Source organism: Pseudomonas sp. zbq_18 (genome assembly GCF_043102245.1).
Taxonomy (GTDB): Bacteria; Pseudomonadota; Gammaproteobacteria; order Pseudomonadales; family Pseudomonadaceae; genus Aquipseudomonas.
The window spans coordinates 109,710-165,576 of the sequence record NZ_JBICIT010000006.1; the positions used below are offsets into that span (position 1 = coordinate 109,710).

Annotated in this window: 49 protein-coding genes (2 of these 49 only partly in view); 24 read left to right on the top strand and 25 right to left on the bottom strand. The window is 64.5% G+C overall.

Annotated features, from left to right (window positions below; all coding sequences use genetic code 11):
* From pepP to gcvP, 9 genes are all read left to right on the top strand, one after another.
* Positions 1-146, top strand: partial view of a Xaa-Pro aminopeptidase gene (gene pepP, locus ACF8C6_RS04995; protein WP_392498274.1) — the 3' portion only. The gene continues 1,189 nt to the left of window position 1, outside the view; 146 of the gene's 1,335 nt are visible here — the last part of the coding sequence; its start codon lies beyond the left edge, outside the window; the stop codon is at positions 144-146.
* Between the two features lie 4 nt (positions 147-150).
* Positions 151-1,335 (top strand): 2-octaprenyl-6-methoxyphenyl hydroxylase, encoded by a 1,185-nt coding sequence (ubiH, locus tag ACF8C6_RS05000; protein ID WP_392498275.1) that lies wholly within the window; start codon positions 151-153, stop codon positions 1,333-1,335.
* 9 nt (positions 1,336-1,344) lie between these two features.
* Entirely contained in the window at positions 1,345-1,827 is a 483-nt protein-coding gene (locus ACF8C6_RS05005) for a DUF4442 domain-containing protein (protein ID WP_392498277.1), read from the top strand.
* Positions 1,828-1,836: 9 nt separating this feature from the next.
* Positions 1,837-3,054: a 2-octaprenyl-3-methyl-6-methoxy-1,4-benzoquinol hydroxylase gene (locus ACF8C6_RS05010; protein WP_392498278.1), complete on the top strand. Its 1,218-nt coding sequence runs from the start codon at positions 1,837-1,839 to the stop codon at positions 3,052-3,054.
* Positions 3,055-3,154: 100 nt separating this feature from the next.
* Entirely contained in the window at positions 3,155-4,156 is a 1,002-nt protein-coding gene (locus tag ACF8C6_RS05015) for an extracellular solute-binding protein (RefSeq protein WP_392498280.1), read from the top strand.
* A gap of 100 nt (positions 4,157-4,256) precedes the next feature.
* Positions 4,257-5,876 (top strand): ABC transporter permease, encoded by a 1,620-nt coding sequence (locus ACF8C6_RS05020; RefSeq protein ID WP_392498281.1) that lies wholly within the window; start codon positions 4,257-4,259, stop codon positions 5,874-5,876.
* Between the two features lie 172 nt (positions 5,877-6,048).
* Positions 6,049-7,131: a glycine cleavage system aminomethyltransferase GcvT gene (gene gcvT / locus ACF8C6_RS05025; protein WP_392498282.1), complete on the top strand. Its 1,083-nt coding sequence runs from the start codon at positions 6,049-6,051 to the stop codon at positions 7,129-7,131.
* 86 nt (positions 7,132-7,217) lie between these two features.
* Complete coding sequence (gcvH, locus tag ACF8C6_RS05030; RefSeq protein WP_392498284.1) at positions 7,218-7,607, top strand: glycine cleavage system protein GcvH; 390 nt, start codon at positions 7,218-7,220, stop codon at positions 7,605-7,607.
* A gap of 102 nt (positions 7,608-7,709) precedes the next feature.
* A complete protein-coding gene (gcvP, locus tag ACF8C6_RS05035; RefSeq protein ID WP_392498285.1) occupies positions 7,710-10,586 on the top strand; it encodes an aminomethyl-transferring glycine dehydrogenase in 2,877 nt (958 codons plus the stop codon).
* A gap of 468 nt (positions 10,587-11,054) precedes the next feature.
* Here the strand turns inward: gcvP and ACF8C6_RS05040 are convergent, their stop codons facing one another.
* Entirely contained in the window at positions 11,055-11,363 is a 309-nt protein-coding gene (locus ACF8C6_RS05040) for a DUF2388 domain-containing protein (RefSeq protein WP_392498286.1), read from the bottom strand.
* A gap of 188 nt (positions 11,364-11,551) precedes the next feature.
* On the opposite strand from ACF8C6_RS05040, the gene potE reads away from it, so the two are divergent.
* Together potE and ACF8C6_RS05050 are read left to right on the top strand one after the other, a co-directional pair.
* The gene (gene potE / locus ACF8C6_RS05045) at positions 11,552-12,895 is read left to right on the top strand and encodes a putrescine-ornithine antiporter (protein WP_392498287.1); all 1,344 of its coding nucleotides are present in this window, start codon (positions 11,552-11,554) and stop codon (positions 12,893-12,895) included.
* Positions 12,892-13,806 carry a transporter substrate-binding domain-containing protein gene (locus ACF8C6_RS05050; protein WP_392498288.1) on the top strand — a complete coding sequence of 305 codons (915 nt, stop codon included), beginning with the start codon at positions 12,892-12,894 and terminating at the stop codon, positions 13,804-13,806. Before potE ends, ACF8C6_RS05050 begins: the two co-directional genes overlap by 4 nt.
* A gap of 636 nt (positions 13,807-14,442) precedes the next feature.
* On the opposite strand, the gene ACF8C6_RS05055 is transcribed toward ACF8C6_RS05050, so the two are convergent.
* Positions 14,443-15,423: an IS5-like element ISPa16 family transposase gene (locus tag ACF8C6_RS05055; protein ID WP_023445617.1), complete on the bottom strand. Its 981-nt coding sequence runs from the start codon at positions 15,421-15,423 to the stop codon at positions 14,443-14,445.
* 167 nt (positions 15,424-15,590) lie between these two features.
* Here ACF8C6_RS05055 and ACF8C6_RS05060 point away from each other — a divergent pair, with 167 nt between their 5' ends.
* A complete protein-coding gene (locus ACF8C6_RS05060) occupies positions 15,591-17,438 on the top strand; it encodes an alkyl/aryl-sulfatase (RefSeq protein WP_392498289.1) in 1,848 nt (615 codons plus the stop codon).
* A complete protein-coding gene (locus tag ACF8C6_RS05065) occupies positions 17,435-17,980 on the top strand; it encodes a hypothetical protein (protein WP_392498290.1) in 546 nt (181 codons plus the stop codon). The genes ACF8C6_RS05060 and ACF8C6_RS05065 overlap by 4 nt, the downstream gene beginning before the upstream one ends.
* 322 nt (positions 17,981-18,302) lie before the next feature.
* Here ACF8C6_RS05065 and ACF8C6_RS05070 read toward each other — a convergent pair whose 3' ends face one another.
* The 5 genes from ACF8C6_RS05070 to ACF8C6_RS05090 form a co-directional block, all read right to left on the bottom strand.
* A complete protein-coding gene (locus ACF8C6_RS05070) occupies positions 18,303-18,803 on the bottom strand; it encodes a ProQ/FinO family protein (protein ID WP_392498291.1) in 501 nt (166 codons plus the stop codon).
* 316 nt (positions 18,804-19,119) lie between these two features.
* Positions 19,120-20,199: a GGDEF domain-containing protein gene (locus ACF8C6_RS05075; RefSeq protein WP_392498292.1), complete on the bottom strand. Its 1,080-nt coding sequence runs from the start codon at positions 20,197-20,199 to the stop codon at positions 19,120-19,122.
* 149 nt (positions 20,200-20,348) lie between these two features.
* Entirely contained in the window at positions 20,349-20,795 is a 447-nt protein-coding gene (locus ACF8C6_RS05080; protein ID WP_392498293.1) for an NfeD family protein, read from the bottom strand.
* Complete coding sequence (locus ACF8C6_RS05085; RefSeq protein ID WP_277688157.1) at positions 20,792-21,718, bottom strand: SPFH domain-containing protein; 927 nt, start codon at positions 21,716-21,718, stop codon at positions 20,792-20,794. The genes ACF8C6_RS05080 and ACF8C6_RS05085 overlap by 4 nt, the downstream gene beginning before the upstream one ends.
* Positions 21,709-23,313 carry a murein L,D-transpeptidase gene (locus ACF8C6_RS05090; RefSeq protein ID WP_392498345.1) on the bottom strand — a complete coding sequence of 535 codons (1,605 nt, stop codon included), beginning with the start codon at positions 23,311-23,313 and terminating at the stop codon, positions 21,709-21,711. Before ACF8C6_RS05090 ends, ACF8C6_RS05085 begins: the two co-directional genes overlap by 10 nt.
* 171 nt (positions 23,314-23,484) lie before the next feature.
* Here ACF8C6_RS05090 and ACF8C6_RS05095 point away from each other — a divergent pair, with 171 nt between their 5' ends.
* Complete coding sequence (locus ACF8C6_RS05095; RefSeq protein ID WP_392498294.1) at positions 23,485-24,186, top strand: murein L,D-transpeptidase catalytic domain family protein; 702 nt, start codon at positions 23,485-23,487, stop codon at positions 24,184-24,186.
* Positions 24,187-24,189: 3 nt separating this feature from the next.
* Here the strand turns inward: ACF8C6_RS05095 and ACF8C6_RS05100 are convergent, their stop codons facing one another.
* Together ACF8C6_RS05100 and ACF8C6_RS05105 are read right to left on the bottom strand one after the other, a co-directional pair.
* A complete protein-coding gene (locus tag ACF8C6_RS05100) occupies positions 24,190-25,974 on the bottom strand; it encodes a GspE/PulE family protein (RefSeq protein WP_392498295.1) in 1,785 nt (594 codons plus the stop codon).
* A gap of 35 nt (positions 25,975-26,009) precedes the next feature.
* Complete coding sequence (locus ACF8C6_RS05105) at positions 26,010-27,374, bottom strand: inorganic triphosphatase (protein ID WP_392498296.1); 1,365 nt, start codon at positions 27,372-27,374, stop codon at positions 26,010-26,012.
* Between the two features lie 101 nt (positions 27,375-27,475).
* Here ACF8C6_RS05105 and ACF8C6_RS05110 point away from each other — a divergent pair, with 101 nt between their 5' ends.
* From ACF8C6_RS05110 to argA, 4 genes are all read left to right on the top strand, one after another.
* The gene (locus tag ACF8C6_RS05110) at positions 27,476-28,153 is read left to right on the top strand and encodes a TIGR00153 family protein (RefSeq protein WP_392498297.1); all 678 of its coding nucleotides are present in this window, start codon (positions 27,476-27,478) and stop codon (positions 28,151-28,153) included.
* 38 nt (positions 28,154-28,191) lie between these two features.
* Positions 28,192-29,457, top strand: coding sequence for an inorganic phosphate transporter (locus tag ACF8C6_RS05115; RefSeq protein ID WP_392498298.1), 1,266 nt, complete (start codon positions 28,192-28,194; stop codon positions 29,455-29,457).
* 62 nt (positions 29,458-29,519) lie between these two features.
* Positions 29,520-30,659 carry an acetylornithine deacetylase gene (gene argE / locus ACF8C6_RS05120; protein ID WP_392498299.1) on the top strand — a complete coding sequence of 380 codons (1,140 nt, stop codon included), beginning with the start codon at positions 29,520-29,522 and terminating at the stop codon, positions 30,657-30,659.
* Positions 30,660-30,765: 106 nt separating this feature from the next.
* Entirely contained in the window at positions 30,766-32,064 is a 1,299-nt protein-coding gene (argA, locus tag ACF8C6_RS05125; protein ID WP_392498300.1) for an amino-acid N-acetyltransferase, read from the top strand.
* A gap of 343 nt (positions 32,065-32,407) precedes the next feature.
* Here the strand turns inward: argA and rmf are convergent, their stop codons facing one another.
* From rmf to ACF8C6_RS05145, 4 genes are all read right to left on the bottom strand, one after another.
* The gene (gene rmf, locus ACF8C6_RS05130; protein WP_277688165.1) at positions 32,408-32,605 is read right to left on the bottom strand and encodes a ribosome modulation factor; all 198 of its coding nucleotides are present in this window, start codon (positions 32,603-32,605) and stop codon (positions 32,408-32,410) included.
* A gap of 145 nt (positions 32,606-32,750) precedes the next feature.
* The gene (gshA, locus tag ACF8C6_RS05135; protein ID WP_392498301.1) at positions 32,751-34,337 is read right to left on the bottom strand and encodes a glutamate--cysteine ligase; all 1,587 of its coding nucleotides are present in this window, start codon (positions 34,335-34,337) and stop codon (positions 32,751-32,753) included.
* Between the two features lie 125 nt (positions 34,338-34,462).
* On the bottom strand, positions 34,463-34,849 hold the full coding sequence (locus ACF8C6_RS05140) for a PaaI family thioesterase (protein ID WP_392498302.1): 387 nt from the start codon (positions 34,847-34,849) through the stop codon (positions 34,463-34,465).
* A gap of 3 nt (positions 34,850-34,852) precedes the next feature.
* A complete protein-coding gene (locus ACF8C6_RS05145) occupies positions 34,853-37,180 on the bottom strand; it encodes a Tex family protein (RefSeq protein WP_392498303.1) in 2,328 nt (775 codons plus the stop codon).
* Between the two features lie 175 nt (positions 37,181-37,355).
* Here ACF8C6_RS05145 and ompR point away from each other — a divergent pair, with 175 nt between their 5' ends.
* From ompR to ACF8C6_RS05160, 3 genes are all read left to right on the top strand, one after another.
* On the top strand, positions 37,356-38,087 hold the full coding sequence (ompR, locus tag ACF8C6_RS05150; protein WP_277688169.1) for a two-component system response regulator OmpR: 732 nt from the start codon (positions 37,356-37,358) through the stop codon (positions 38,085-38,087).
* 112 nt (positions 38,088-38,199) lie between these two features.
* Positions 38,200-39,513, top strand: a complete 1,314-nt coding sequence (locus ACF8C6_RS05155) for an ATP-binding protein (RefSeq protein WP_392498304.1) — start codon at positions 38,200-38,202, stop codon at positions 39,511-39,513.
* A 66-nt stretch (positions 39,514-39,579) separates the two neighbouring features.
* Entirely contained in the window at positions 39,580-43,326 is a 3,747-nt protein-coding gene (locus tag ACF8C6_RS05160; RefSeq protein WP_392498305.1) for an EAL domain-containing protein, read from the top strand.
* Positions 43,327-43,340: 14 nt separating this feature from the next.
* Here ACF8C6_RS05160 and rimK read toward each other — a convergent pair whose 3' ends face one another.
* Together rimK and ACF8C6_RS05170 are read right to left on the bottom strand one after the other, a co-directional pair.
* Entirely contained in the window at positions 43,341-44,246 is a 906-nt protein-coding gene (rimK, locus tag ACF8C6_RS05165; RefSeq protein WP_392498306.1) for a 30S ribosomal protein S6--L-glutamate ligase, read from the bottom strand.
* The gene (locus ACF8C6_RS05170; RefSeq protein WP_392498346.1) at positions 44,243-44,677 is read right to left on the bottom strand and encodes an ATP-dependent zinc protease; all 435 of its coding nucleotides are present in this window, start codon (positions 44,675-44,677) and stop codon (positions 44,243-44,245) included. The genes rimK and ACF8C6_RS05170 overlap by 4 nt, the downstream gene beginning before the upstream one ends.
* Positions 44,678-44,799: 122 nt before the next feature.
* Between ACF8C6_RS05170 and ACF8C6_RS05175 the strand changes: the two genes are divergently transcribed.
* Positions 44,800-45,186: an RNA-binding S4 domain-containing protein gene (locus ACF8C6_RS05175; protein WP_392498307.1), complete on the top strand. Its 387-nt coding sequence runs from the start codon at positions 44,800-44,802 to the stop codon at positions 45,184-45,186.
* Between the two features lies 1 nt (position 45,187).
* On the opposite strand, the gene ACF8C6_RS05180 is transcribed toward ACF8C6_RS05175, so the two are convergent.
* Positions 45,188-45,985 carry a phosphatase PAP2 family protein gene (locus ACF8C6_RS05180; protein WP_392498308.1) on the bottom strand — a complete coding sequence of 266 codons (798 nt, stop codon included), beginning with the start codon at positions 45,983-45,985 and terminating at the stop codon, positions 45,188-45,190.
* A gap of 93 nt (positions 45,986-46,078) precedes the next feature.
* Between ACF8C6_RS05180 and hslO the strand changes: the two genes are divergently transcribed.
* Positions 46,079-46,972: an Hsp33 family molecular chaperone HslO gene (hslO, locus tag ACF8C6_RS05185; RefSeq protein WP_392498309.1), complete on the top strand. Its 894-nt coding sequence runs from the start codon at positions 46,079-46,081 to the stop codon at positions 46,970-46,972.
* Between the two features lie 157 nt (positions 46,973-47,129).
* Complete coding sequence (locus tag ACF8C6_RS05190) at positions 47,130-48,671, top strand: phosphoenolpyruvate carboxykinase (protein ID WP_392498310.1); 1,542 nt, start codon at positions 47,130-47,132, stop codon at positions 48,669-48,671.
* Positions 48,672-48,731: 60 nt separating this feature from the next.
* On the opposite strand, the gene ACF8C6_RS05195 is transcribed toward ACF8C6_RS05190, so the two are convergent.
* From ACF8C6_RS05195 to ACF8C6_RS05235, 9 genes are all read right to left on the bottom strand, one after another.
* On the bottom strand, positions 48,732-49,133 hold the full coding sequence (locus tag ACF8C6_RS05195) for a hypothetical protein (RefSeq protein ID WP_277688178.1): 402 nt from the start codon (positions 49,131-49,133) through the stop codon (positions 48,732-48,734).
* Positions 49,134-49,370: 237 nt separating this feature from the next.
* On the bottom strand, positions 49,371-49,625 hold the full coding sequence (locus tag ACF8C6_RS05200) for a hypothetical protein (protein ID WP_068824938.1): 255 nt from the start codon (positions 49,623-49,625) through the stop codon (positions 49,371-49,373).
* Between the two features lie 33 nt (positions 49,626-49,658).
* Entirely contained in the window at positions 49,659-49,982 is a 324-nt protein-coding gene (locus tag ACF8C6_RS05205) for a DUF3392 domain-containing protein (protein ID WP_277688180.1), read from the bottom strand.
* Between the two features lie 211 nt (positions 49,983-50,193).
* Positions 50,194-51,354, bottom strand: a complete 1,161-nt coding sequence (gene hemW / locus ACF8C6_RS05210; RefSeq protein ID WP_392498311.1) for a radical SAM family heme chaperone HemW — start codon at positions 51,352-51,354, stop codon at positions 50,194-50,196.
* Positions 51,351-51,944 (bottom strand): RdgB/HAM1 family non-canonical purine NTP pyrophosphatase, encoded by a 594-nt coding sequence (gene rdgB, locus ACF8C6_RS05215; protein WP_277688182.1) that lies wholly within the window; start codon positions 51,942-51,944, stop codon positions 51,351-51,353. The genes hemW and rdgB overlap by 4 nt, the downstream gene beginning before the upstream one ends.
* A 2-nt stretch (positions 51,945-51,946) precedes the next feature.
* Entirely contained in the window at positions 51,947-52,366 is a 420-nt protein-coding gene (locus ACF8C6_RS05220) for a DUF4426 domain-containing protein (protein ID WP_392498312.1), read from the bottom strand.
* Positions 52,367-52,389: 23 nt separating this feature from the next.
* Positions 52,390-53,010 (bottom strand): methionine biosynthesis protein MetW, encoded by a 621-nt coding sequence (metW, locus tag ACF8C6_RS05225; RefSeq protein ID WP_392498313.1) that lies wholly within the window; start codon positions 53,008-53,010, stop codon positions 52,390-52,392.
* Between the two features lie 3 nt (positions 53,011-53,013).
* The gene (locus ACF8C6_RS05230; protein WP_392498314.1) at positions 53,014-54,153 is read right to left on the bottom strand and encodes a homoserine O-acetyltransferase; all 1,140 of its coding nucleotides are present in this window, start codon (positions 54,151-54,153) and stop codon (positions 53,014-53,016) included.
* A 99-nt stretch (positions 54,154-54,252) separates the two neighbouring features.
* On the bottom strand, positions 54,253-55,867 hold the 3' portion of the coding sequence (locus ACF8C6_RS05235) for a dynamin family protein (RefSeq protein WP_392498316.1). Its footprint extends 374 nt past the window's final position; only the last 1,615 of its 1,989 coding nucleotides appear in the window; its start codon lies beyond the right edge, outside the window; its stop codon occupies positions 54,253-54,255.

A 55,867-nucleotide genomic window follows, 5' to 3' on the forward strand; every position in this document is an offset into this window, starting at 1 on the left:
CCAAGAAGTGGCGCGGTATTGGCGTGCGCATCGAAGACGACGTGGTGGTAACCAAGAGCGGCTGCGAGGTCCTCACCACCGGCGTGCCGAAGAGCGTCGCCGAGATCGAGGCGCTGATGGCGGCCGCCCGCGAGCAGGCCGCCTGACGTCATGAGCCGAGTTCAGCTGGCCATTGTCGGAGGAGGGCTGGTCGGTGCCAGCCTGGCCCTGGCCCTGCAGGCCGGCGCCAGGACGCGTGGCTGGAAGATCGTGCTGGTCGAGCCCTTTGCCCCGGGTGATGCCTACCAGCCCAGTTACGACGCCCGTTCCAGCGCGTTGTCCTATGGCAGTCGGCAGATTTTTGAACGCCTTGGCCTGTGGCCGGCGCTGGCCGAACGGGCCGAGGCGATCAGCCAGATTCAGGTGTCCGATCAGGGCCGCTTCGGCGCGACCCGCCTGAGTGCCGAGGACGAAGGTGTGCCGGCGTTGGGCTATGTGCTGGAGAACGCCTGGATGGGCCATTGCCTGTGGCGTGCACTGGACCCCGCGGTGGTCGAGTGGCGTTGCCCGGCCGAGGTGGCGCGCATGACGGCGCTGGGCGATGGCTATCGCCTGCAGCTGAACGATGGCTCCAGTCTTGACTGTGACCTGGCCGTGCTGGCTGACGGTGGTCGCTCCGGCCTGCGTGAGCAACTGGGCATCGCCGTACGGCATACGCCTTACGAACAGTGCGCACTCATCGCCAATATCACCCCGGCCGAGGCCCATGGTGGCCAGGCCTTCGAGCGTTTCACCGCGCAGGGCCCGCTGGCGCTGTTGCCCCTGTCGGAGCAGCGTTGCGCGCTGGTCTGGACGCGTCCGCCGGTGGATGCCGAGCGCCTGCAGGCTCTGCCGGATGCCGAGTTTCTCGCTGAGCTGCAGCAGGCTTTTGGTTATCGCCTGGGCAGCCTGCGCCAGGTCGGCACCCGGCACGTCTACCCGCTGGCGCTGGTGGAGGCCGCCGAGCAGGTGCGCCCGAACCTGGTCATTCTCGGCAATGCCGCCCACAGCCTGCACCCGGTGGCGGGGCAGGGCTTCAACCTGTCGTTGCGCGATACCCAGGCCCTGGCCGAGACCCTGTTGGCCAGCGACCAGACGGTAGGCGACTTTGCCGTCCTGCAGCGTTACCTGCAGCGGCAGCAGCAGGACCAGGCGCTGACCGTCAGCTTTTCCGATCGCGTGACGCGCCTGTTTGGCCGTGACGAATCGCTGCTGGTCGCCGGTCGCACGCTCGGCCTGCTCGGCCTCGATCTGTTGCCGCCGGCCAAGCGCTGGTTTGCCCGCCAGGCCATGGGCCTGGGAACCCGTAGTCTGTGAGCCTGCTCGATGAGTGAGAAAAAACTGGCGCGCCGTGCCCGCCTGCTGCGCCTTGGTCTGAACTTCTATCCGCCGTACGTGGGCGCCGGGATTCGCGTGCGCGCAATCAGCTCGGACTTTCGTCATGTGCGAGTGCGCATGGGCCTCGGCTGGTACAACCGTAACTATGTACGCACCCAGTTTGGCGGCTCGCTGTATAGCATGACCGACCCGTTCTTCATGCTCATGCTGATGCAGCTGCTGGGGCGCGATTACATCGTCTGGGACAAGGCCGCCAGCATCGACTTCGTCAGCCCGGGCAAAGGTCCGGTGTATGCCGATTTTCATATCGACGATGCCTTGCTGACGGACATCCGCACTCATACCGCCGGTGGCGACAAGTACCTGCCCCAGCTGCACGTCGAGATTCGCGACGCTAGTGGCACCCTGGTCGCCACCGTGCACAAGACCCTCTATGTTCGCCTCAAGCCGCGCGCCCGCCAGGCCGCCTAAGGACAGCAGATGCAAGCGGACCTGATCATCGTGGGCGCCGGCATGGTCGGCAGTGCCCTGGCCCTGGCCCTGGAGCACAGCGGCCTGGAGATTCTCGTGGTTGACGGCAGCCCGCTCAGCGTCAAGCCGTTCGACGCGCAAGGCGCGTTCGAACCGCGGGTCAGCGCCTTGTCCGCCGCCAGCCAGCGCATCCTCGAGCGTCTCGGCGTGTGGGGCGGTGTTGCTGCGCGGCGTGCCACGCCCTACCGCGACATGCGTGTGTGGGACGGCTCTGGCACCGGCAGCGTGCATTTCTCCGCCGCCAGCGTGCATGCCGATACCCTCGGCCATATCGTCGAGAATCGCGTGGTCCAGGACGCCCTGCTGGAGCGTTTGCACGACAGCCAGATCGGTTTGCTCGGCAATGCCCGCCTGGAGCAGCTGCGCCGCTCCGGTGATGGTTGGCTGCTCAGCCTGGCCGACGGTCGCGAGCTGCGCGCGCCGCTGCTGGTCGCCGCCGATGGTGCCAATTCGGCGGTGCGCCGCCTGGCCGGGTGCGCGACGCGTGAGTGGGATTACCTGCACCACGCCATCGTTACCAGCGTGCGTTGCGCGCGCCCGCACCAGGCCACGGCCTGGCAGCGTTTCACCGATGATGGCCCGCTGGCCTTCCTGCCGCTGCAGCGCGGCGATGATTCGCACTGGTGCTCGATCGTCTGGTCCACCGTGCCGGCCGAGGCCGAGCGGCTGATGGCGCTGGATGACGAGGCGTTTCGCCATGAACTGGGCAAGGCGTTCGAGTGGCGCCTGGGCGAGGTCGGCCAGGTCGACCCGCGCGTTTGCATCCCGTTGCGTCAGCGCCATGCCAAGCGCTATGTCGAGAGCGGTCTGGCGCTGATCGGCGATGCCGCGCACAGCATTCATCCGTTGGCCGGGCAGGGCGTCAATCTCGGCTTTCTCGATGCAGCGGTGCTGGCCGAGGTGCTGCTGCACGCCCTCTCACGAGGCGAGCAGCCGAATGATGTGCGTGTGCTCAGCCGTTACGAGCGCCGGCGCATGCCGCACAACCTGGCGATGATGGCTGCCATGGAGGGGTTCGAGCGCCTGTTCCAGGCCGATCCGCTGCCGATCCGCCTGCTGCGCAACAGCGGCCTCAACTGGGTCGACGAGTTGCCGGATGCCAAGGCTCTGTTTGTGCGCCGCGCCCTCGGTCTGGCCGGGGATCTGCCGGCGTTGGCGCAGGCTTGAGGGGCTGCAACATTCAGTTACGGAGCGGCCAAGTGCCACATTGAGAAGCTAAATAGCATTCACTACTATTCGCTCTCTCGACAAATAAGAGGCAGCACCCATGCAGCTCCGCTCCGGTTTCCTGGCCACACTGGCCCTTTCCGCCCTGGCCGGCACCGCCCAGGCCGCCGATGAAATCGTGGTTTATTCCGCGCGCATCGACGAACTGATCAAGCCCGTGTTCGATGCCTATACCGCCAAGACCGGCACGCAGATCAAGTTCATTACCGACAAGGAAGCCCCGCTGCTGGCGCGCCTCAAGGCCGAAGGTGAAAACACCCCGGCGGATCTGCTGATCACCGTCGATGCCGGCAACCTCTGGCAGGCCGAGCAGGAAGGCGTGCTCAAGCCGCTCAAGTCCTCCGTGATCGAAGCCAACATCCCAGCCCAGTACCGCGCCAGCAATGGTGCCTGGACCGGCCTGTCGCTGCGTGCGCGGACCATCTTCTACTCCACCGAGCGGGTCAAGCCGGAAGAGCTGAGCACCTACGAGGCGCTGGCCGACAAGAACTGGGAAGGCCGCCTGTGCCTACGTACCAGCAAGAAGGTCTACAACCAGTCGCTGACCGCCACCCTGATCGAGGCCCATGGCGCGGCCAAGACCGAGGAGATCATCAAGGGCTGGGTGGGCAACCTGGCCACCGACGTGTTTGCCGATGACACCGCGCTGCTGCAGGCCATCGATGCCGGCCAGTGCGACGTGGGCATCACCAACACCTACTACTACGGCCGCCTGCACAAGCAGAACCCGGCGCTCAAGGTGAAGCCGTTCTGGCCGAACCAGGCTGACCGCGGTGTGCACGTCAACCTCTCTGGTGCCGGTGTGACCCAGCATGCCCCGCATGCCGAGGCCGCCCAGCAGCTGCTGGAGTGGATGACCGGCCCGGAGGCGCAGAACCTGTTCGCCGACATCAACCAGGAATACCCGGCCAACCCGGCGGTCAAGCCGTCCGCGGAAGTGGCGGCCTGGGGTGCGTTCAAGGCTGACAGCGTGCCGGTGGAAGTGGCCGGCAAGCGTCAGGCCGAGGCCACCATGCTGATGGACCGCGCCGGCTGGAACTAAGCCGCGACTGGCCGCGCGTCGCTCAACCGCGACGCGACACCGTTATACTCGACGCCCCGGCCAGTCCGGGGCGTTTCGTTTCCGCCTGTCAGGAGTCCGTGTGAGCCATCCCGTCCAGCGTCGTTGGTACCCCATTGCTTTTGCCATCGCCGCGCTGGTGCTACTGCCGCTGTCGGTGTTGCTGCTGTCCTGGCATGAGGTGGATGGGCAGATCTGGGCGCACTTGTGGGACACCCAGATGCCGCGCCTGATCGGCAATACTCTGGTTCTGGTCAGTGGTGTTGGCGCCGGCGTGCTGCTGTTGGGTATCAGCCTGGCCTGGCTCACCAGCCTCTGCGAGTTTCCCGGCCGGCGCTGGCTGGACTGGGCTCTGATGCTGCCGTTCGCCATCCCCGCCTACGTGCTGGCCTTCGTTTTTGTCGGTTTGCTGGATTTCGCCGGGCCGCTGCAAAGCCTGGCCCGCGACTGGTTCGGTACAAGTATCCGCTTCCCTCGGGTACGCTCTACCGGCGGGGTGATCATCGTGCTGGTGCTGGTGTTCTACCCCTATGTTTATCTGCTCGCCCGCGGCGCCTTTCTGGCTCAGGGCAAGGGGTTGATGGAGGCCGCGCGGGTGCTCGGGTTGTCGCCCTGGCAGGCCTTCTGGCGCGTGGCTCTGCCAATGGCATGGCCGGCGATTGGTGCCGGCCTGGCGCTGGCCATCATGGAAACCCTGGCCGACTTCGGCGCCGTCTCGGTGTTCAACTTCGACACTTTCACCACCGCCATCTACAAGACCTGGTACAGCTTCTACAGCCTGTCCAGCGCTACCCAGCTGGCCAGTCTGCTGCTGCTCGCCGTGCTGCTGGTGCTGTACGGCGAACGCCGCGCTCGCGGCGCCGCCCGCCCGGCCAATGAGCGGCCGCGGGGTAAACCCCTCTACCACCTGCAGGGCTGGAAGGCCGTGGCGGCCTCGGGCTGGTGCGGCCTGGTGTTCGCCTGTGCCTTCGTCGTGCCCATGCTGCAGCTGCTCGTGTGGTTCTGGCAGCGCGGCCGCTTCGACCTGGACGAGCGCTACGTCGGCCTGATCCTGCATACCCTCTACCTGGGTGGTCTGGCGGCGCTGATCACCGTGGCGGTGGCCCTGCTGTTGGCCTTCGCCCGCCGCCAGGCGCCGACCCGCCCGATGCGCACCCTGGTCAGCACCGCCAACCTGGGCTACGCCTTGCCCGGCTCGGTGCTGGCGGTGGCCATCATGCTGGCTTTCAGTTACCTCGACCGGCAGCTGGTGATCCCGCTGTCGAGCTGGCTCGGCGGCGCCGGCAAGCCGCTGCTGCTGGGCAGCCTGTTCGCCCTGTTGCTGGCCTATCTGGTGCGTTTCATGGCGGTGGCCTATGGGCCGCTGGAGAGCAGCCTGGCGCGCATCCGCCCGTCACTGCCGCAGGCCGCGCGCAGCCTCGGGGTCGGAGGCCCGGCGCTGTTCCTGCGGGTCTACCTGCCGCTGCTGGTGCCGGGGGCGCTGTCCGCCGCGCTGTTGGTGTTCGTCGATGTGCTTAAGGAAATGCCGGCCACCCTGCTGATGCGCCCCTTTGGCTGGGACACCCTGTCGGTGCGCATCTTCGAGATGACCAGCGAGGGCGAATGGGCGCGTGCCGCCCTGCCGGCGCTGACCCTGGTGCTGGTCGGCCTGTTGCCGGTGATCGGCCTGATCCGGCGTTCCGCCCACCAGCCCGGCCATTGAGCTGGCTTGTCCCGAAAGTCAGGAAATTCGGGCATGACCAATTGGTCTGAGTGTGGCGTGACCAGTCACATTAGCGGGGCTACAATGCGCGCCTGCTTACGCAGCCGTCCATGATTCCCGGGCCCTTTTTGCCAATGTCTGGCTGGGGCCGGGCCCGCACAAGGAGCTCTCCATGGGACAGCGTACACCCCTGTATGAACAGCATCTGGCGCTGGGCGCCAAGATGGTCGATTTCGGCGGCTGGGACATGCCGCTGCACTACGGCTCCCAGGTCGAGGAGCACCATCAGGTACGTCGCGATTGCGGCGTGTTCGATGTGTCCCACATGACCGTGGTCGACATCACCGGCGCCCAGGCCAAGGCCTGGCTGCAGCACCTGCTGGCCAACGATGTCGATCGTCTGAAAACGCCGGGCAAGGCCCTCTACAGCGGCATGCTCAACGAGCGCGGCGGCGTGGTTGACGACCTCATCGTCTACCTCACCGACTGGGGCTACCGCATGGTGGTCAACGCCGCCACCCGCGACAAGGACCTGGCCTGGATGCAGGCGCACACCGCCGGCTTCGACGTCACCCTGAGCGAGCGCCCCGAGCTGGCCATGCTGGCCATCCAGGGCCCGCATGCCCGCGCCAAGACCGCCGAGCTGGTGACCCCGGCACGCGCTGCGCTGATCAACGAACTCAAGGTGTTCCAGGGCCTGCCGGACGGCGACTGGTTCATCGCCCGTACCGGTTACACCGGCGAGGACGGTCTGGAAATCATGCTGCCGGCCGCCGAAGCACCCACCTTCCTCAGTGAACTGGTTGGCGCCGGCATTGCCCCGATCGGCCTGGGCGCGCGCGACACCCTGCGCCTGGAAGCCGGCATGAACCTGTATGGCCAGGACATGACCGACGACGTATCCCCGCTGGCCGCCAACATGGGCTGGACCATCGCCTGGGAGCCGGCCGAGCGCGACTTCATCGGCCGCAGCGCCCTGGAAAGCCAGCGTGCCGCCGGCGACCAGCCCAAGTTGGTTGGCCTGGTGTTGGAAGAGCGCGGCGTGCTGCGTGCCCACCAGGTGGTGCGCGTGGAAGGTGCGGGCGAAGGTGAAATCACCAGCGGCAGCTTCTCGCCGACGCTGAACAAGTCCATCGCCCTGGCCCGCGTGCCGGCCGCCACCGGCGACCGCGCCGAGGTGGAGATCCGCGGCAAGTGGTACCCGGTACGCGTCGTGCAGGCGAACTTCGTCCGCAACGGCAAGGCCGTTATCTGATTTGTCGGGGCGAGGCGCCAGCGCCTGCCCCACCTGCTAAATTTTCCGGGCGGCCGATTCGCCCCATCGATTCCGAGGAAGACACCATGAGCAATATCCCCGCCGATCTGCGTTACGTCGACAGCCACGAGTGGATCCGCCTGGAGGCCGACGGTTCGGTCACCATCGGCATTACCGACCATGCTCAGGAAGCCCTGGGTGACGTGGTTTACGTCGAGCTGCCGGAAGTCGGCAAGCAGTTGGCCACCGGCCAGGAAGCCGGTGTGGTGGAGTCGGTGAAAGCCGCTTCCGACATCTACGCCCCGATCGCCGGTGAAGTGCTGGCCGTCAACGAAGCCCTGGCCGATGCGCCGGAGCAGGTCAATGGCGAGCCTTACGAAGCCTGGTTCTTCAAGCTGCAGCCGAGCAACCCGGCCGAGCTGGAAGGCCTGCTCGATGCCGCCGGCTACCAGGCCGTCTGCTCCGCCGATGCCTAAGGTGCAGGGCCGCCTCTAGCACGCGGCCTGTCGCCCGCAATCACGAATTTCGCTTGCGAGCCTCGATCCGTCGAGGCTCTGTCATTTTTCGAGAGCCCCACCATGTCCCAGACGCCCCGTCTCGACCAACTGCAACAGCCCGATGCCTTCCTCCGCCGTCACCTCGGCCCCGATGCCCGTGAAGAGCAGGCCATGCTCGACACCCTGGGCCTGAGCAGCCGCGCCGAGCTGATCGAGCAGACCGTGCCGCCCGCCATCCGCCTGGGCCGCGAGCTGGACCTGCCGGCCGCACTGGACGAGCAGGGTGCCCTGGCCAAGCTCAAGGGCTATGCCGAACAGAACCAGCTGTGGACCAACCTGATCGGCATGGGCTACCACGGCACCATCACCCCGACCGTGATCCTGCGCAACCTGCTGGAAAACCCGGGCTGGTACACCGCCTACACCCCCTACCAGCCGGAGATCGCCCAGGGTCGCCTGGAATCGCTGCTGAACTTCCAGCAGCTGACCATCGACCTCACCGGCCTCGACCTGGCCAGCGCATCCCTGCTCGACGAAGCCACCGCTGCTGGCGAGGCCATGGGCCTGGCCAAGCGCGTCGCCAAGAGCAAGAGCAACCTGTTCTTCGTCGACGAGAACTGCCACCCGCAGACCATCTCCGTGGTGCAGACCCGTGCCGAAGGCTTCGGCTTCGAGGTCAAGGTCGGCGCGCTGGACGAACTGGCCGGCCTGGAAGTGTTCGGCGCGCTGCTGCAGTACCCGGACACCCACGGCGAAATCCGCGACATCAAGCCGCTGATCGAACAGCTGCACGCGCAGAACGCCCTGGCCTGTGTCGCCGCCGACCTGCTCAGCCTGCTGCTGCTGACCCCGCCGGGCGAACTGGGCGCCGACGTGGTGCTCGGTTCTGCTCAGCGCTTCGGCGTGCCGATGGGCTACGGCGGCCCGCACGCGGCCTTCTTCGCCACCCGTGACGCCTTCAAGCGCGCCATGCCGGGGCGCATCATCGGTGTGTCCAAGGACGCCCGCGGCAACACCGCGCTGCGCATGGCCCTGCAGACCCGCGAGCAGCACATCCGCCGCGAGAAGGCCAACTCCAACATCTGCACCTCGCAGGTGCTGCTGGCCAACATGGCCAGCTGCTACGCCGTGTACCACGGCCCGCAAGGCCTCAAGCGCATCGCCCAGCGCGTGCATCGCCTGACCTGCGTACTGGCCGCCGGCCTGGAGCTGAAGGGCGTCAAACGCGACAACCAGCACTTCTTCGACACCCTGACCCTGGATGTCGGCGGCATGCAGACCGCCATCCTCGAGTCGGCCAAGGCCGCGCGCATCAACCTGCGCATCCTCGGTCGCGGCAAGCTGGGCGTGAGCCTGGACGAAACCTGCTCGGAGCAGACTGTCGAGCAGCTGTTCGCCATCTTCCTCGGCGCCGACCACGGCCTGAGCGTGGCCGAGCTGGATGCCGGCGAAGTGCCGCAGGGCATCCCGGCCGCGCTGCAGCGCACCAGTGGCTACCTGAGCCACCCGGTGTTCAATAGCCACCACAGTGAAACCGACATGCTGCGCTACCTCAAGCGCCTGGAGAACAAGGACCTGGCCCTGAACCAGGCCATGATCCCGCTGGGTTCCTGCACCATGAAGCTGAACGCCACCAGCGAGATGATCCCGGTGACCTGGCCGGAATTCGGCAACCTGCACCCCTTCGCCCCGCGCGAGCAGGCCGCCGGCTACAAGCTGATGATCGAGGAACTGGAAGCCTGGCTGTGCGCCATCACCGGCTTCGACGCCATCTGCATGCAACCCAACTCCGGCGCCCAGGGCGAATACGCCGGCCTGCTGGCGATTCGCAAGTACCACGAGAGCCGTGGCGAAGGTCACCGCGACATCTGCCTGATCCCGGCCTCGGCCCACGGTACCAACCCGGCGTCGGCGCAGATGCTGACCATGCGCGTGGTGGTGGTCGAGTGCGATGCCGCCGGTAACGTCGACATGGCCGACCTCAAGGCCAAGGCCGCCGAGGCCGGCGACAAGCTGTCGTGCCTGATGATCACCTACCCGTCGACCCACGGCGTGTACGAGGAAGGCATCCGCGAGATCTGCGAAGTCGTGCACGGCTTCGGCGGCCAGGTGTACATGGACGGCGCCAACCTCAACGCCCAGGTTGGCCTGGCGCGTCCGGCCGACATCGGCGCCGACGTGTCGCACATGAACCTGCACAAGACCTTCTGCATCCCGCACGGCGGTGGCGGTCCGGGCATGGGCCCAATCGGTGTGCGTGCGCACCTGGCGCCGTTCGTGGCCAACCACCCGGTGGTCGAGCTGCAGGGCCCGCAGCCGCAGAACACTGCAGTCAGCGCCGCGCCCTGGGGCAGCGCCAGCATCCTGCCGATCAGCTGGATGTACATCGCCATGATGGGCCCGCAGCTGCGTGACGCCACCGAGACCGCGATCCTCAACGCCAACTACCTGGCCAGCCAGCTCAAGGGCGCCTTCCCGGTGCTCTACAGCGGCCGTAACGACCGCGTCGCGCATGAGTGCATCCTGGATCTGCGTCCGCTCAAGGCGGAAACCGGCATCAGCGAGGAAGACGTGGCCAAGCGTCTGATGGACTACGGCTTCCACGCCCCGACCATGAGCTTCCCGGTACCGGGCACGCTGATGATCGAGCCGACCGAGAGCGAGTCCAAGGAAGAGCTGGATCGCTTCATCGAGGCCATGCTGAGCATCCGCGCCGAGATCGCCAAGGTCGCCGCGGGCGAGTGGCCGGCGGACAACAACCCGCTGGTCAAGGCGCCGCACACCCTGGCCGACGTCACCGGCGCGTGGGATCGTCCGTACAGCATCGCCGAGGCGGTCACCCCGTCCGCCCACACCCAGGCGCACAAGTACTGGCCGGCGGTGAACCGCGTGGACAACGTCTACGGCGACCGCAACCTGTTCTGCGCCTGCGTGCCGATGGACGACTACCGCGAGTAAGTCCTGCCGCCGCCATGAAAAAGCCGCCTTCGGGCGGCTTTTTCTTTGGGCGTGGCATGGCTGGGGGTCGGGGTAGGTTGGGCTGAGTTGCTGAGCAACGAAGCCCAACGCCGGGGCGCCGCGTTGTTCGTTGGGCTTCGCAGGCTCAACCCAACCTACCTCTGGCAAATGTGTTGTAGAAAGAGCAAGGCCGGCTTTTGTGGGAGCGACTTCAGTCGCGATGAGGCCAGTGCGAAAACATTGCGGCTAAAGCCGCTCCCACAAGTGCCCGCACATGGCCCTGTGGGTTTTAGTCGTGACCGCTAGAGTCCCGATCTAGAAAGTTCTCTCACACCGGGTGGTTGAGCGTAGCGAAGCCCAATAGCTCCGCCCTCCACGGTACTTTCGCTCGGCCTTCGTGTTGCCGGAAAAGTGTCTTGCGCCTCTACGTCAGCCTACATGACGTGGATATCCGCCGCCGGGCATCGCTCAGGGCGTGTCGCTGAGCAGGATGACCTGTGCCAGTTGCGCATCGCTGGCCCGCAGCTGAGGGTTGTCGGTACGCAGCTGCTGCAGGGCCGCCTCCAGGTGCGCACCGCGGATGGCGCCGTCGCTGGCGATGAAGGCGCTGGCATCTTCCCGGGCCGGCTGCAGCAGCTTGTGATCCTTGAAGGTGGAGTAGGTCGAGGCCGTGGTCGCGCCCGAGGACAGGATCTGGCGCAGGGTGTCGTCGGCGCTGGCGGGCAGGCTGGCCAGACCGAACAGGGCAAGGCTGGTGATGGTCAGTAGGCGGGGCATGGCGAGAACCTCCTGGACAGTGGCTGTGTTGCTTGGAGGTGCGGCGCTTGCACAGGGTTCCAGCGGGATGCGCTACAGCGCTGCCAAGCACGCATCCGACTATTGGCAGAAGCGCTGCTAGGCTGATGAGCTGAACCCCGCGCAAGGGGCCAAGGCCGCGCGGCTGAGCGTCACAGGAGGGGCCTTCGATGGCTGGATCGGGCAAGAAGATGAGCCTGGTTGGGCTCACCACGCTGGTGGCGGTGAACATGATGGGCTCCGGCATCATCATGCTGCCGTCGAGCATGGCGCAGCTGGGGGCGGTGTCGTTGCTGTCGTGGCTGATCACCGCCGTAGGCTCCATGGCCATCGCCTATTGCTTCGCCCAGTGCGGCATCTACTGCCCGCGCTCGGGCGGCATGTCGGCCTACAGCGAGGAGGCGCACGGCAAGTCGGCGTTCTTCCTCTGTTCGTTCCTCTACTTCCTGTCGCTGGCCATCGGCAACGTGGCCATCGGCATCTCCGCCGTGGGCTATCTCACGCCCTTTTTTCCCTGGCTGGGCAGCGGCGCCGTGCCACTGTTCGTCGGCACGCTGGGGCTGATCTGGCTGACCACAGTGGCCAATTTCGGTGGTCCGCGCATCACCGGCAAGATCGGTGCGATCACGGTCTGGGGGGTGATCATCCCGGTGGCCGGGCTCAGTGTGATCGGCTGGTTCTGGTTCGAGGCGGATATCTTCATCGCGGCCTGGAACCCCCACGAGTTGGCGATCAGCAGCGCCATCGAGCAGAGCATTCCGCTGACCCTGTGGGCCTTCCTTGGTATGGAGTCGGCGGCGCAGAACTCCGATGCAGTGGAGGACCCCAAGCGCAACGTACCGCTTGCCTGCCTGTTCGGCACCCTGGGTGCAGCGGTGGTCTATGTGCTGTCGACCACGGTGATCCAGGGCATCGTGCCCAACGCCGAGCTGGCCAATTCGACGGCGCCGTTCGCCTTCGTCTACGCGCAGATGTTCAACCCGTTGGTGGGGCAGGTGATCATGGTGTTGGCGGTGATGGCCTGCGTCGGCTCGCTGCTGGGCTGGCAGTTCACCCTGGCGCAGACCGCCAAGAGCGCCGCCGACCAGGGCATGTTCCCGAGGCTCTTTTCCCGTATGACCGCGCGCAACGCCCCGGTGATTGGTCTGGTGGTGTGTGCCGCGCTGCAGACGCTGATGGCCTTGTCGACCATCTCGCCGAATGCCAGCGAGCAGTTCGGCAAGCTGGTCAACCTGGCTGCAGTGACCAACCTGATTCCCTACGTGACGGCACTGACTGGGCTGTTGGTGATCATGTACAAGGCCAGGGTCGATGCACGCATCTTCGCCCGCAATGGCGTGCTGCTGCTGATCGCCATGCTCTACTCCTATTACGCCCTGTACGCTTCCGGCAAGGATGCGGTATTCGGCGGCCTGCTGGTGATGGCCTTCGGTTACCTGCTGTACGGCTCCATCGCCAAGAACTTCGTCGAGCGATCCCGCGTCCAGCCGGACGATGCGAGGGGCTGGCTATGAGACTGAGAGCACTTCTGGGCCTGCTGCTGGCCCTGTCACTGCCGAGCTGGGCGGGCGCCGATACGCTGGAGCGGATACGCAGCAGCGCCACGCTCAACCTGGGCTATCAGACGAACACCGCGCCGTTCAGCAGCAGCCAGGGCGAGCGGGTCGATGGTTACAGCATCGAGCTTTGCCGTCTGCTGGCTGGCCAGCTCAAGAACGCCCTGGAACTGGACGACCTGCAGTTGCGCTTCCAGGCGCTGGCCCATGACCAGTGGCCGGCCGCGCTGAAGGCCGGTCAGGTCGATCTGTTCTGCACGCCGGCAGCGGCCACCGCCACGCTGCGCCAGACGGTGAGCTTCTCCGTGCCGGTCTACACCGGCGGGCTCGGCGTACTGGTGGCGCGGGATGCGCCGTCTTCGCTGCTCAATGTGCTCAATGGCCAGGCGGCCCACAGCGGCCCGACCTGGCGCGCTACCGTCAACCGCGGTCTGAGCCGACACAGTTTCGCTGTAGTCGAGGGTGGCGTCAGCGAGGCCTGGGTCCATGAACAGTTGAACCGACTCGGGGTGATCGCCAGCGTTCTGACCGTGCCGACCTACACCGAGGGCGTGCAGTGGGTCCTGGAGGGCAAGGCCGACGCCTTCTTTAGCGAGCGCATGTTGCTCAAGCAGTACCTGAGCCAGTTGGCCGGCGGCGAGCGCCTGCAGGTACTCGACCGGGTCTTCGAGTTCGTGCCGGTCAGCCTGGCCATGGCCCGTGGCGATGAAGACCTGCGCCTGCAAGTGGATAGGGCCCTGAGCGAGCTGTATCGCTCCGGTGCACTGCTGCAGACATACCGGCGCTACCTCGGAGAGCCGGGGGAAACGGAGCGCCTGCTGTTCAAGGTCTATGCTCTGCCGCGCGACCGCGAGGTCAGCGGCCGGTAGCGTATCTGTCGGTCAGTGGCAGTGCTCTCCTTTTACAGCAGGCAGCCCTGGCGCAGTTCGATGGGACGCTGCGGAGCGGGTGGAGACATTTCTGCAGTTTGCTCTTCGCGGACAGCGTGCGCGTCGAGGCTCCATTCATCGGCCACGCCAGCGCTGAAGGCCAGCGGGTGAGCACGGCTCACTCTGTCTTATTACTCAACCCAACAGCCGCTGGCTGTGGAGTCTTGGGTGCTTGAGCGGAACTTTGGGTCGAGGAAACGCTATTTTTTATTCCAATTTCATCGGACGGATAATCTATTCAGATGAATTGAGTATTTCTGATTCCTGGCTATTTCGACGACTTCTTTTATACCTAACTGGGTGGCCGGAATGGACGCAGCGCTCAAGTTGTCCGGCTGCTGCTTTATTGCGCGCCGTGGCACGCGACCTGTTGGACGTCAGATAGGAAGTCACCTCATGCTCACTGCATTAAAAAAGATCACTACGTTAGGGAAGGTCTGAAGTAGCCCTGTATTTCCGGTCGACTTCAGCCCTCGCTGCTTTTGAAAGCGGGCCGTCGATCAAAATCGACCAGGTAACCCGCTCAGTTCTCCGTTTTTGGCCGCCGCGAGCACCTCGCAGCAGCCATTTTCCGCATTACAGGCGTACCTCTCCTGCGGTAGTCAGCAAATGTCGGCGCGCCATCCATAGGTTTGACAGCGCGAACAGCGTCACCAGCTGAGCGGTGTTCTTGGCCAGGCCACGGAAGCGCACCTTCACGTAACCGAACTGGCGCTTGATCACTCGAAACGGGTGCTCGACCTTCGCTCGCACTTGTGCCTTGGCCTTCTCGATCTTGCGCTTGGCTTTGTACAGGGCGCTGCGTTTATCGAGCTTCTTGTAGGTGCTGCGGCGTGCTGCGACCTGCCAGATCACTTCGCGGCCAGCATGTTCGGGGCGCTTTTCGACGCCGGTGTAGCCGGCATCGGCGCAGACGACGTTCTCTTCACCATGCAGTAGTTTGTCGACCTGGGTGACATCCGCCACGTTTGCCGCCGTGCCGACCACGCTGTGCACCAGCCCCGACTCGTCATCCACACCGATGTGGGCCTTCATGCCGAAGTAGTACTGGTTGCCCTTCTTGGTCTGGTGCATCTCCGGATCGCGCTTGCTGTCCTGGTTCTTGGTCGAGCTGGGCGCGTGGATCAGTGTGGCGTCGACGATAGTGCCCTGGCGCAGCGACAGGCCGCGATCCCCCAGGTAGCCATTGATTACGCCGAGGATGCCGGCCGCCAGCTCATGTTTCTCCAGCAAGCGACGGAAGTTGAGGATGGTGGTTTCGTCGGGAATGCGCTCCAGGCTCAGCCCGGCGAACTGACGCAGGATGGTCGTCTCGTAGAGCGCTTCTTCCATGGCCGGGTCGCTGTAGCCGAACCAGTTCTGCATCAGATGGATACGTAACATGGCCATCAGCGGATAGGCTGGACGACCACCTTCACCCTTTGGGTAGTGTGGCTCGATCAGGGCAATCAATCCCTTCCACGGCACCACCTGATCCATCTCGATCAGGAACAATTCCTTACGGGTCTGCTTGCGCTTGCCGGCGTACTCGGCGTCGGCGAAGGTCATCTGCTTCATGGAAAAACTCGGCTGGCGGGATCGGCGTATTTCACCAGATTCGGGAAGTCTTTTTCAGACCTTCCTTAGCTTTGCTTGGAACCTTGATTTCCAATAGTGCAATGGCTCTCGCTGAGCCAGTTCCACCGAAGCCAGCCACGGAGGCCACCAAGGCTGCCAATGCTGCTGTGCTCAAGGATCTTCCCTTTAGCGACAAATCCGATTTCGAGGATGCTCAGCGTGGCTTTATCGCCAAGCCTGACACCCTGACCATCACGAGTGCCTCAGGTACCCCGGTGTGGGACCTGGAGAGCTACAAGCAATACATCAGCCTGGACAAGGAGTCACCGGACACCATCAACCCCAGCCTGTACCGCAACGCGCAACTGAGCATGCAGTATGGTTTGTTCAAGGTGACCGACCGCATCTATCAGGTACGTGGCTACGATCTGTCCAACATCACCTTCGTTCAGGGCGATACCGGCTGGATCGTTTTCGATCCGTTGATCTCGACCGAAACCGCCAAGGCCGCCTACGACCTGGTTACCGCCAATCTCGGCGAGCGTCCGGTTGTGGCGCTGGTCTATAGCCACTCACATATCGACCACTACGGCGGCGGGCGCGGCCTGGGCAGCGATGAAGACTTTGCTTCCGGCAAGATCAAGGTATTCGCCCCGGAAGGCTTCAGCGAGCACGCCATCAGCGAGAACGTGATCGCCGGTAACGCCATGAGCCGCCGTGCCATCTACATGTATGGTGCGATGCTGCCGCGCAATGCACAGGGCGGTGTCAACGGTGGCCTCGGTCAGACCACCTCCACCGGCACCACTACCCTGGTTTTGCCGAGCGACTTCATCACCAAAACCGGTGAAGTCGTAACAGTGGACGGTGTCGAGATGGAGTTCCAGATGACGCCGGGCACCGAGGCCCCGGCCGAAATGAATACCTACTTCCCGCAGTTCAAGGCCATGTGGATGGCCGAGAACACCACCAACACCATGCACAACATCCTGACCCTGCGCGGTGCACAGGTGCGCGATGCGTTGAAGTGGTCGAGCTTCCTCAACGAAACCATCGACCGCTACGGCGACAAGGTTGAAGTCAAGTTCCAGAGTCACCACTGGCCGCAGTGGGGCCAGGCCAAGATCAACGACTACTGGAAGAAACAACGCGACATGTACAAGTACACCCACGACCAGTCAGTGAACCTGATGAACAAGGGGTACAACGGCGAAGAAATCTCGGAGATGATCAAGTTGCCGCCTGAGCTGGACCAGTTCTGGCCCAACCGTGGCTACTACGGCACTCTGCGCCACAACTCTCGTGCGGTCTACCAGCGCTACATGGGTTGGTACAACGGCAACCCCTCTGATCTCAACAACCTGCCACCGGAAGACGCGGCGAAGAAATATGTCGCCTACATGGGGGGTGAAGAGGCCGTACTGAAGCTGGCCAAGGCCGACTTTGACAAGGGTGAGTACCGTTGGGTGGCCGAAGTGCTCAAGCACGTGGTCTTCGCCAATCCGAAAAGCTCCGTTGGCAAGGGCCTCCTGGCGGATACCTACGAGCAGCTGGGCTACCAGGCCGAAAGCGGTCCGTGGCGCGGTGTTTACCTGCAGGGCGCGTATGAGCTGCGCAATGGCGTGCCAAGTGCGGGCGGTATCAACACTGCCGGGCCGGACGTAATCAAGGCCATGCCGCCGGAAATGCTCTTCGACTACCTGTCCGTACGCCTCAACGGCCCGAAAGCGGCAGGCAAGAAGATCTTCCTCAACATCGACTTCACCGACCTGAAAAAAGAGTACGGCTTGTCTGTGGAGAACGCAGTACTTAACTACGGCAAGCCGCTGGAGAAGCCGGATGTGACCCTGACCTTGTCCAAGGCCACACTCGATGCCATTCAGCTGAAGCAAACCACCCTGGAAGACGCCATCACCAAAGGCAATCTCAAGGTTGATGGCAAGCGCGAGGCGCTGACCGAGTTCCTCGGTCTGCTCGACACCTTCCCGTTCTGGTTCAACATCGTTACGCCATGAAACAGTCGTTGCTGAAGGCTGCTGGGCTTGCGCTGCTAGTCAGTAGCGCAAGCCCGATGGCTACCGCCTGTGGTTATGACAATCCGTTGGCTGATTTCGCGCCGGCTCACCCTGAGTCGTTGGGGGTGGCGCTAGCAATCTATGATGCCTATGAAAGTAAGCAGTTGCGTAGGCCAGCCCCTTTACCCGGTGGGTTTGGCATGCGCCGTGCACTCAACATCATAGACAAGCTGGAGGCTTCCCTTGGGCCGGATAGCGGTAGCGGAGGGTTCTATCTGCTGATGGTCGAGTCTGGGCTGTGGACGTCCTATCAAACTGTCGATGGCACGTGGGTCGCGACCGCACATGTGGCTGAACCAGCAGTCGGTGAGCCGGTAGTGATTACTGGTGAAGGGGTGCTCATAGCGTTGCAGGGCGGCAAGCTCAACTTCAACCAGGCTATGGAATCCGGCCTACTGCGGGTCGAAGCTTCGACATTGGAAAGTACCGGTATCAAGCAGTCTTGGCAGCAGGCGGCGTTCTCGGTGGCGCAAGCCAACTGAGATAGACGGTTCGCCTGATGCTCCCTGACTAGCCCGGCCCCAGGCCAAGCCACGCATGAGTGATTGAGCAATCATCGTGGCCTGGTTTGGGTTTTCCGTTATTCAGCGACCTTGCGGTGGGGCGTCATTGAGTCGCCCGATTGAGGGGCCTGGGGTGTCCCGGTGTTTCGCTGCCTGAGCTATCAGGTGGTCGACTGGGGGCTGCTGGCTGAATTAGAAGCGGGGCGGAGAAGGGCGGTCGGCAGCACACTGTGTGTGCGGCATGCCGCCTATCATCCCCACTTCAATCTGGCTGGTGGCTTTTTGCCCGGTCGAAGCACCGTTAATCAGCCGGCTGTTCAGCTGCTTCAGCTGCTGTGACGGCAGGCGCTTTTGTCTTGGCCTCGGCGCGTCGTGCTTGCGCATGCTGACGTTTGGCCTGCTGCTTGGCGTGCAATGCCTGTGCGGCAGTCACCGAACCGGCGGTTTGGCCGTTCAGGTCCAGTCGTGGCGCATTTTCGGTCATGCTTGACCAGTAACGGCTGCCCCGACACCAGGTTGCGAGTCCCTGCTTGAGTTGTTCGCGAGTAATGCCAAGCAGCTCCAAGTGTTGCTCGGCATCCTGAAGGATGCCTTCCTTAAGCGGAACCTTGGGCGCCGGGTTAACCGGGAACGCCAGGGGGAAGTGCTTCTGCAGGCGCCAGATCGCCTCCACGGCAGGGTCTTGCTCGCGGGGTTTTTCTTGCCGTGAGGGCGCTTTTTTACGCGGCTTCTGTTCAGCTTGCACCTGCTGTTTTTCGGCGCGCAGGCGGTCACGTAGCTCAGCTAATTGTTCAAAACCCATCGTTCAGTTCGCCAGCTCTTGGTTGATTCGGTGCACGATTATTCCATGCCGTCTATGCAACAGGCTAACCAGCTTTCCAATCGTTGCTGCTACATGCTGGTTAGCGTGTTGGTTGCATCAGTATCTTGGATCTTGCCGAGAGGTGACCCCCTGGATTGATCCAGCAAGGGTGAGCCACTGACACAGCGCTGACCCGCAGGGCGGTGAGGCTACGCCAGGTTCGTCTGGTCTTTATGCCTGCGGCGATATGGCAAGCATTTATCTGTCCCCCCGCAGCGGCACTGCCTGGGTTACCGGGTGCTTGCCTGTCACTTCCTTAGGGCAGCGTGCTCGACATCCGTATTTCTCTGTCCCCACTGATCAGGCAGTTGCGGCCCTGCTGCTTACCGGTATAAAGACGGCTATCGGCGCAGCGGTAGAGCTCGTCCGGGGTTCTCCCGTCGCTCGGCCACTGGGCCAGGCCGAAGGTGGCCGACAGCTCGATCCGCTGGCCGCGATAGTCCAGTGGGTGCTGGCTGATCAGTGCGCGTAACGACTCCACCAGCGGCTTGGCGCTGTCCAGGTCGGTACTGCGCAAGAGCAGGCCGAACTCTTCGCCACCAAGCCGACCGAGGCTGTCGGTGACGCGCAGGCGCTCCAGCAGCAGATCACAGATATGCCGCAGGGCATGGTCGCCGGCATCGTGGCCCCAGCGATCGTTGACCTGCTTGAAGTGGTCGATGTCCATCAGGACGAGCACCAGCGGGCTGTCGCTGCGCTGGGCTTCCTGCAGGCCTCGTATCAGCTCCTGCTTGAAGTGACCTCGGCTGGCGGTGCCGGTCAGCGGATCGGTTTGTGCCTGGTGTTGCAGCTGCGAGTAGGTAATGGCACGGCGGGTTTCGTAGAGGTGCACAAAGACCATGATCAGCGCGCCGCAGAGAATCGCGTTACCGGCGTCGATCAACTCGTGGGCGTTTTGCGGCAGCGGGAAACGCCAGTAGTACAGCAGCAGGGCGCCACCCATGTAGGGCCAGGCCAGTTGCAGTCCGCGGCGTTTGCCCAGCAGCAGGTAGGAGAGCAAGGGGATCAGGTAGGTCCAGACGAAGGCGCTGGCCGAAGCATCCGGCATCAGGGTGATGTAGACCAGGAAGGCGCAAGTCGGAATCAGGTACAGGTAGATCCACAGTTCCAGATTCCTGGTGTGGTAGATCCAGCGAGATGCGCCCAGCAGCCCTGCGCAGACCAGGAGTTCGATGCAGGCGAACAGGCTGTTGCCGGCACTGAACTGCAGCAGGGAAAAGCCACCGATGGTCAGCCCGGTGGACGCGAAGATAAGGCTGACCAGCGAACGCCGGGCGCTGTCCTCCAGGCCGGTCTGGCGCGTATCGCTTTGAGGGCTGTGACGGTGCGGGTACATGGCCTTTCCCATGGGCTGCAAGCACTGGCGCCTTGCTACCCGTTCGATGGTAGACGATTGAGTCTGATCGGGTGGACAAAAAAGACCGACCGCCAGTCGCCATTCGAGAGGCTGCAAGCTAGTCGGGGCGCGCCGAGGTGCGAGCCGCCCTACAGTGGTTCGACTCGCAGGATTACGCCATCCTGCCCGGTCACGCGCACTTCGTGCCCGGCAGGCAGGTCGGGACCACTGACCAGCCACAGGCTGTCGCCGGCTCTGATCTTGCCACGCCCGCCAGCGATGGCCTCGTGCAGCACGAAGCTGCGGCCGATCAGTTCGCTGCCGCGATTGTTCAGTCCGGGCACGTCGGAAAGCTTGCCGGCGCTGCGCTGGCGCTGCCACCAGACCACCGCGGTGAGTACCGAAAGCACGGCGAAGACCAGGAACTGCCAGGTCCAGGGCAGCTCCGGGAACAGGTAGGTGAGCACGCCGACACCGGCGGCGGCCATGCCGATCCACAGCAGGTAGCCACCGGCGCCGAACACTTCGAGGATCAGCAGAACGGCAGCGAAGGCCAGCCAGTCCCAGAACGACAGGTGCTGCAGGTAGTCGATCATTTTGCCGTGCCATCCTTGTCGAACGTCGAGCGAACGATCTCGCCGATGCCACCGACCGCGCCGATTACCTGGCTGGCCTCCAGCGGCATCAGGATTACCTTGCTATTGTCGGCCGCGGCCAACTGGCCCAGGGCGTCGATGTATTTCTGCGCGACGAAATAGTTGACCGCCTGCACGTTGCCGCTGGCGATCGCCTCGGAGACCATGCGCGTGGCTTCGGCCTCCGCCTGAGCGGCCCGCTCGCGGGCCTCGGCTTCGAGGAAGGCGGCCTGGCGTTCGCCTTCGGCTTCGAGAATCTGTGCTTGTTTCTTGCCCTCGGCGGTAAGGATGGCGGCCTGGCGCATGCCTTCGGCCTCGAGGATCTGCGCGCGCTTGATGCGCTCGGCCTTCATCTGCCCGGACATGGCCGCCATCAGGTCTTCGGGCGGGCTGATGTCCTTGATCTCGATGCGGGTGATCTTGATGCCCCAGGGCGCGGTGGCTTCATCCACGGTGCGCAGCAGGCGCTCGTTGATCGCGTCGCGCTGGCCGAGCATGGCGTCCAGCTCCATGGAGCCGAGCACGGTACGGATATTGGTCATCACCAGGTTGCGGATGGCGTGTTCGAGGTTGTTCACCTCGTAGGCGGCCTGCGCCGAGTTGATGATCTGGAAGAAGCAGATCGCATCGATCTGCACCGTGGCGTTGTCGGCGGTGATGACTTCCTGCGGCGGGATGTCGAGCACGTTCTCCATCACGTTGAGCTTGCGACCGATGCGGTCCATCACCGGCACGATGATGTTTAGTCCCGGTTTGAGCGTGGTGGTATAGCGGCCGAAGCGCTCTACCGTCCACTGGTAACCCTGCGGCACCACCTTGAAACCCATGAACACGATGGCCACGGCCAGGCCGACGAAAACAAAGATAAAACCACCTATTTCCATGTCACTGCTTCCTGTGTGTATGCGGCCGGGTCTTGGCCGGCGATGTGGCGAGCGGATGGCGCGGCCAGTGCGGCGATCAGCGCCGGGTCGCGGTTGTAGATGTCCGGCAGGTAGCGCAGCGCGCCACTGGCGTCGGCCTCTACCGTCCAGTAGGCGATCAGCAGGGGGGCTGCGGTGCTCAGGCGGTAGCTTTGGGTCTTGCCGTTGGCCAGGCGCGACTGCACGGCTGTCAGCTCCTCAGGTGGCAGCAGCCAGGCTAGCAGGTTGTCCACTGCCTCGACCCGTACGCAGCCGGAGCTGAAGAAGCGCGGGGATTTGTCGAAGAGCGCCTGGCTGGGGGTGTCGTGCAGGTACACCGAGAAGGGGTTGTCGAAACGCAGCGCCACGCGCCCCAGCGGGTTGCGGCTGCCGGCAGCCTGGCGCAGCAGGATCGCGCCCGGGCTGTTCCAGTCGACCTGTTCGGGATCAAGGCGGTTACCGCTGCGGTCGTACACGCTCATCTCGTGCTGGTCGAGGTAGCTCAGATCGGCACGGATCGCCGGCAGCTTGTCTTCGCGCAGGATGGTCGGCGGCACAGTCCAGGTCGGATTGAGTGTCAGGCGCACGATGCGCGAGGCCAGCAAGGGGGTGGCGCGCTCCGGGCGACCGACCTGGGTGCGAGTGCGCCAGAGTTCGCTGCCGTTCTCGATCACGTGCAGCTCGGCGGCGGCCACGTTGATCACCACCTTGGCCTGGCTCAGGTCGTCGGCCATGCGGCGCAGGCGTTCTAGGTTGGCGCGCAGCTGCCCGCGGCGGGTCAGGGCATCGACATTCAGCTCGTTCAGGCTGGCCGGGCCGAGGATGCCGTCCGGTTTCAGGCCGTGGCGCTCCTGGAAGCTCTGCAGGGCTGTCACGCTGGCGGGGTCGAAGTGCGTGCCCTCGGCCAGCGGTGCAGCCAGGTAACCTTCGGCGGCCAGGCGCGCGCGCAGCAGCGGCATGCGTCCATCGTTGCCGCCGGGCTTCAGCAACGGCCCGGCGGGTAGTGGTTGCCAGTGCCCGGCAGGCTGCAGACGCGCTACGGCGTAAGCGCTACGCAGCAGCCTGTATTGCGCCAGCTGTGGCCGCGCGGCGGCGAAGGCGCTGGCGATGTCGGAGGTGGCGCTGGCAATCGACAGCACGGCCAGGCGCGGGTCGGCACGTGGTTCTTCGGGAGCATGCCAGATGGTTTCCTGGCGCGAGGCCGGCAGGCGCCCGCCGCGCAAGTGCAGCAGGGCCTGCAGGTAGCTGTTACTGGCCTGCAGCTCGGCGCAGTCGTCATCGCCATCGCGCAGGGGATAGTCGGCTGGGTCGAGGCCGTCGTCGGCCAATTGTTGCAGTTGTTCGCGCAGGTGCTGCCGCTGGTCGTGATCACGCCAGGCCGGGCGGCCTTCGCGCAGTCGGTAGAAGTCGTTGAGCAGCAGCTTGGTGGAATCGTCTAGGCTGCTTTCTAGAGGCGCGCAGAGTGGCGCAGGCGCCGCCTGTAGGGGGAGCTGGCCGACCGGTACCTCTATGGCGTGGGCGACCAGCGGTAAGGTGAGCAAGACTATGCTCGGGTAGGATGCACGTTTTTTGAACAACATACTGCTCCAATCCATGGCTCAGTGCGCACGCGAAGGCGGCGCCACAACACCAATAAGTATAGGTGGGTCGAAGTTGGATTTGAGGGCCTGTCGTCGCAGCCTCTGCGCACCGACAGCGGTCTTCGTGACAGGACGTCCGGAGCACATGCTTTTAAAGGTAGTAAACGCATGTTCCGACGCTTGAGCCTGCTCTGTCTGGCAGGGCTGTGGCTGTGTGCCACGCCGCTGATGGCGGCATCTTCGAAGAATGATGCGCTGGTCAAGGATCTTTCCCGCGTCGCCTCCGGGCTCAATCCGCAGGCCTTGCGCGATGCCGTGGCGGCGATGCAATGCGCGGTCAATCACGGCGCGGAGCCCGCGCGTCGCCTGGCGGTGATCGACTATTCCCTGCCGTCCACGGCGCGCCGTCTGTGGATCTTCGACCTGCACAGCAAGCGCCTGCTGCTGCGCGATTATGTGGCTCATGGCCGTCTGTCGGGCGAGAACATCGCCAACAGCTTCTCCAACCGCCTGGGCAGCTACCAGACCAGCCTCGGCCTGTTCCGCACCGCCGAAAGTTATCGTGGCAAGCACGGCTACTCCCTGCGCATGGACGGTCTGGAACCGGGTATCAACGACCTGGCCCGCGAGCGCGCCATCGTCATCCATGGTGCGGCCTATGTGAACCCCGCACTGGTGCGCAAGCAGGGCCGCATCGGCCGCAGCCTGGGTTGCCCGGCGGTACGTCCGGAAGTGGCGCGGATGGTGGTGGACAAGCTCAAGGGCGGCCAGTTTCTCCTGGCCTGGCACTCCGACCCGCGCTGGCTGAAGCGCTCGGCACTGCTGGCCTGCAGGACGTCGCCGAAGACCCTGCAGCTGGCGAAGCAATAGCGCCTACTTTTGCTCGCTCTGCGGGGTGACCCGTAGTACTTCCTCAAGGGTGGTCATACCGGCGGCGATCTTCTGCGCGCCGGACAGGCGCAGGCTGCGCATGCCGTCCTTGAAGGCTGCGCGGCGCAGCGCGACGAGGTCGGTGTCGGCGGTGATCAGCGGCTTGATGTTGTCGTTCAGCAGCATGATCTCGTAAACCCCGGCACGGCCGCGGTAGCCGGTGTCGCGGCACTCCAGGCAGCCCACCGCGCGGTGCGCCTGGGTCGGCAGGGGTGAACTCCAGGGCCGGGTCAGGCTTTGCCAGTCGCTCTCGCTCAGCTCTACCGGCGCCTTGCAGTGCGGGCACAGGGTGCGTACCAGGCGCTGGGCCATCACCCCGAGGATGGTGGCTTTGAGCAGGTAGTGCGGCACGCCCAGTTCGAGCAGGCGGGTAATGGCGCTGGGCGCATCGTTGGTGTGCAGGGTGGAGAGCACCAGGTGGCCGGTCAGTGCTGCCTGGATCGCCATCTCGGCGGTTTCCAGGTCGCGGATCTCGCCGACCATGATGATGTCCGGGTCCTGGCGCATCAGCGCGCGCACGCCGGCGGCGAAGTTGAGGTCGATGTTGTGCTGCACCTGCATCTGGTTGAAGGCCGGTTCGATCATCTCGATCGGGTCTTCGATGGTGCAGACATTCACTTCCTCGGTCGCCAGCTGCTTGAGCGTGGTGTACAGGGTGGTGGTCTTGCCCGAGCCGGTGGGGCCGGTGACCAGGATGATGCCGTTGGGCTGGCCGGTCATGCTCTCCCAGCGGCGCAGGTCGTCCGGCGAGAAGCCCAGCTGGTCGGGGTTCTTCAGCAGCACCTCGGGGTCGAAGATACGCATCACCATCTTCTCGCCGAAGGCGGTGGGCAGGGTCGACAGGCGCAGTTCCACCTCGCCGCCATCCGGGGTCTTGGTCTTGATCCTGCCGTCCTGCGGCTTGCGCTTTTCGGCGATGTTCATCCGCCCGAGGTTCTTCAGGCGGCTGACCACTGCCATGGTCACCTGGATCGGGAACTGATAGACGTTGTGCAGCACACCGTCGATGCGAAAGCGCACGGTGCCGATTTCACGCCGTGGCTCGATGTGGATGTCGCTGGCGCGTTGCTGGTAGGCGTACTGGAACAGCCAGTCGACGATGTTGACGATGTGCGCGTCGTTGGCGTCCGGCTCCTGGTCGCTGGCGCCCAGGCTGAGCAGCTGCTCGAAGTTGCCCACGTTGCTGGTTTTGATGTCCTGGGCATTGGCGCCGCTGACCGAGCGCGCCAGGCGATAGAACTCGGTGGTAAAGCGCTGCAGGTCAACCGGGTTGACCACCACGCGCTTGATCGGCCGCTTCAGGACATGAATCAGGTTGGCTTCCCAGCTGTGCACGTAGGGCTGGGCGCTGGCGATGGTCACCGCCTCGCTGTCCACGGCCACGGCGAGAATCTTGTGGCGCTGGGCAAAGGCGTAGGACATCAGCGGCGTGACCGCCGCCACGTCGATCTTCAGTGGGTCGATGCGCAGGTAGGGCTGGCCGGACTGGTTGGCTAGCCACACGGTCAGGCCTTCCAGGTCGATCTTCTTGCCGGGGCGCTGCAGGTCGTCCAGTTGCTGCGCAGCGAGGAACTCCAGCGGGTGCATCTGCGCGTTGCCGGAGGCGCGGCGCAGCACCATGCACTGTTCGGCGTTCTCCTGGGAGACTCGGCCCTGAGCGACCAGGTCGCGGAGGATATCGTTGAGATCGAGCCAGCGATCCTGGGCGGGCGAGGCGAGAACGGACATGGAGCTCCCTTTGTGTGGATGGCGGGGTGAGCAGCTTATTTCAGCAGCAGCTTCCAAGGTTTGAGCGTGGCCACAGTATGGGCCTGTGCCACGCGGGCGGCCAACACCTCGGCATCCAGCGGTTGCTGGGCCAGCTCGTGCAGTTTGCCCATCTCGCCATATAGGCGGTCGACTTCCGGTACCTCCAGCACCTGGCGGGCCAGGCGCAGCCAGACCTGGATGCGTTCGATACGCGGCAGCTGCTCGGCCAGGTCTTCCGGTTGCTGCTGGTAGCGCTTGAGCTGCAGCGCGGCGCCTTCTTCGGCGAGCAGATGCGGCAGCCAGTTACCGAGCACCGCTGCACCCTGGCGATTGCCGCGCGCGTTGCGCTCGACCGTCCAGCTGCGATTGAGCAGCCAGCGCGACAGACTGAGCGAGAACAGGCCCCAGCGATTGCCCTGCAGCTCGGCGGCGAACAGCGCGGGCGCGTTCTGCCGCAGTTCGTCATTGTCCTGGCCGGCCAGCAGGCGAGGGCGCCAGTCGTTCAGCAGGGCATCCAGCGTCTCGCGCAGGTCATGGCTGCTGGCGCGCGGCGCCGCCTGGCCCAGGCTGCCGAGCAGGGCGCGCAGCTCGATCAGTCGGTCCAGCCACTGGCTGAGCAGTTTCCAGTGGCCGCTCCAGCGGTACTGTTCGGCCAGGCGCTGGCTGCTGCCGAGCAGGTGCCAGGCGAGGGCGGCGAAGACGTCATCCAGGCTCTGTTCGGCACTCAACTCGGGCGCCGGTAGGGCCAGGCTGTAGCTGGCGGAGTCGAACAGGCGATAGCCGCGCTCGGCCTTGCTGATGTCGCAGGGCATCAGCGGCAGGTCGGCGGCCAGCTCGCAGGCCAGCTCCAGCAGGGCGGCCGGCTGGCCTTCGCGCAGCTCCAGTTCCAGCTCGCAGATTTCCTCTTCGCCTTCGCCGGCGACCACCTTGCCCAGGTCGAGGGCAGCCTCGATCACGGTCTTGGCCTTGCCGCGGCCCCAGGCGATTTCCGCCTTCTCACGGACGAAGTCGGTGGTGAACAGGGGCTTGAGCTGTTTCTTGTCCAGCTCGGCCAGGCTGGCCGGCCAGCAGTCGTCGGTGAGTTTCTTGGTGTCCAGCTTGGCCTTGCTCAGGTGCCAGTCCCACTCGTTGCGTTCCGACAGCCCGGCCACACTCTGGCCACGGCTCTTCAGCGTCTGGATCACCTGCTCGCCGTCGCGGCGCAGGCGCAGGGCCACGCGGGCCTGGGCCAGGTCACGGTCGAGGGTGTCGAAATATTGATTGAACAGCGGGTGGGACGACCAGCCGGACTTGTTGCGCTTCTTTAGAAGCGGGTGTTCACGCAGCGCCGCCAGGGTTTCGCGGCTGACGCGCAGTTTGATTTCGGTTTCTTTGTTCATGGCAGCGCCTATCATGAAATTGTTGCAGTCCGATGTGTCGCATTGGCCGGCGAGCAAAGCCCACCTATAATTGCCGCCTTTTCCAACAGGGGCCTCCCTAAATGCCAACCAATCCCTTCGTCAGCCTGTTCGGTCGTTCGCCGATTGGCCCCATGCAGCAGCACATCGCCAAGGCGCATGAGTGTGCCGCCAACCTGGTGCCGTTCTTCGAGGCGGTTATGGCTCAGGACTGGGCTGAAGTCGCCCGCGTGCAACAGGAAATGGTGCGTCTGGAGAAGGAAGCCGACAAGCTCAAGAAGAGCGTGCGTCTGAACCTGCCGAAGAGCCTGTTCCTGCCGGTGCCGCGCTCGGACTTGCTGGAGCTGCTCAGTGTACAGGACAAAGTAGCCAATAAAGCCAAGGACATTGCAGGGCTGATGCTGGGCCGCGAAATGGCCATCCCGGCCGAGCTGCAGCCGCTGATCCGCGCCTTCGTGCAGCGCACCGTCGACGCCAGTGCCCAGGCACTGCGGGCGATGAACGAGCTGGATGAATTGCTGGAAACCGGTTTCGGTGGCCGTGAGGCCAAGCTGGTAGAAAACCTGGTAGAGGAGCTGGACGGTATCGAGGATGACACCGACCGTCTGCAGATCGAGGTGCGTCGCACCCTGTTCAAGCTGGAGAAGGATTTGCCTCCGGTGGACGTGATGTTCCTCTACCAGATCATCGACTGGGTCGGTGATGTCGCCGACCGTGCCCAACGTGTGGGCAACCGTCTGGAACAACTGCTGGCGCGTTAAGCGCCAGTGTCCTTCTGGGATAACAGGTAAAACTCTCTATGTCTCTTATTGCGGATTACGGCTTCGTACTCCTGGTACTCGCCTGCCTGTTCGGCTTCTTCATGGCCTGGGGTGTCGGCGCCAACGATGTGGCCAACGCCATGGGCACCTCGGTCGGCTCGCGTGCCCTGACCATCAAACAGGCGATCTTCATCGCCATGGTCTTCGAGTTCTGTGGCGCCTACCTGGCCGGCGGCGAGGTCACCGAGACCATCAAGAACGGCATCGTTGATGCCGAGCTGATCAGTCCCGATCTCATGGTCTTGGGCATGATGTCGGCGTTACTGGCGGCCGGCTCCTGGCTGCTGATCGCCTCGATGAAAGGCTGGCCGGTCTCCACCACCCACTCCATCGTTGGCGCGGTGATCGGCTTCGCCGCTGTCGGTGTTTCGACCGATGCCGTGCACTGGGAGTCGGTCGGCCCGATCGTCGCCAGCTGGGTGATTACCCCGTTCCTCTCCGGTCTGGTCGCCTTTGGCCTGTTCATGAGCGTGCAGGCGTTGATCATCAACACCGACAATCCGTTCAAGAACGCCAAGCGCTTCGTGCCGCTGTACATGTTCCTCACCGGTTTCATGGTGTCGATCATGACCCTGTCCAAGGGCCTCAAGCACATCGGTCTGAACCTCTCCAGCAATGAGAGTCTGTTGCTGTCGGTGGGTGTTGGCACCCTGGTGATGCTGCTGGGCATCGCCCTTCTCAGTCGCATCAAAATCGACGAGGAAGCCGACAAGGCCTTCCACTTTGCCAGCGTCGAGCGCGTGTTCGCCGTATTGATGATTTTCACTGCCTGCTCCATGGCTTTCGCTCACGGTGCCAACGACGTGGCCAACGCGGTCGGTCCGCTGGCCGCCATCGTCGGTGTGATCGAGTCCGGCGGCGCTGCTTCGGTTGCCGCCAAGTCCGCTGTGCCGGGTTGGGTGCTGCTGCTTGGCGCGGTCGGTATCGTCATCGGCCTGGCTACCTACGGCTACAAGGTGATCGCCACCATCGGCAAGGAAATCACCGAGCTGACCCCCAGCCGTGGTTTCGCCGCCGAGCTGGCGACGGCCTCCACCGTGGTTGGTGCCTCGGCTGTCGGCCTACCGGTCTCTACCACCCACACGTTGGTCGGCGCCGTGCTGGGCATCGGCATCGCACGTGGTATCGGCGCACTGAATCTCGGCGTGATCGGCTCCATCTTCATGTCCTGGATCGTCACCCTGCCGGTCGGTGCCGGCCTGTCGATCCTGTTCTTCTTCATCCTGCGCGGCGTGTTCCTCTAACCGGCGGTTTATTCCTCGGTAACGATGCCCCTATGATGGGGCATCGTCCGTGGAGACCGCCGATGCCGCTTCCCTCGCTCAAGGATCAACTCGCCGCGCTGATTGCCGCGCCTTCGGTGAGCTGCACCCAGTCGCACTGGGATCAATCCAATCGCGCCGTCATCGACCTGCTGGCCAGCTGGCTGGCCGAGCTGGGTTTTGCCTGCGAAATCCAGGACGTGGCGCCAGGCAAGGCCAATCTGCTGGCCACCTATGGCAGTGGCCCCGGCGGCCTGATACTGGCTGGTCATAGCGATACCGTACCTTTCGATGCCGAGCTGTGGCAGAGCGACCCGCTCAAGCTCAATGAGCAGGGCGACCGTTGGCTGGGGCTGGGCGTGTGCGACATGAAGGGCTTCTTTCCGCTCATCATCGAAGCCGTGCGTGAGCTGCTCGATCAGCCCTTCAAGCAGCCGCTGCTGGTGTTGGCGACTTGCGACGAGGAAAGCTCGATGTCCGGTGCTCGTGCCCTGGCCGAGGCCGGCAGGCCGCTGGCGCGCGCGGCGGTGATCGGTGAGCCGACGGGCCTGAAGCCGATTCGCCTGCACAAAGGCATCATGATGGAGCGCATCGATATCCTCGGGCAGAGCGGGCACAGCTCCGATCCCGGCCTGGGGCGCAGCGCCCTGGAGGCCATGCAGGACGTCCTCGGCGAGCTGCGCGTGCTGCGCAGCCAGTGGCAGCGCGAGTTCAACAATCCGCAGTTCACGGTGCCGACGCCGACGCTGAACCTCGGTTGCATTCACGGCGGCGACAACCCCAACCGTATCTGCGGCCAGTGCGCCCTGGAGTTCGACCTGCGCCCGCTGCCGGGCATGGACCCGCAACAGCTGCGCGCGGCGATAAACGCCAAGCTGCGGCCAGTGGCCGAGCGCCATCAGGTACGTATCGATTACGCGCCGCTGTTCGCCAGCGTGCCGCCTTTCGAGCAAAGCGCCGACAGCGAGCTGGTGCGGCTGGCCGAACGGCTCACCGGGCATGCGGCGCAATCGGTGGCATTTGCCACCGAAGCGCCTTATCTTCAGCAGCTCGGCTGCGAAACCATCGTCCTCGGTCCCGGCGACATCGCCTGTGCCCATCAGCCGAATGAATTTCTCGAGCTGGCGCGTATCGAACCCACTGTGCAGCTGCTGCGCCAGCTGATTCAGCACTACTGCCTGTAAACCCGCCCTGTCATGAAGGAGCACCTGATGTTGCGACGAAGCTAGGCCGACCCTCTTCCCCCGCGGAAGCCAATCACCCTTCGTCTTTTGCTCGACAGGCTTGTACATGCACGACTACGTCAACTGGCTGCGCCACGCTTCCCCCTATATCAACGCCCACCGGGACTGCACCTTCGTGGTGATGCTGCCCGGCGAGGGCGTGGAACATCCGAATTTCGGCAATATCGTTCACGACCTGGTGCTGCTGCACAGCCTCGGCGTGCGTCTGGTGCTGGTGCATGGTTCGCGCCCGCAGATCGAGGCGCGTCTGGCCGAGCGTGGCCTGACCCCGCGCTATCACAAGGATCTGCGCATCACCGATGGCCCGACCCTGGACTGCGTGATCGATGCCGTGGGCAGCCTGCGTATCGCCATCGAGGCGCGCCTGTCGATGGACATGGCCGCCTCGCCGATGCAGGGCTCGCGCTTGCGCGTGTCCGGCGGCAACTTCGTCACCGCGCGGCCGATCGGCGTGCTTGACGGTATCGACTATCACCACACTGGCGAGGTGCGCCGGGTCGATCGCAAGGGCATCGGTCGCCTGCTTGACGAACGCAGCATCGTGCTGCTCTCGGCGCTGGGTTACTCGCCCACCGGCGAGATCTTCAACCTGGCCTGCGAGGACGTCGCCACCCGCGCGGCCATCGACCTGCAGGCCGACAAGCTGCTGCTGTTCAGCCCCGAGCGCGGCCTGCTCGACGAGCAGGGCAAGCTGGTGCGTGAGCTACGCCCGCAGCAGGTGCCGGCGCACCTGGCACGCCTCGGCAGCTGCTACCAGGCCGAGCTGCTCGACGCTGCGGCCCAGGCTTGTCGGGCCGGGGTCAAGCGCAGTCATATCGTCAGCTACATGGACAACGGCGCGCTGCTGACCGAGCTGTTCACCCGTGACGGCGGCGGCACCCTGGTCGACCAGGAGCAGTTCGAGTCGCTGCGCGAGGCGACGATCGAGGATGTCGGGGGGCTGATCGAGCTGATCACCCCGCTGGAGGATCAGGGCATCCTGGTGCGTCGCTCGCGCGAGGTGCTGGAGCGCGAGATCGAGCAGTTCAGCATCGTTGAGCGCGACGGTCTGATCATCGCCTGCGCTGCGCTGTATCGCCTGGCCGATTCCGATGCCGGCGAGCTGGCCTGCCTGGCGGTCAACCCGGAATACCGCCATGGCGGCCGCGGTGACGAGTTGCTGGAGCGTATCGAAGAGCGCGCCCGGGAGCAGGGGCTGAAGACCCTGTATGTACTCACCACGCGCACTGCCCACTGGTTCCAGGAGCGCGGCTTCGAACCCAGCGCGGTGGAGCGTCTGCCGGCCTCGCGGGCTTCGCTGTACAACTACCAGCGCAATTCAAAGATTTTCGAGAAAACGTTGTAGCTCGCTGGGGGCGCACAAACTCGGTTCAGGTGGTGGCCACAATATGTGGGTGTTGTCGTCCTGTGCTGCTCAATCGCAACTGGACGTCGGCACCATGCCGCGTGCCCGTGGGCAGGAAGGGTGTAGGTTGGGTTGAGGCGAAGCGCCGAAGCCCAACGCAGGGGCTTCCTCCTCACTCCGCTGTTGGGCTTCGCTGCGCTCAACCTGCGCGGCCCGACCCAACCTACGCCCTACGGCTCTGACCGTGAGTGCGGGCTGGCGGATGAAGGCAGTTGCACCCACGTTGCGCTTCGGGCTAGTCATGAAAAGGGCCGCATCTGCGGCCCTTTGTATTTGGCGTGGATTAGGCGCTGCGCCGCTGGTGCAGTTTGAACTGCTCGTTGCCATCGTCCCAGCCCGCTTCCCAGGCGGCGGCCAGCACCTCGGCAGAGTGCGGCTGCTGGTGCAGTGGCTGGCCGGTGAGGCCGGCCATGTAGCCCTGCTGGTAGGCCTTGGCCAGGCTGTCCAGGCTCCAGTCGTGGTTGTCGGTGTCAGGCGTCATGGCGGCGGGTCGGTGCGGATTTCCTCCACAGGCTAGCCGCTGTCGGCGGATCTGGCTGACCGCTGGTCAGGGCCGAACGGTCGAAGTGGCGGAATTGTGACGGACTGCCGCTGTTACGCCGGGCCCGTCACCCAGGTGCCTGATTTCAAACGTCAATATTGAGGATGCTGGCCTGGTAGGCGGCGACAAAGGCATCGAAGTCACCGCTTTCCGCCTGCTCCAGTTCGGTTTGATCGTTCAGCGAGGTGCGGGCCATGGCGTCGAAGTGCGCCTGCTCTGCTGCGCTCAGTGGCTGGGCGCGGAAAGTGGCAGCATGGGCCTTGCTTTGGCGCAGGGCAAAGTCACGGAAGCTTTCCCCGGTAGTGTTCAGCTCGGCCAGCACGCGCGCAGAAGGGGTCAGGTTGACGTCCTCGACCTTGCGTCGCTGCAGGTGCAGAGCCGTCTGGTAGGCGTCGCCGCCATGGGCCTGGTCGAGCAGGGCGGCGATAGGCGCGAAAGCGTCCAGCAACTCGCCGGCCCAGGTGCGCAGCTCCACCGATTGGCCGTCACGTTGCAGGTGCAGGCCGGGACGGCGGCCTTCCTTGACCGTCTTGAGGAAGTTGTCGGTGCAGGCGTGGCACTCGTCATTGGCCAGCAGCGGGCTGGCCTGCAGGGCGCAGTACAGGATGAATGCGTCGAGGAAGCGCGCCTGATCGAGATCAAGGCCCAGTGGCAGGTAGGGGTTGATGTCCAGGCAGCGCACTTCCACGTATTGCACGCCACGGCTGCTCAGGGCCTGGATGGGGCGCTCACCGGAACGGGTGACGCGTTTCGGGCGGATGCTCGAGTAGTACTCGTTCTCGATCTGGATGATGTTGGTATTGAGTTGCAGCCACTGACCGTCGGCGTCCTTGGTGCCGATCTCGGCATAGGGCGCATAGGGCGTGGCGACGGCTGAACGCAGGCTGTCGATGTAGCTGGCCAGGTCGTTGTAGCAGGGCGTCAGCCCGGACTGGGCGCTGCTCTGGTAGCCCAGGTCGCTCATGCGCAGGCTGGTGGCGTATGGCAGGTAGAGGGTATCGGCGTCGAGCTGCTGCAGGTGGTGCGGGCGGCCGCGCAGGAAGCTGGCGTCCAGCGCCGGCGAGGCGCCGAACAGGTACATCAGCAGCCAGCTGTAGCGACGGAAGTTGCGGATCAGCGAGATATAGGCGGCCGACTGGTAGTCCTGGAGGCTGCCGGCTTCACCGTCGAGCTGCTGCAACAGCGGCCAGAGTGCCTCGGGCAGGCTGAAGTTGTAGTGGATGCCGGCGATGCACTGCATGGTCTTGCCATAGCGCAGGGCCAGGCCCTGGCGGTACACGTACTTCAGACGGCCGATATTGGAGTTGCCGTAGCGGGCGATGGGGATATCCGCTTCGTCCGGCAGCTGGCCGGGCATCGACGGGCTCCACAGGTATTCGCCGTGCAGCTGGCTGGCGGCGAAGCGGTGGATGCGTTCCAGGTCGGCCAGGGTGGCGGCCGGATCGGCTTCGGCCGGGGTGATGAACTCCAGCAGGGCCTCGGAATAATCGGTGGTGATTTGCCCGTGGGTCAGGGCCGAGCCCAGTGCGCGCGGGTGTTCGCTCTGCGCCAGCTCGCCCTGTTCGGTCACGCGCAGGGTCTCGCGCTCGATACCGTGCAGGCACTGGGTCAGCAGGGGCAGGTGGACAGTGTCGCCGAGCAAGGCCAGGCGGCGGGAAAGGAGATCGCTCAAAGTTCGGGTTCCTTCACTCGACGGTCGCCCCTATATGGGGACGCTGACTCGACTCTGCAAGTCGCTCCGCAGGAAGGCGAGCATGCGCCGAGCAGGGCGCTCGGCGCAATGCCGGGGCGCGACGCTTATTTGCAGATAAAGGTGGCCTGGGCGCTGGCCACCAGCTTGTCGCCCTGGCTGGCGCGCGCTTCGATCACATGCACCTTGCGCCCGGCGTTGATGACCTTGGCAAGGCACACCACCTCGCCCTCCTCGACGGCGCGGATGTAGTTGATCTTGCATTCCAGGGTCATGCTGCCGGCCTCGCCGCCGAACAGGCTGTGGCTGGCCTGGCCGAGGGCGGTGTCGATCAGCGAAAACAGCGCGCCGCCGTGCATGCGCCCGTGCAGATTGAGCATCTGCTCCTGCATGCTCATGCGCAGTTCGGCCTCACCATTTTCGGCGCGCAGGATGCGGATGCCGAGCAGGCGGCTGAAGTTGCTGTCCTTGCCCACCGGGGACTGGTCGCTCATGGCTTATTTCCTCAGCTGCTTGGCGTTGGCGAACAGCGAGGCCATGGCCGCGTTGGTCGGCGCCGGCTTGTCCTGGCTGGAGTGGCGCTCGCTGCGCGGCGCATTGCCGGCGCGGCCCTGGCCATTGCCGCGGCCGCCACGCGGGCCATCGACCTTCTCGCCAGGGGTATCGCTCATGCGCATGGACAGGCCGACGCGGTTGCGCGGGATGTCCACTTCCATGACTTTCACTTTGACGATATCGCCGGCCTTGACCACCTCGTACGGGTCCTTGACGAACTTTTCCGACAGCGCGCTGATGTGCACCAGGCCGTCCTGGTGCACGCCGATGTCGACGAAGGCGCCGAAGTTGGTGACGTTGGTCACCACGCCTTCCAGCACCATGCCCGGCTGCAGGTCCTTGAGGCTCTCGACGCCATCCTGGAACTCGGCGGTCTTGAACTCCGGGCGCGGGTCGCGGCCGGGCTTGTCCAGTTCCTTGAGGATGTCGGTGACGGTCGGCAGGCCGAAGCTCTCGTCAGTGAAACGCTTGGGATCGAGGCTGCGCAGGAAGCTGGAGTCGCCGATCAGCGAGCGGATGTCGCGGCCGGTGTCCCGGGCGATGCGCTGCACCAGCGGGTAGGTTTCCGGGTGCACGGCGGAGGCGTCCAGCGGGTTGTCACCGTTCATCACGCGGAGGAAGCCGGCGGCCTGCTCGAAGGTCTTGTCGCCCAGGCGCGGCACCTTCTTCAGCTCGCTGCGGCTCTTGAACGCGCCGTTGGCGTCGCGGAACTGCACGATGTTGTTGGCCAGGGTGCTGTTGAGGCCGGAGATGCGCGCCAGCAGGGCGGCGGAAGCGGTATTCACATCCACGCCGACGGCGTTCACGCAGTCCTCGACCACCGCGTCCAGTGAGCGCGCCAGCTTGAGCTGCGACACGTCGTGCTGGTACTGGCCGACGCCGATGGATTTCGGGTCGATCTTCACCAGCTCGGCCAGCGGGTCCTGCAGGCGGCGGGCGATGCTTACTGCGCCGCGCAGCGACACGTCCATGTCCGGGAATTCGCGGGCGGCCAGCTCGGACGCCGAGTACACCGAGGCGCCGGCCTCGGACACCATCACCTTGGTCAGCTTGAGGCCCGGTACGGCCTTGATCAGGTCGGCGGCCAGCTTGTCGGTCTCGCGGCTGGCGGTGCCGTTGCCGATCGAGATCAGGTCCACCGCGTGCTTGGCGCACAGCCTGGCGAGGATGGCCAGGGTGCCGTCCCAGTCGTTGCGCGGCGCGTGCGGGTAGACGGTGGTGGTTTCCAGCACCTTGCCGGTGGCGTCGACCACGGCCACCTTGCAGCCGGTGCGCAGGCCCGGGTCAAGCGCCAGGGTGGCGCGCGGACCGGCCGGAGCGGCCAGCAGCAGGTCGTGCAGGTTGCGGGCGAACACGGTGATCGCCTCGTCCTCGGCCTTCTCGCGCAGCTCGCCGAGCAGGTCGGTTTCCAGGTGGGTGTAGAGCTTGACCTTCCAGGTCCAGCGCACCACTTCGCCCAGCCACTTGTCGGCGGCGCGGCCGCGCTGCGCGATGCCGAAGCGCTCGGCGATCATCAGCTCGCACGGGTGCAGGGTGCCGGGCGTTTCGTCGCCGACCTTGAGGCTGGCGCCGAGGATGCCCTCGTTACGGCCGCGGAAGATCGCCAGGGCGCGGTGCGAGGGCACGCTTATCAGCGGCTCGTCATGTTCGAAGTAGTCGCTGAACTTGGCGCCTTCGGCCTCTTTGCCGGCGACCACGCGGGCGCTGAGGGTGGCCTCGTTCTTCAGGAAGGAGCGCAGTTTGTCGAGCAGACTGGCGTCTTCGGCGAAGCGCTCCATGAGGATGTACTTGGCGCCTTCCAGCACGGCCTTGATATCGGCGAAGCCCTTCTCTGCATCGATGAAGCGCTCGGCCTCGTTTTCCGGATTCAGCTCGGGGTTGCCGAACAGCGCGTCGGCCAGCTCGCCGAGGCCGGCTTCCAGGGCGATCTGGCCCTTGGTGCGGCGCTTCTGCTTGTATGGCAGGTAGAGGTCTTCGAGGCGGGTCTTGGTGTCGGCCTCGTTGATCTCACGGGTGAGTTCCGGGGTCAGCTTGCCCTGTTCCTCGATGCTGGCGAGGATCGCCGCGCGGCGCTCGTCCAGTTCGCGCAGGTAGCGCAGGCGCTCTTCCAGGTGACGCAGCTGGGTATCGTCCAGGCTGCCGGTGACTTCCTTACGGTAGCGGGCGATGAAGGGCACGGTGGAACCTTCGTCGAGCAGGGCCACGGCGGCGGCGACCTGTTGCGGGAGGACGCCGAGTTCGGCGGCGATACGCTTGTTGATGCTATCCATGAACACTACCTGCAGCGGAACGGGAGTCGGCAGGGCCGACGCGAAAGCGCCGCATTATAAACAGCGCTTTTCCTGGCGGGCGGGAACTCCATCGGGAAAAATCTGCTAACAATGGCTGGCACGGCAGTACGCGGCCTTCGGCCATAATGCCGCCACTCAACTAAGGGGAAGATGCATGAGCACTGCAGCTGCGCCGGAAGGCGAAAAAATCCTGATCGTCGACGATGACCCTGGTCTGCGCCGTCTGCTGGAGCGCTTCCTCAGCGAGCAGGGCTACCGCGTGCGTGCGGTGGAAAATGTCGAACAGATGGATCGCCTGCTGTCCCGTGAGCTGTTCCAGCTGCTGGTGCTGGATCTGATGCTGCCGGGCGAGGACGGCCTGTCCGCCTGCCGCCGCCTGCGCGAAGCGAACAACCAGATGCCGATCATCATGCTCACCGCCAAGGGCGACGAGGCCAGCCGTATTCAGGGCCTGGAAGGCGGCGCCGATGATTACCTGGCCAAGCCGTTCAACCCGCGCGAACTGCTGGCGCGGATCAAGGCCGTACTGCGTCGGCAGGCGCCGGTCGTGCCAGGCGCGCCGGGCAGCGAGGACGCCACCGTCAGTTTCGGTGACTACGAGCTGTCCCTGGCCACTCGCGAGCTGAAGAAGGGCGACGAGCTGCACATGCTGACCACCGGCGAGTTTGCCGTGCTCAAGGCGCTGGTCCAGCATGCCCGCGAGCCGCTGACCCGCGACAAGTTGATGAACCTGGCCCGCGGCCGTGAGTGGGATGCGCTGGAGCGCTCCATCGACGTGCAGATTTCCCGCCTGCGCCGGCTGATCGAGCCTGATCCGTCCAAGCCACGTTATATCCAGACCGTCTGGGGCGTGGGCTATGTCTTTGTGCCGGATGGCAACAAGTGATTCATAGGTTGGTGCTGAGCGACGCGAAGCCCAACATTCAATGCATGCAGCTTGAGCATTCGGTGTCGGGCTCCAGTGCTATGCGCCTCAGACCGACCTACCGCTGAGTGCCATGAAAACCCCAGTCTGGTTCCCACAAAGCTTCTTCGCCCGCACCCTGTGGCTGGTGCTCATCGTCGTACTGTTCTCCAAGGCGTTGACCCTGGTGTACCTGATGATGAACGAGGATGTGCTGGTCGATCGCCAGTACAGCCACGGTGCGGCGCTGACCCTGCGCGCCTACTGGGCAGCCGACCCCGAAGACCGCCCGCACATTGCCGAGGCAGCAACGCTGACCCGCGTGCCCGGTGAACAGGTGCCAGCCACCGAGCAGCACTGGCCCTATTCGGAAATATTCCTGCGCCAGATGCAGTCTGAACTGGGCCCGGACACCGAGGTGCGAGTGCGCGTGCAGAGCCCGCCGGCGCTCTGGGTGCGGGCGCCGAGTCTGGGTGAGGACTGGCTCAAGGTGCCGCTGTATCCCTATCCGCTGCGTGGCCAGCGCATCTGGAGCGTGCTCGGCTGGTTCCTCGGCATTGGCCTGTTGTCCACCGCGGCGGCGTGGATTTTCGTCATGCAGCTCAATGCGCCGCTCAAGCGCCTGGTGTTCGCCGCCCGCCAGTTCGGCCAGGGGCGCAGCGTACGTCTGCCGGTTGGCGACACGCCAAGCGAGATGACGGAGGTGTACCGAGCGTTCAACCAGATGGCCGACGACATCGAGCTCGGCGCCCGCGAGCGTGAGCTGATGCTGGCGGGCGTGTCGCATGATCTGCGCACACCGTTGACCCGCCTGCGCCTGTCGCTGGAGCTGATGAGCAGTGACGCCGAGCTGACCGAAGACATGATCCGCGATGTCGAGGACATGAACGCCATCCTCGACCAGTTCCTCGCCTTCATCCGCGACGGCCGTGACGAGAAGCCCGAGCCATGCGACCTGGCGGCTCTGGTGCGCGAGGTGGTGGCACCTTATAACCAGCACGCCGAGCAGGTACACCTGTACCTGGAGCCCTTGCCGCAGTTTCCGCTGCGGCGCGTGTCGGTCAAGCGCCTGCTGGCCAACCTGCTGGATAACGCGCTGCGCTATGGCGGGCAGAGCGTCGAGGTGGTGACCAGCCTGGCCGGTGACGAGAGCGCGCCCTATGTGGTGCTCAGTGTGCTGGATCGCGGTCCGGGTATTGCGGCGGCGGAGATGGACGAGATCTTCAACCCCTTCATCCGTGGCGATCGTGCCCGTGGCGGCAAGGGCACGGGGCTGGGCTTGGCCATCGTCAAGCGCATCGCGGCCCTGCACGGCGGCAGTGTGGAGCTGCGTAACCGCTCCGGTGGCGGCCTCGAAGCACGCATCTGCCTGCCGCTGGGATTGTTGTTGCCGCGCCACGCCAGCTGATTCCCGCGACCAGCCCTGGGTGGCTGGGCTGATCTATGCTGCACAGGTGATCAGCATGAGGTCCGCATGGCTGCAGCGACCGACCGACTGCCGAGGTGGAGCTGGTGGCTTCCGCTGCCCTTGCTGCATCTGGCAACCTGGATATCCCTGTCGACTCAGTTCGCCAGCGGTATTGCGCTCTGTTACCTGCCGTTTGTTCTGGGCCTGTGCGGTGTGCTCTGGTGGGGCGCGCGGGTGTTGCCGGCGGTCTATCTCAACGCGTTGCTGAGCGCCCCTCTGTGGGGGCTCGACTGGCGTCTGGCGCCGCTGCATGCACTGCCCGAGGTGCTGGCGCTGGGCCTGGCCTGGTTGGCCCTGGGCAGCCGAGGGGATGTGGCCCTGCCGAATCTGGGCAATCTCTGGCGTCTGCTGGTCCTTGGCGTGCTCGGTCCCGCCCTGGTATTGGCCCTGGGCATGCAGGCCGGCCTATTGCTGGCAGGGCAGCTACAGGCTGAGGCGTTGCCGGCAACGCTCTTCCATGTCTGGCTGCTCGACAGCCTATGCGCCATCGCGCTGGGGGTGCCGTTACTGGTTTACCTTACGCCCTGGCTACGCCGCCGGCGCTGGGCATTGCCGGCGAGTCGCCTATGCCGCAGATCGTCCGAGGGCGCTGCCGAACACTGGTGGTTGCTGGTGCCGGTCGGGCTGGCGGCGTCTCTGGCGTTGTGGGGGCTGCCGATGTTGGTGCTGCTACCGCTGTTGGCCTGTGTACTGCTGTCTCTGGCCGTGCTCCGTGGTTTTGCCGGCGCCGTGCAGGGCGTTTTGCCAACGCTGCTGGCGGCGCTGCTGTTGCCCTTGCTGCAGCCCATGGCCTGGCAGGCCGAGCATGGCAGGGAGGTCTACCTGTTCCTCCTATTGCTGGCTGTCAGCAGCCTGCTGGTGGGCCGGGCGCGCAGTGATCTGCATGAGACGCGCCGTCAGGGCGCGGCACTGCAAAAGGATCTGGCCCTGGCCAACCTGGCGCTGCAGGCCTGCCCGCTCGGGGTATCGATTTCCGATGTGCGCCAGCCCGGCGTGCCCTTCATTTATTGCAACCCGGCGCTGGAGCGCATCAGCGGCTACAGTCGCGAGGAAATCATTGGCGCCTCCAGCCGCCTGCTGGTCGATCAGGACGAGTCGCAGAGCGGTCAGCTGCGTGTGCGTCAGGCCATCCGTAGCGGGGTGGTGCATCAGGAGGTGCTGCGCAATTACCGCAAGAATGGCCAGTTCTTCTGGAACGAGGTGACGGTTGCGCCGTTGCTGGACGACTACGGTCAGGTCAGCCATGTAGTGGCGCTTAACCACGATGTCAGCGAGCGCGAGCGGATCGCCTCGGAACTGTCACGCAGTCGTGAAGAACTGTTGCGCCAGGCCCATCTGCTGAGCCAGACCGAGGCGGTGGCCGATATCGGGGGCTGGGTGCTGGAGGTGGCCGATCAGCGCATGCACTGGACCGATGGCTGCTTTCGCCTCAACGAGCTGGACCCCAAGGATGGCGCGCCCAATCTGCAGGCTTCCCTGGCCCGCTATGATCAAGACAGTCGCCAGTTGATCGAGACCACCCTGAGCGAGGCGCTGCGTAGCGGTCAGGCCTTTGACCTGGAAGTGCGTCTGATCGGCGCCAGGGGCACTCAGCGCTGGGTGCGTCTGAAGGGGTTTGCGGAGTTCGACGGAGAAGGGCCAGTGCGCCTGTACGGGACGCTTCAGGATGTCAGCGCCCGCAGGCGTACCGAGCAGCAGTTGCGTGAGCGGGATGAGTGGCTTCGGCTTTTCTTCGAGGCGCCCCTGATCGGCATGGCACTGATCGGCCCGCAGCGGCAGTGGCTGGAGGTCAATTTCAAACTGTGCCAGATCCTTGGCCGCAATCGAGAGGAGCTGCTCGCCTGTCGCTGGTCGGACATCAGTCATGCTGATGACCTGCCGCATGAGGAGCCGCTGTTTGCCGCCATGCATTCGGGCGAGCGGGACGACTACGAAATGGAGAAGCGCTTCCTGCGCAAGGATGGCAGCGCCGTCTACACCCGCGTCAGCCTGCGTGCGGTGCGCAGTGCCGGCGGGCAGCTGGAGGCCTGCCTGGGCCTGATCGAGGACATCACCGCCCGCCGCGAGGCCGAGGCGCGCTACCACACCCTGGTTGAGCATGCGCCCGAGGCCATCCTGCTGTTCAGCCCGCAAGGTGGCATCATCGAGGCCAATGCCAACGCGCTGCGCCTGTTCCGCTGCAGTCGCAATGACCTGCTCGGGCGCAAGCCAAGTGAGCTGAGCCCGTCGTTTCAGATAGATGGGCGTGCGTCCGAGGCTGCCGGCCGGGCTTATGTCGCACAGGCGATTGCCGGCGAAATGCCGGTGTTCGAATGGCTGCACCGTGACAGCGTCGGTCGCCAACTGCCCTGCGAAATTCGTTTGGTGCGCATGCCGGGTGAGCCGCTGCTGCTGCGCGCCAGCATCATCGACATCTCCGAGCGTCAGCGCTACCAGCGCGAGATCGAACGCCTGGCCTTCAGCGACGAGCTGACCGGCCTGCCCAACCGCCGCTTGCTGCAGGATCGCCTGCAGCAGGCCATGGCCCGGGAGCGCCGCGAAGGGCTGTTCGGGGCGTTGCTGTTCATCGATCTCGACCATTTCAAAACGGTCAACGACAGCCTCGGTCATCCCGTCGGCGATGCCTTGCTGCGCGAGGTTACGGCTCGCCTGGGTAGCTGTCTGCGGGCCGAAGACACCTTGGCCAGGCTCGGCGGCGACGAGTTCGTCGTGCTGCTGGAAACGCTGGCGGACAACCAGGCCCAGGCGGCCGAGCTGGCCGCTGAAGTGGGCGAGAAACTGCTCGAAGGCCTGCAGGACTGCTTCCGCATTGGCGACCACGAACTGGCGGTAACGGCAAGCATCGGCATTACCCTGCACCCGCTGGCAGGGCAGGATGCGGCCGATGCCCTCAAGCAGTCGGATACCGCCATGTACCGGGCCAAGCATGCCGGGCGCAATGCCCTGCATTTCTTCGCCGCCGAGATGCAGGCGGTGATCGACCAGCGCCTGCAGTTGCAGAGTGAGCTGCGCCAGGCGATCGCCCGTGATCAGCTGTCACTGATGTTCCAGCCGCAGCTGGTGCTGGGCAGTGGCCAGGTAGCGGGAGCCGAAGTGCTGCTGCGCTGGACGCATCCCGAGCGTGGCGAGATTCCACCGGCGCAGTTCATTCCCCTGGCCGAGGAAACCGGGCTGATCCAGGAAATCGGCGACTGGGTGCTGCAGCGTGCGTGTGCCTGTCTGGCCGACTGGCAGCAACAGTGGCCGCAGCTGGTGCTGGCGGTCAACCTCAGCCCGCGCGAGCTACGCCGTGGCGACTGCGCCGAGCGCATCCGCAGCTGTCTGGAACGCCACAGGCTGCCGGCCCGTGGGCTGGAGCTGGAAATCACCGAGGGCGTGCTGCTGGAGGACGTCGAGCACTGCATTGCCACCATGCATCAGCTCAAGGCGCTGGGCGTGCGCTTCGCCATCGATGACTTCGGCACGGGCTATTCCTCGCTGACCTACCTGAAGCGCCTACCCCTGGATCGGTTGAAGATCGACCGCAGTTTCATCAGCGACCTGGAAGGCGAGGCCAGCGGGCGCATGCTGGTGGAAACCATCCTGCTCATCGCCCGTAACCTGGGGCTTGAGTGCGTGGCCGAAGGCATCGAGAACGAGGCTCAGCTGGCCTGGTTGCGCCAGCATGACTGCATGCTGGGCCAGGGCTTCTACTTCGGCCGGCCGCTGAGCGAGGAGGCGTTCCTGCAGTGGATGGCGGCTCGACGCGGCTGAGCCGCGTGCTCGGCTCAACCGCGGCCGCGGGTCCGCGTCTGCCCGGGCATGGCGTTCTTCTCCAGGTACTGGATGATGATGCTGGCCACGTCCTTGCAGGTGGTGGTTTCGATACCTTCCAGGCCTGGCGAGGAGTTCACCTCCATCACCAGTGGGCCGTGATTGGAGCGCAGGATGTCCACGCCGGCCACCGACAGGCCCATGACCTTGGCCGCGCGGATGGCGGTCATGCGTTCTTCCGGGGTGATCTTGATCAGGCTGGCCTGGCCGCCGCGATGCAGGTTGGAGCGAAACTCGCCGGGCTTGGCCTGGCGCTTCATCGCCGCGATGACCTTGTCACCGACCACGAAGCAGCGGATGTCGGCGCCGCCGGCTTCCTTGATGTATTCCTGCACCATGATGTTCTGCTTCAGGCCCATGAAGGCTTCGATCACCGATTCGGCGGCCTTCTCGGTTTCACAGAGCACCACGCCGATACCCTGAGTGCCTTCCAGCACCTTGATCACCAGCGGAGCGCCGCCGACCATGTGGATCAGGTCGGGAATGTCGTCGGGGGAGTGGGCGAAGCCGGTCACCGGCAGGCCGATACCCTTGCGCGACAACAGTTGCAGTGAGCGCAACTTGTCGCGCGAGCGGCTGATCGCGACCGACTCATTGAGCGGGAATACGCCCTGCATCTCGAACTGGCGCAGCACCGCGCAGCCGTAGAAGGTGACCGAGGCACCGATACGCGGGATGACCGCGTCGAAACCCTCCAGTGCCTGGCCGCGATAGTGGATCTGCGGTTTGTGGCTGGCGATGTTCATGTAGGCGCGCAGGGTGTCGATCACCACCATCTCGTGCCCGCGCTGTTGGCCGGCCTCCAGCAGGCGGCGGGTCGAATAGAGACGCGGATTGCGCGACAGGATGGCGATCTTCATTGGGCACCGGAGGGCGAGGTGAGCTGGGGTTTGTCTTGTACGTAGGTGAGCGCCGGGTTGACCACCAGCTGGCCTTCGATCAGCGCCTTGGCGCCGAGCAGCACGCGGTAGCGCATGGTCTTGCGGCAGGCCAGGGTGAAGTCCACTGGCCACAGGCGGTCGCCGAGGGCCAGCAGGGTGCGGATCACGTAGCGGGTCTGCGCCTGGCCGTTGGAGCTCTTGATGGTCTTCATCGTCACCAGCGGCGCTTCGCAGACATGGCGACGCTGCACCAGGGTGCCGAAGTGGGCGGTGAAACGCACCCAGCGCTCGCCATCGCGCTCGATCAGGCTGATGTCGCTGGCGTGCAGGGCCGAGGTGCTGGCACCGGTGTCGATCTTCGCCCGCAGGCCGACCATGCCCAGTTCGGGCAGGTTGATCCACTCACGCAGGCCGATCACTGACAGCTGGTCGAACGTCTTCAAGTCAGACTTTCCCGGAAAATTGGAAAGATTCTAGCTGTGCCATGTGACAACGGCATCAGGCAAGATTCAGTCCTGTGAAGGAGATGAGCATGAGCGACAAAGACGACGACAAGGTGCGCCTGGACAAATGGCTCTGGGCCGCGCGCTTCTACAAGACCCGCAGCCTGGCCAAAGAGGCCATCGAGGGCGGCAAGGTGCATTGCCGAGGCGAGCGCTGCAAGCCGGGCAAGGAGCCGAAGATCGGCGACGAGTATGTGCTGCGTACCGGTTTCGACGAACGAACCATCGTTGTGCGCGCGTTGTCCGTGGTGCGCCGTGGTGCGCCCGAGGCGCAGCTGCTTTATGAGGAAACGGCGGACAGCCTCGCTCGCCGGGAAGAGGCGGCGGCGCTGCGCAAGGCCGGCGCCCTGGGCGTGCAGACCGAAGGGCGGCCGAACAAGAAGCAGCGTCGCCAGTTGCTCGGCCTGCGCGACTGACTCAGCGGTTGCGCAGCACGCCCAGGCGGCCTACCAGCGGCAGGCGCTGCAGCAACGGCAGCAGGGGCTGGCACAGGCGCTCCAGACCGGCCGCGATCCAGCTGGCCAGTGGCGTGCAGTAGGCCCAGGCGAAGCTGAACAGGGCGATGAACAGGCCGCCCACGGCCACATCGACCAGCCAGTGGGCGCCGGTGACCAGGCGCGGCAGCATGAAGAACAGCACCAAGGCGATGCTGAACAGCAGCTTCCAGCCGCGGGTGAACAGCGCCATGAACAGGCACCAGAGCATCAGCACCGAGGCGTGATCGCCGGGGAAGCTGCGGCTGGAACGATCCTTCAGCTCGAATACCCGCTCCAGGCCGGGAAACGATTCGCTCAGGCGAATGGCTCCCGGCACCTGCACGGAAGCGCTCGCGTGCTGCCAGCCCAAGGCAATGGCGAGCTTGGTGAACAGTACGCGTACGATCAGCAAGACGACGAGCAGGGCGAGGAAGTGTAGGAAGGCCGGGCGCAGTTCCTGCTCGCGGAACACCCAGCGAGGGTGGATGAGCAGGGTCAGCATCAGCGCCGCGACCAAAATGTCGCACAGACGAATACTGGTCAGTGCCCACAGCCAGTCCCACAATGGGTGCTGGTTGAGGGAGCTGTTGAGCGTCTGAAATAGCCACAGGTTGGCGGCTTCCCAAAGCGCGCGGGTGGCCGGCAGCTGCCAGCTGGCGAGCACGGCCAGGGCCAGCAGGTTGAGGCCGATCAGTGCCGGCCATCGCCAGGCGGCTTGGATACGTACGTCTTTGTCCATAAAATTCAGCTCCTTTTTCTGCAGCAGTACGATGGCGCGCTTTATAAGGCGATGTCATCGTTCTGTCATTCTTTCTTGATAGCCGGTCCTCCAATGCACGATTTCGATCACACCCAGCGCTTCATCTTCGATGACAACGATGTCCGAGGTGAACTGGTCAGCCTCGGCGAGAGCTACCAGCACGTGCTGGCCAAGCACCCCTATCCGCAGCCAGTGGCCCAATTGCTGGGCGAAATGCTGGCGGCAGCCTCGTTGCTGGTCGGCACCCTGAAGTTCGATGGCCTGCTGGTCCTGCAGGTGCGTTCGTCCGGTGCCGTGCCGCTGCTTATGATCGAATGCTCCAGCGAGCGCGAGGTGCGAGGCATAGCCCGTTACCACGCCGAACAGATCGGCGCCGATGCCGGTCTGCGTGAACTGATGCCGGATGGCGTGCTGGCCATCACCGTCGATCCGCGTCAGGGGCAGCGCTATCAGGGCATCGTCGATCTGGAGGGCGAGAGCCTGGCCGAATGCCTGTCCAACTACTTCGCGACTTCGGAGCAGCTGGCCACTCGTTTCTGGCTGCATGCCGATGGGCAGCGCGCCCGTGGCCTGCTGCTGCAGCAGTTGCCGGCCGAGCGACTGCGTGAGCCGGAGGAGCGTGAGGCCAGCTGGCAGCATGTGCTGACCCTGGCCGACACGCTGTCCGCCGAGGAGCTGCTGGGTCTGGACAATGAGACGGTGCTGCACCGTCTGTATCACCAGGAAGCGGTGCGTCTGTTCGAGCCGCAGGCGCTGTGCTTCCGCTGCAGCTGCTCGCGCGAGCGCTCTTCGCGCGCCCTGATCAGCCTGGGTAAGGTGGATGCGCAGGCGTTGCTGGAAGAGCATGATGGCCAGGTGGTGATCGATTGCCAGTTCTGCAACCAGCGCTACGCCTTCGACGCGGCCGATGTGGCCCAGCTGTTCGCCGGGGGTGGCAGCGAAGCACCTTCGGGAACTCGCCACTAGTTCGATAGCCGAACTCTATTGATAGTCATAGCGGACAAGAGGCTGCCAAGGAAAGAGCTTTTCTGGCATACTCCCGCGACTTTTTTATCGCTGTAGTGAGTTTTCTGGCTCACTACACAAGTTTGGAAAGCTCGGCCGCGGCCGACGGGGACCCCTCATGACGCAAGCCAATACCGCCGTTTACACCGATATCAGCGCTGCCCAACTGGTCGAAGAGGCCATCCGCCGTGGCGAGGGTGAGCTGGCCGCCAACGGCTCTCTGGTTGTTCGCACCGGCCACCGCACCGGCCGTTCGCCTGCCGATCGCTTCATCGTGCAGGAGCCCAGCACCGAGTCGAAGATCGCCTGGGGCGCGATCAACCGTCCGTTCCCGGCCGACAAGTTCGATGCCCTGTGGGATCGTGTTGAGGCGTTCAACAATGCCCAGGAACACTTCGTATCCCATGTGCATGTCGGTTCCGCCGATGCGCACTACCTGCCGGTCAAGATGACCACCCAGACCGCCTGGCAGAATCTGTTTGGCCGCTGCCTGTTCATCAACCCGGAAACCTACAACCCGGGCGCCAAGGCCGAGTGGCAGATCCTCAACGTCGCCAACTTCGAGTGCGTGCCGGAGCGCGATGGCACCAACTCCGACGGCTGCGTGATCATCAACTTCGCCCAGAAGAAGGTACTGCTGGCTGGCATGCGCTATGCCGGTGAAATGAAGAAGGCCATGTTCTCCGTGCAGAACTTCCTGCTGCCGGAAGCCGACGTGCTGCCGATGCACTGTGCTGCCAACATTGGCGAAGAGGGCGACGTGACCCTGTTCTTCGGTCTGTCCGGCACCGGCAAGACCACCCTGTCCGCCGACCCGAGCCGCTACCTGATCGGCGACGACGAGCACGGCTGGGGCGAGGGCGTGGTGTTCAACATCGAAGGCGGTTGCTATGCCAAGTGCATCGACCTGTCCGAGAAGAACGAGCCGGTGATCTGGAAAGCCATCCAGTTCGGCGCCGTGCTGGAGAACGTGGTACTCGACGAGAACCGCGTACCGAACTACGCCGACGACAGCCTGACCCAGAACAGCCGCGCGGCCTACCCGCTGGAGCTGGTCGAGAAGCGCTCCGAGAAGAACCTCGGTGGCGAGCCGAATGCCGTGATCTTCCTGACCTGCGACCTGACCGGCGTACTGCCGCCCGTGTCGATCCTCAGCGAAGAGCAGGCGGCCTATCACTTCCTGTCCGGCTACACCGCACTGGTTGGCTCCACCGAGATGGGCAGCGGCGGCGGCATCAAGTCGACCTTCTCCACCTGCTTCGGCGCGCCGTTCTTCCCGCGTCCGGCTGGCGAGTACGCCGAGTTGCTGATCAAGCGCATCCGCGGCTTCAACTCCAAGGTCTACCTGGTCAACACCGGCTGGACCGGCGGTGGCTACGGCGTTGGCAAGCGTTTCAACATCCCGACCACCCGTGGCGTGATCGCTGCCATCCAGAGCGGCGCTCTGGTGGGTGCCGAGACCGAGCAGCTGCCGATCATCAACCTGAGCGTGCCGAAGGCCGTTCCGGGCGTCGAAACCAATCTGCTCAACCCGCGCAACACCTGGGCCGACGGCAACGCCTACGACGAAGCCGCCAAGGGCCTGGCTCAGCAGTTCATCGACAACTTCAAGAAGTTCGATGTGTCTGATGCCATCCGCAACGCCGGCCCGCAGCTGTAAGCTCAAGGCCAATGAAAAAGCCGCCCTCGGGCGGCTTTTTTGTGCGCTTTCGACAGGCGATCAGGCACGGGTTGCAGCGTAGGGCTCCGGCTTGGCCGGATCGGTCTCAGGCCGCTCGGGGCGGCTGGCTATGTCTGCGATGTTCTGGGCCCGGTCGTTGCGCTGTTGTGCTTCACGCAGCTGCGTCGCGGTCTCCAACGGACTCGGCCGGCTATCGACTTCGCCTTCGCTGGCGACTGCCAGATAGGTTTCGATCTGCCGTTGCTGGGTGTTGGCGCTGTAGATGCGTGTCGCGGCATCGCGCTGGGCGGCCTGGCTCAGTTCGCGGCTTTCCTGGCGCTCGCTGACTCGGTCGGAAGCAGCGTCCACGGCCTTGTTCACCTGTTCGGGGCTGGCCGGGCCGTACTTGTTGATGACCTGGGTCGAGAGGGGCAGATTGCCGCTGTTGCCGGTTACCTGCATCGGTGCTCTCCCTGTGGTTGCCTTGTTTCACTTTAACCCAGGGCATAGGGGAGCATTAGATTGATTGGCGATAGGCCTGCCAGGGCTCAGGAGCCGTCCGGGGTCATAAGGCGCTCGTGGGCGTCGATGGTGTCTGCCAGGGCGCCTGGGTGGAACAGGCTGGCAAGAATCAGCAAGAGTGGTGCGAAGCGTTTCATGGCGGTCTCCCAAATGGTCAATGGAGGACTGCTGGCGGCTTCAGTCGATTACCTCGGCGCCCAGAATCGTTGGATCAGGCAGGGCGGCGGGCATCGGACAGATCTGCAGGTATTTGATGCTTTCACGTGGGATCAGTAGCAGATCACCGTCCACCTCGATGCTTAGAAAAGGCGATTCGAGCTGTTTACGCAAGCTACGGGCGACATCGACCGGATCTTCACTCTGTTTGGGGAAGCGCAATGCCAGGCGTTGGCCATCCTGGAAATACAGGTAGAGGTTCTTCAGTGGCTTCATGGGGGCTCCTGTAAGGGCGCCCCGTGGGCGTCCCTAGTTGCGGTCGGCCAGCACGCCGATCAGGAAAAAGACTAGTAGCAGTACCGGCGACAGGGTGAAATTGTTGAAGTAGCCCAGTCCTTTGGCCAGCCAGGGCGTCAGGAAGACGATGGCCAGGCCATAACCGATGGCGCAAACCAGTACGAAGATCAGGGTGCGCAGAATGAAGTTCAGGCTGCTGATGGAGCGCTGAACCCAGGCGTTGATACCCGGGCCGAACAGCACGAAGAGGGTGGCCATGATGGCCAGGGAGATGTCGTACAGGTTGCCGCGGCACCAGCGCGAGAGGGTGGCGATCAGGTCGAGTACGAGATCCATCGGGTGTCCTTGTTATGGTTGTCAGGCGCGAGGAGTTTACCGTCTGTCGCCGGGGCTGCGGTAGGTTGAGGTGCGTAGGTTGGGTTGAGGCACGCAGTGCCGAAGCCCAACTGCGGAGAGCCAGGCCCCTGTCTGGCCAGGTTTGGCTCGGCCTGCAGCTTCGCTCGTTTGGCTTCGCTGCGCTCAACCCAAACTACGCCGCCCGACCCACCTACGGCAGGAAGTGCTGCAGCAGGTCGTTGAGGAACAGCTGGCCTTCGCGGGTGGCGACCAGGCGTTGTGGGTCGCGTAGCAGCAGCTGGCGCGCTTCGGCTTCACGCCGGGCTTCGTCGAGGCTTTCCAGTGGCAGGCCGGTGCGCTGCTCGAACAGGGCGGCGGGCACGCCCTCGGTCAGGCGCAGCACGTTCATCAGGAACTCGAAGGGCAGCTCTTCGGCATCCAGAAGCCGCTCGCCAGCCTGGAAGGATTTGCCACTGTCCAGGTAGTCCTTGGGCAGGCGTGTCTTCCAGGTGCGCGCGATACGCCCATGAGGGCTGCTCAGCTTGGCGTGGGCGCCAGCGCCGATGCCGAGAAAGTCGCCGAAGGTCCAGTAGTTGAGGTTGTGTCGCGCCGCCTTGCCTGGTTGGGCGTAGGCGGAGACTTCGTATTGTGCATAGCCTTCGGCGGCGAGCAGGGCCTGGCCGGCTTCCTGGATGTCCCACAGCAGGTCGTCTTCGGGCAGCTCCGGCGGCTGGCTCCAGAACACCGTGTTCGGCTCCATGGTCAGCTGGTACCAGGACAGGTGCGTCGGGCCTTGGGCGATGGCCGTGCGCAGGTCGAACAGGGCGTCCTCGATGCTCTGCTCGGGCAGGCCGTGCATCAGGTCGAGGTTGAAGTTGTCGAAGCCGGCGGCGCGCGCCATGTCGGCGGCACGGATTGCTTCGTCACCATTGTGGATACGGCCCAGGGCCTTGAGCTTGGCCTCCTGGAAGCTCTGCACGCCAATCGACAGGCGATTGATGCCGAGGCTGCGGTAGTCACGGAACTTGGCCTGCTCGAAGGTGCCCGGATTGGCCTCCAGGGTGATCTCGATATCGCTGGCGAACGGCACGCGTTTTTGCACGCCTTCCAGTAGGCGGCCCAGGGCCTTGGCCGAGAACAGGCTGGGCGTGCCGCCGCCGAAGAAGATCGAGGTCAGCTCACGACCGTGAGCGTGCGCCTGGTCGGCGTCGAGGTCGGCCAGCAGGGCGTCGACGTACTCCTCTTCCGGCAGATTCGGGCCGGCGGCGTGGGAGTTGAAGTCGCAGTAGGGGCATTTGCGCACGCACCACGGGATGTGGATGTACAGCGCAAGGGGCGGTAGCTGGAAGCCACCGCCGGCGGGTGTGCTCATGCGAGCCCCAGGCGCTGCTTGAGCAGGGCCATGGCGCGGGCGCGGTGGCTGATGCGGTTCTTTTCGTCACTGGCCAGTTCGGCGCTGGAGCACTGACGCTCGGGTACCCAGAACAGCGGGTCATAGCCGAAGCCTTCGGCACCACGTGCTTCGCGCAGGATACTGCCTGGCCACAGGCCTTCGCAGAGGATCGGCAGTGGGTCGTCGGCGTGACGCACCAGGGCCAGGGCGCAGACGAACTGGGCGCCGCGCTCGGCATCCGGTACATCCTTCAGCGCTTCCAGCAGCTTGGCGTTGTTGGCGGCGTCACCCTGGCCATCGGCATAGCGCGCCGAGTAGATGCCGGGGGCACCGCCGAGGCAATCCACGGCCAGGCCGGAGTCGTCGGCCAGGGCCGGCAGGCCGGAAATGCGCGCGGCGTTACGCGCCTTGAGAATGGCGTTCTCGACGAAGGACAGGCCGGTTTCATCCGGCTCGACGCTGGAGAACTCGCCAATCGAGCGCACGCGCACATGCTCGCCGAGCATGGCTTGCAGTTCCTTGAGTTTGCCGGCGTTGTGGCTGGCCAGTACCAGTTCTGTGAAGGGCATGGTCATTCGTCCGGGAACACTTCCTGGTTGAAGGTGAGGGTGTGTGGTGCCGCGTCGCCGAGCTGCACGTTGATGCTGAAGGTCAGCACTTCGCGCTGGCGCAGGGGGAATTCGGCCAGGTAGTACACGGCGCCGCTTTCCAGCACTTGCTTGAACTGCAGGGGGCTGGTCTGGCCCAGCAGGTTTTTCACGCTGCCACTGACCTTGGCCGGCTGGCCTTTGCCGTCCTTGAGCACGGCGATGTTGAGCACGCCGATGGTCTTGCTGCGGGTCAGACCCACGGTAGCGGCGATATCGGGTTGCAGGAAACTGGAGTTGAAGGTGCTGTAGTGCACGTCCAGTTCGCCGAAGGTCTGTTTGCGCTCGGCAACGGCAGGCAGAGCGAGTAGCAGGCAGAACACGAGAGATACAAAGCGTTGCATGAGAGTTCTCCGGAGCGTCGGGGTTAGACGGCTGCGCGGCCATCGGCCAGGCCGGCCCCGCTGACGCGATAGATGCCGATTTCACCTAACAGATTAGGCCAGAGTCGGCTGCCCAGGTTGTGCCGGTGGGCGTGATCCACCGCCAGACGTGCTTCCACCTTTGCCCCCTGTTGCAGGCACAGGCGCTCGAAATCCTCGAAGGTACAGAAGTGGATGTTCGGCGTGTTGTACCAGGTGTAGGGCAGGAAGTCGGATACCGGCATGCGGCCCTTGGTGGTCAGGTACCAGCGGCAACGCCAGTGGCCGAAGTTGGGGAAGGTGATGATGCAGGTCTTGCCCACGCGCAGCATCTCGGCCAGTACCCTGTCCGGATACTTCAGGGCCTGCAGCGACTGCGTCATCACCACCACGTCGAAGCTGTTGTCGGCGAAGTTGCCGAGGCCTTCGTCGAGGTTCTGTTCGATCACGTTGACGCCGCGACTGATGCAGGTGGCGATTTTGTCCGGATCGATCTCCAGTCCGTAGCCGCCCACCTGCTTGTGTTCGCGCAGGTGAGCCAGCAGTTCGCCGTCACCGCAGCCGAGATCGAGCACCTGGCTGCCCGCCGGGATCCATTCCTGGATGATTTCCAGATCCGCACGCATGACTTACACCTCGATCCGGTTCATGTAGGCGCTAAACCCCTGCAGATAACGCGGGATCGGCATGAGGAAGGCGTCGTGGCCCTGCGGTGCATCGATTTCCAGGTAGCAGACGTTTTTCTTCGCGCTGAGCAGGGCGTCGACGATTTCCCGAGAGCGGGCCGGCGAGAAGCGCCAATCGGTGGTGAAGGACATCAGGCAGAAGTCCGCCTTCACCCCGGCCAGCGTCTTGGCCAGATCGTCGCCGTATGCAGCGGCGGGGTCGAAGTAGTCCAGGGCCTTGGTCATCAGCACATAGGTATTGGCGTCGAAGCGCCCGGAGAATTCCTCGCCCTGGTAGCGCAGGTAGCTCTCGACTTGGAACTCAACGCTGTGAAAGTCGTAGTTGAGCTTGTCGGTCTTCAGTTCGCGGCCGAATTTCTCGCCCATGGCGTCATCCGACAGGTAGGTGATGTGCCCGACCATGCGCGCCAGCATCAGGCCGCGCTTCGGTATCACGCCGTGCTCCTGGAAGTGGCCGCCGTGGAACTCCGGGTCGGTGAGGATGGCCTGGCGCGCGACCTCGTTGAAGGCGATGTTCTGCGCCGACAGTTTGGGCGCCGAGGCAATGCACAGACAGTGGCGCACGCGCTCCGGGTAGCTGATGGTCCACTGCAGGGCCTGCATGCCGCCGAGGCTGCCACCCACGACCGCCGCCCACTGCTGAATGCCGAGTCGGTCGGCCAGACGTGCCTGGCTGTGCACCCAGTCTTCTACCGTCATCACCGGGAAGTCGGCGCCGTAGGGTTTGCCGCTGGCCGGGTTGAGGCTGGAGGGGCCGGTGCTGCCATTGCAGCCGCCGAGGTTGTTGAGGCTGACGACGAAGAATTTGTCGGTGTCGATTGGCTTGCCGGGGCCGATGCAGCTGTCCCACCAGCCTGGTTTGCGATCATCGGTGCTGTGGTAGCCGGCGGCATGGTGGTGGCCGGAGAGCGCATGGCAGATCAGTACGGCGTTGCTGGCCGTGGCGTTGAGCGTGCCATAGGTTTCGTAGACCAGCTGGTAGCGGGCCAGGCTGCGGCCGCAAACCAGGGCCAGCGGCTCGTCGAAGTGCGCGGTCTGGGGCGTGACCAGGCCAACGGAGTCGGCGGGGAAAACAGTCGGCATCGAGCCTGCTCTCGTTCGAAGAAGAGCAGCAGTCTAAAGAGCACAGCCCCCGGCAGCAAGCACCGGAGGCCGTGGGCAAGTGCCTGAATCTAGAGGCTTTCAGGCCTGCTCAGAGGCGCTCTGTGGACGGATCGCGGTAGGCAGGCTGACCACCTTGCCCTGGCGCTGGATCGGTGCTGGTCGACGCAGCGCGCGGAGCATCTCGTTGGCCTGGGCCAGCTGGGTTTCCAGTTGCGCGGTATAGCTGGCCAGCTGCTGGCCGCGCTGGCGCGCCTGCTGGGTCTCCTGGGCCAGGGCCTTGAGCCGCAGCATGTGGGTTTCCAGCAACTGCTTGTGCTCCAGGGTGTGCTGCATCAGCGGCATCAGCGCGTCGCTGGCCCATTGTTCGGCGTCGTTGCGCAGGCGCTGGTGCAGGCCGATGACCTCCTGCACCAGGGTGGCGAAGAAGCGTCGGGTCAGGCTGCGCTGTTCGGTGAGCAGAGTCTTCAGGTGCAGGCGGAACTGGTCGGCCTTCTCGCGCAGTTGCTTGAGCTCGCGCAGGTAGCGCTGACTGTTGAACTGCGGTGCATCCACGCCGTGCAGCGGGTTCTCTTCGTTGTGCCGGCGGTAGATGGCGGCGACCATCTTGTTGGCCATCTCGGCTTCCTGGGCCAGATTGCTCAGGTCGTGGCCGACACTGCGGAAGAACTGCACGATGGCCTGATTGATGCCCAGGGTGGTCCAGCTTCCGGCCAGGCCCTGGCGTACTTGAGCCAGGTGCTGCTCCAGGCGTTCCGGGCGCACTGCCGCACGCAGCAACTCGCCCTGGCGGCGCAGCAGGCGCTGGTTGGTCTTCAGTCCGAGCAGGCGCTTGTGGTGCTGGCTGTGGTCTTCCTTGGTCTTGGCGGTCAGCTCGAACAGCAGTTGGCCATTGTCGTGCTGGTGCGTGGTGAGCAGGTGCTGCTGCTCGCGCACTTTTTCCAGGCGCAGGCTGAGTACGTGCTGGCTGTTGTTGAGCAGGGCCAGTACCTGATTGACCACGCGGTCTTCGAGCAGGCGTTCCTTCTGCGCGACGATGCGCTCGCACAGCAGGTTTTCCAGATTGGCCAGTTGGCTGCGGTTGAGCAGAGCATCGTCCTGGCGCACCTTGGCAATCAGGGCCTGCTTGGCTGACAGCGGCAGCACGCTGGCGGCAGGAATGCCGAGCTGCTTGGCCGTGGTGTTCTGTATCAGACCGATGGCTTTCTGCACGTACTCCTCGCCGGCCAGGTCGTCCCACAGCACGTCGATCTTGTTGAGTACGGCAAACAGGCTGGCCTGGGTGTCTTCGTCGAGCTGGCGGATATGCTCCTGCCAGATCGCCATGTCGCTGGCCGTGACGCCGGTGTCGGCAGACAGCAGGAAGATGATCGCCTGGGCGCTGGGCAGCATCGACAGGGTCAGCTCCGGCTCGCTGCCCAGGGCGTTGAGGCCCGGGGTGTCGAGAATGCGCAGGCCCTGGCGCAGCAGCGGGTGGTCAAAGTTGACCATGGCGTGGCGCCAGGCCGGTACCAGCACCTGTCCCGGCTTGCCGGTGGCTTCCAGCATTTCCGGCAGGAAGCCGAGCTGGATCGCCTGTTCAACCGCCATCGGTTTGGTTTTCGCGACCTGGGCGAAGGCCAGCGCCATATTGTTCGGGTCGCTGGGATCCAGCGGAATGTTCACCCAATGCCGGGGAATACGCTTGAACTGTGCC

What these genes read in the sequence shown, in the direction of transcription:
- ubiH (WP_392498275.1), top strand. Translation starts at nt 151, where the DNA reads ATGAGCCGAGTTCAGCTGGCCATTGTCGGAGGAGGGCTGGTCGGTGCC.
- ACF8C6_RS05005 (WP_392498277.1), top strand. Translation starts at nt 1,345, where the DNA reads ATGAGTGAGAAAAAACTGGCGCGCCGTGCCCGCCTGCTGCGCCTTGGT.
- ACF8C6_RS05010 (WP_392498278.1), top strand. Translation starts at nt 1,837, where the DNA reads ATGCAAGCGGACCTGATCATCGTGGGCGCCGGCATGGTCGGCAGTGCC.
- ACF8C6_RS05015 (WP_392498280.1), top strand. Translation starts at nt 3,155, where the DNA reads ATGCAGCTCCGCTCCGGTTTCCTGGCCACACTGGCCCTTTCCGCCCTG.
- gcvT (WP_392498282.1), top strand. Translation starts at nt 6,049, where the DNA reads ATGGGACAGCGTACACCCCTGTATGAACAGCATCTGGCGCTGGGCGCC.
- gcvH (WP_392498284.1), top strand. Translation starts at nt 7,218, where the DNA reads ATGAGCAATATCCCCGCCGATCTGCGTTACGTCGACAGCCACGAGTGG.
- gcvP (WP_392498285.1), top strand. Translation starts at nt 7,710, where the DNA reads ATGTCCCAGACGCCCCGTCTCGACCAACTGCAACAGCCCGATGCCTTC.
- ACF8C6_RS05040 (WP_392498286.1), bottom strand. Translation starts at nt 11,363, where the DNA reads ATGCCCCGCCTACTGACCATCACCAGCCTTGCCCTGTTCGGTCTGGCC.
- potE (WP_392498287.1), top strand. Translation starts at nt 11,552, where the DNA reads ATGGCTGGATCGGGCAAGAAGATGAGCCTGGTTGGGCTCACCACGCTG.
- ACF8C6_RS05050 (WP_392498288.1), top strand. Translation starts at nt 12,892, where the DNA reads ATGAGACTGAGAGCACTTCTGGGCCTGCTGCTGGCCCTGTCACTGCCG.
- ACF8C6_RS05055 (WP_023445617.1), bottom strand. Translation starts at nt 15,423, where the DNA reads ATGAAGCAGATGACCTTCGCCGACGCCGAGTACGCCGGCAAGCGCAAG.
- ACF8C6_RS05065 (WP_392498290.1), top strand. Translation starts at nt 17,435, where the DNA reads ATGAAACAGTCGTTGCTGAAGGCTGCTGGGCTTGCGCTGCTAGTCAGT.
- ACF8C6_RS05070 (WP_392498291.1), bottom strand. Translation starts at nt 18,803, where the DNA reads ATGGGTTTTGAACAATTAGCTGAGCTACGTGACCGCCTGCGCGCCGAA.
- ACF8C6_RS05075 (WP_392498292.1), bottom strand. Translation starts at nt 20,199, where the DNA reads ATGTACCCGCACCGTCACAGCCCTCAAAGCGATACGCGCCAGACCGGC.
- ACF8C6_RS05080 (WP_392498293.1), bottom strand. Translation starts at nt 20,795, where the DNA reads ATGATCGACTACCTGCAGCACCTGTCGTTCTGGGACTGGCTGGCCTTC.
- ACF8C6_RS05085 (WP_277688157.1), bottom strand. Translation starts at nt 21,718, where the DNA reads ATGGAAATAGGTGGTTTTATCTTTGTTTTCGTCGGCCTGGCCGTGGCC.
- ACF8C6_RS05095 (WP_392498294.1), top strand. Translation starts at nt 23,485, where the DNA reads ATGTTCCGACGCTTGAGCCTGCTCTGTCTGGCAGGGCTGTGGCTGTGT.
- ACF8C6_RS05100 (WP_392498295.1), bottom strand. Translation starts at nt 25,974, where the DNA reads ATGTCCGTTCTCGCCTCGCCCGCCCAGGATCGCTGGCTCGATCTCAAC.
- ACF8C6_RS05105 (WP_392498296.1), bottom strand. Translation starts at nt 27,374, where the DNA reads ATGAACAAAGAAACCGAAATCAAACTGCGCGTCAGCCGCGAAACCCTG.
- ACF8C6_RS05110 (WP_392498297.1), top strand. Translation starts at nt 27,476, where the DNA reads ATGCCAACCAATCCCTTCGTCAGCCTGTTCGGTCGTTCGCCGATTGGC.
- ACF8C6_RS05115 (WP_392498298.1), top strand. Translation starts at nt 28,192, where the DNA reads ATGTCTCTTATTGCGGATTACGGCTTCGTACTCCTGGTACTCGCCTGC.
- argE (WP_392498299.1), top strand. Translation starts at nt 29,520, where the DNA reads ATGCCGCTTCCCTCGCTCAAGGATCAACTCGCCGCGCTGATTGCCGCG.
- argA (WP_392498300.1), top strand. Translation starts at nt 30,766, where the DNA reads ATGCACGACTACGTCAACTGGCTGCGCCACGCTTCCCCCTATATCAAC.
- rmf (WP_277688165.1), bottom strand. Translation starts at nt 32,605, where the DNA reads ATGACGCCTGACACCGACAACCACGACTGGAGCCTGGACAGCCTGGCC.
- ACF8C6_RS05140 (WP_392498302.1), bottom strand. Translation starts at nt 34,849, where the DNA reads ATGAGCGACCAGTCCCCGGTGGGCAAGGACAGCAACTTCAGCCGCCTG.
- ACF8C6_RS05145 (WP_392498303.1), bottom strand. Translation starts at nt 37,180, where the DNA reads ATGGATAGCATCAACAAGCGTATCGCCGCCGAACTCGGCGTCCTCCCG.
- ompR (WP_277688169.1), top strand. Translation starts at nt 37,356, where the DNA reads ATGAGCACTGCAGCTGCGCCGGAAGGCGAAAAAATCCTGATCGTCGAC.
- ACF8C6_RS05155 (WP_392498304.1), top strand. Translation starts at nt 38,200, where the DNA reads ATGAAAACCCCAGTCTGGTTCCCACAAAGCTTCTTCGCCCGCACCCTG.
- ACF8C6_RS05160 (WP_392498305.1), top strand. Translation starts at nt 39,580, where the DNA reads ATGGCTGCAGCGACCGACCGACTGCCGAGGTGGAGCTGGTGGCTTCCG.
- rimK (WP_392498306.1), bottom strand. Translation starts at nt 44,246, where the DNA reads ATGAAGATCGCCATCCTGTCGCGCAATCCGCGTCTCTATTCGACCCGC.
- ACF8C6_RS05175 (WP_392498307.1), top strand. Translation starts at nt 44,800, where the DNA reads ATGAGCGACAAAGACGACGACAAGGTGCGCCTGGACAAATGGCTCTGG.
- ACF8C6_RS05180 (WP_392498308.1), bottom strand. Translation starts at nt 45,985, where the DNA reads ATGGACAAAGACGTACGTATCCAAGCCGCCTGGCGATGGCCGGCACTG.
- hslO (WP_392498309.1), top strand. Translation starts at nt 46,079, where the DNA reads ATGCACGATTTCGATCACACCCAGCGCTTCATCTTCGATGACAACGAT.
- ACF8C6_RS05190 (WP_392498310.1), top strand. Translation starts at nt 47,130, where the DNA reads ATGACGCAAGCCAATACCGCCGTTTACACCGATATCAGCGCTGCCCAA.
- ACF8C6_RS05195 (WP_277688178.1), bottom strand. Translation starts at nt 49,133, where the DNA reads ATGCAGGTAACCGGCAACAGCGGCAATCTGCCCCTCTCGACCCAGGTC.
- ACF8C6_RS05200 (WP_068824938.1), bottom strand. Translation starts at nt 49,625, where the DNA reads ATGAAGCCACTGAAGAACCTCTACCTGTATTTCCAGGATGGCCAACGC.
- ACF8C6_RS05205 (WP_277688180.1), bottom strand. Translation starts at nt 49,982, where the DNA reads ATGGATCTCGTACTCGACCTGATCGCCACCCTCTCGCGCTGGTGCCGC.
- hemW (WP_392498311.1), bottom strand. Translation starts at nt 51,354, where the DNA reads ATGAGCACACCCGCCGGCGGTGGCTTCCAGCTACCGCCCCTTGCGCTG.
- rdgB (WP_277688182.1), bottom strand. Translation starts at nt 51,944, where the DNA reads ATGCCCTTCACAGAACTGGTACTGGCCAGCCACAACGCCGGCAAACTC.
- ACF8C6_RS05220 (WP_392498312.1), bottom strand. Translation starts at nt 52,366, where the DNA reads ATGCAACGCTTTGTATCTCTCGTGTTCTGCCTGCTACTCGCTCTGCCT.
- metW (WP_392498313.1), bottom strand. Translation starts at nt 53,010, where the DNA reads ATGCGTGCGGATCTGGAAATCATCCAGGAATGGATCCCGGCGGGCAGC.
- ACF8C6_RS05230 (WP_392498314.1), bottom strand. Translation starts at nt 54,153, where the DNA reads ATGCCGACTGTTTTCCCCGCCGACTCCGTTGGCCTGGTCACGCCCCAG.